We start from the raw sequence: 57671 nt of genomic DNA, 5'->3' as shown, positions 1-57671 counted from the left end.
GGCGTTCCGCGGGGGTCGCGAGGGCCAGGACGATCAGGTTCGCGGCCAGACCTATCAGGCCCACGTTGACGTTGCCCGCCAGGTCCTTGTTCCAGAACGTCAGCCAGATGACGGCCAGTTCGCCCACGAACAGGCCCGCCAGGATCGGGACCTTGCCCACCGGGCGGCGCGTCAGGAAGCCGAGGGCGATGGCGGGGGCGAGTTGGACCGTGCCGCTGTAGGTGAGCAGGAGGAGGTTGGCCAGCAGGTCGGGGCGGAAGATCGCCAGGAGGAGGGACAGGCCACACGCCGCCACCACCGTGCCGTGGTTGATCCAGAACTGGGTGCGTTCGCCCTGTACGCGGGCGATGTTGCGGGCCACGAGGGAGGAGATGCCGATCAGGATGCCCGCCGCCGGGACCATCGCCGTCGCGATCGCCGCGATCACCACCAGGCCCGTCGCCCACGCGGGCAGGACCTGCTTGCTCAGGGTCAGGAGGATGCCGTTGGCCGAACTACCCGGTTTGAGGACCAGGATGGCTGCGAAGCCGACGATGATCGGCATCAGGAGGCAGAGTTCGTAGAGGGGCATCCAGGTGTAGTTGCGGCGCAGGACCTTGGGGTCGCGGGCGGACATCACGGCGGGCCAGGCGTGCGGGAGGCACATCAGGCCTACGCCGATCGCGCTGACCAACATGCTTGTGGTGAACCAGACTTGGTCGGCTGGGCCCGCGTGGATCGTCAGCATCTCGGGGTGGAGCTTGTCGATGCGGTGGAACATCGCGCTGACCCCGCCCGCGAAGTGGGAGGGGATGGCGACGAGGAGTACCCCCAGGACGACGAGCATGATGACGTCCTTGAAGTACGACGTCATCGCGACGCCGTGCAGGCCCGCCCAGAGGACGAAGGCCACGACCAGCACGCTGCCGATGATCATGCTGAGGGTGCCGGAGGACGAGTTGCCGGTGACCAGCTGGACTATCAACCCCAGCCCGGTGATCTGGAGTTGGAGGTAGGGGAGGACGAAGACCACGCCCAGGACTGCCGCTACCGTGCCGAGCAGTTTGCTGTCGTAGCGGTCCTCCAGGTAGTCGCCCTGGGTGAGGTAGCCGCGCTCCTTGCCCAGCGACCAGAGGCGCTTGGCGAGGAAGAACAGGACCATGTAGCCGATGGGGACGTACGGGAGGGCGTAGAGGGCCGCCACTCCGCCGCTGAACGCGAGGCCCGCCATGCCGAGGAAGGTGAAGGTGGTGAACACCTCGCCGGCCTGGAGGAACCACATGCTCACCGCGCCGAAGTTCCGTCCGCCCACCGCCCATTCGGAGAGGTCGGCGGCGGGCTTGCGGCGGCCGGCGAAGCCGAGGACGCCGATCAGCACGATGCCGGTGAACGTCATGATGAGGATGGTCGTCACTGGTCGGTCCCCTCGGCGGCGATGGTGGTTGTCCCGGTCGACTCCGCTGCCTCGCGGGCCATTTGACGTTCCGTCAGCAGCAGTGCGGGGGTGCACAGCACGCACCATGCCGCGCCCCACACGAGCATCCGGGGCAGGCCGAACCACAGCCCGTCGGTGTTCACGAACGGCAGGAACGGCATGAGGACCAGGGCCAGCGCGGGCACGGCGGGGATCAGGTGGTAGGGGCGCACTACGCGGTCTCCTTCGCGGGGAGGTCGAGTCGGCGGACGGCGAGTTCGGCCAGCAGCGCGGCTCCGTCGGCGAGCACGCTGTCGTCGAAGGCGGCGAGCGGGGAGTGGTTTCCGGGCGCGGTCTCCGGGTCGCCGGTGGTGTCGGCACCCAGGAACACGAAGGCGCCCGGCACCCGGTCCAGGACCCGGGAGAAGTCCTCCGAGCCGGTGATCGGGTCGGCCAGCGGCGCGAAACGCTCTTCCCCGAAGGCCTCGCGGACGGTGTCGGCGAGGAAGTCGTGCTCGGCGAGGTGGTTGACCGTGACCGGGTACTCGGGGACGAACTCGACCTCGGCGGTGAGGCCATGGGCCGCCGCGATGTCCTCGCAGAGGCGTACGGCGACCTCGGCGACGCGTTCGGCGGCGGCCGGGGTGAAGGTGCGCACGGTCGCCTCGAACACGGCGTCGTCGGGGATGACGTTGCGCCGGGTGCCCGCGTGGAAGGTGCCGACGGTGACCACGACCGGGTCGAAGACATCGAAGCGCCGGGTCACCATCGTCTGCAGCGCGGTGACCATCTCGCAGGCCGCCGGCACCGGGTCCAGCGCGGCGTGCGGCCTCGATCCGTGCCCGCCCGCTCCTACGACCCGTACGTGCAGGCCCGCCGAGGCCGCCATCAGCGTGCCGGGGCGGGAGCTGAAGACGCCGGTGGGGTACGACGACGAGCTGACATGGAGTCCGTAGGCCGCGTCGGCCGGGCGGCCCGCAGCCGTCAGGACGCCCTCCTCGACCATGTGCCCGGCGCCGTCCCAGCCCTCCTCCCCCGGCTGGAACATGAACACCACGTCCCCGGCGAGGAGTTCACGCCGGTCGGCGAGCAGCCGGGCCGCGCCGACGAGTCCGGCGGTGTGCAGATCGTGGCCGCAGGCGTGCATGGCGCCGTCGATGCGGGAGGTGAACTCCGCGCCGGTGCGCTCGGTGACCGGGAGGCCGTCCATGTCTCCGCGCAGCAGGACGACGGGGCCGCGTCCGGGCTCGCCGCCACCGCCGCGGAGCACTGCCGTGACGGAGGACAGTGACGTGCCGGTGCTGATCTCCAGCGGCAGTCCGTCCAGGGCGGCCAGCACCTTCTCCTGCGTGCGCGGCAGGTGCAGGCCGATCTCCGGTTCCTGGTGCAACGCCCGGCGCAGGACGGCCAGTTCGTCCTGGAGTTCGCATGCGTCGTCTCTCAGCGTCATCCCGTTCCCCTCGTAGGTCACTCCCGCAACTCCAGGACGCTGCCCAGCCGGACGGGTGCTCGCGCATCCGGTGCCGTACGGACCGTGCTTCTGGTCGGCAATGATGAGAGGGCGGTGCATCACCGTCGCGATTTTTGGAGAGATCCGCCGTAGAACGGCCGTCTATCCGAGGGATCCGCCATGCTCTCCGAGTCCGATCTCGCCCTGGTCAACGCGTTGCAGCTCCGGCCGCGTGCGCCTTGGTCGTTGATCGGCAGAGCGCTCGGGGTCGGGCCGGTGACGGTGGCCCGGCACTGGGAGCGGCTGGTCGAGCGGCGGGAGGCTTGGCTGACCGCCTATCCGGGGACGGCGGTCGGGGAACGGCTGGCGTTCGCGTTCGTGCAGGTGGACTGTGCGCCCGGTGAGGCGATGCGGGTGGCGCGGACGGTGGCCGGTGACGCGGAGTTGACCGCCGTCGACTATGTGGCGGGGCCCTGTGATCTGGTGCTGCATCTGGTGGCGGCGAGTCTGGAGGGGGTGTCTCGGTATGTCGTCGAACGGGTCTCGGGGTTGCGAGGGGTTGTGGGTACTCGGACGTTGGTCGCGCCTCGGATGTACGCGGAGGGGAGCCGGTGGCAGGTTCGGGCGATTTCGCGGGAGCAGCGGGGGGTGTTGATGGGGGCGGAGTCGTCGCCTTCGGCGGGGATGGCGCCTCGGTTCGGGGAGTTGGACCGGGCGCTGTTGCTTGCGTTGGGGGAGAACGCGCGGGCCTCGCATGCGGAGTTGGCTTCGCGGCTGGGGGTGGGTGCGAGTACCGTTCGGCGGCATTTGGGGGCGGCTCTTGCGGGTGGGGTGATTCGGTTGCGGTGTGAGGTGGCTCGGTCGCTCTCGCCTGCGCCGGTGACGATGTTGTTGTGGTTGCGGGTGCCGCCGGATCAACTGGAGCGGGCTGCGCGGACGTTGGGGCGGTTTCCTGAGGTGCGGATGTGCGCGGCGGTTAGTGGGGCGGCGAATTTGTTGGTCGGGGTGTGGTTGCGGGCTGCGGGGGATGCGGTGGGGTTGGAGAGCGAGATGGTGGCGAAGTTGTCCCGGTTGGAGATTGTGGATCGGGCGGTGACGTTGCGGCCGGTGAAGTTGGGTGGGTGTTTGTTGGATGAGCGGGGGCGGATTGAGGGGCGGGTGGCTATGGATTTTTGGCGGTAGGGGACGGGGGTGCGGGTCGTCATCGGGCTGCGGGTGCGTTGGGGCTGGTCGCGCAGTTCCCCGCGCCCCTTAGGGAGTTGCCCCCATAGTTAGTTTCAAGGCCAGGACCGGACAGTCGGAGGCCGCTCGGCGGGCGCGTTTTATCGTGCGGGGCGGTATTGGGGCTCCGTCCACCAAGGGGTAGCCCCACTCGTCCAGGGTGATGTGGTCCGGGAGCAATTCCGCGCACAAGCCATGCCCCTGGCACGCAGTCCAGTCGATGTCGATCTTCTGGTGCGACTTCTGTTCCATGGTCAGTGGGCCTCATTCGGGATGGGCAGCAAGGGTGTTGAGTCGCTCGCGGAGCACAAGCCCCTTGCGTGGGTGTCCAGTTCGGCCGCGAAGGTGGTCAGCGCGCTGCGGACCAGGCGGACCGTGCCGTCGGGGTGGTGGCAGGCGCCTCGGCCCTCTACCAGGCCTGACCAACGGGCCACGTCCTGGCGGGTGTTGGACTGGGGGCCGGGGGTGGCCAGGGTCTGAAAGGCGGCGGCTATGCGCGGGAGGCCGTTGAGGCAGGGGCCGCACTGGCCCGCTGATTGGAGGGCCAAGTAGCGGAGGACTCGGGCGGTTTCCGCTATGCCGCAGCGGTTTGCCGGGAGTGCGGCCAGGACGCCTGCTCCCAAGTCACTTGCGTCCAGGGGGCGTTGGGCTGCGTCGGCGGCCGGGATCCAGGTGCCGTGGTAGCCGCCGACGAGGACCGCGGACATTCCGTCGAGGGGCAGGAGACGGTTCAGGGGGAGGCCGAACGGGGCTTCCACCACGCGGACTTCGCGGCCCTGGGCGTGCAGGGTGCACAAGGTGCTGCCCGGCTGCGTGGGGGTGCCGGCGCTGCGGAACCAGTCGGCGCCGTAGCGGGCTACCAGGGCCAGGTGGGCCAGGGTTTCCACGTTCTGGATGAGGGTGGGGGCGCGGTTCACCCCGCGTTCGCGGACCGGCGGGTGCTGGTGGCGGGGCAACGGGGTGTTCCCCGAGACGTATTGCGCCAGCGCCGATGCCTGGCCGGACAGGAAGCGTTTGGGCAGGCGGACCACCTGCACGGGGAGCGGGTCGTTGCGCTGGGCCAGGGCCGATTCCAGGTAGGACGCGCCGTCCTCCACCGCCAGGTGCGCCTCCCCCGCGCCCACCGCCCTCGCCGCCAACTGCAGCCCGTCCAGGACCAGATGGGGTGACAGGCGGAGGAGTGTCTTGTCCTTGCGGCTGGCCGGTTCGCCCTCCGCGCCGTTCGCCACGACCACGGGGGCGCGGCCCGTGCGTCGGCTCGCGTCGGTCACCGCGACGAGTTTGCGGTACGTCGGGAACGCGGCGCCTCCGCGGCCGGTGAGGCCAGACTCGGCGACCGTTCTCAGGAGCGTGTCGGGATCTCCGTACTGCAGTGGGCCGTAACGGAGTTCGTGGGTGGAGAGGTCGGCCGCGGTGCCGCCGGGGGCGAGGAGGCGGGGGGACATGTAGACGTCGGTGAAGGTCGTGGTCGTGGTCATGAGCGGGCTCCTTCCGCTGTGCGGAGCAGGGCGGCGGGGGTGCGGCGGGACTCGCGGGCGGAGTGGGCCAGGCGGATACCGAAGGCGGCTACCACGGCGGCCACGCAGGAGACCGTCAGCCAGGTCATCCAGTCCGTGCCGGTGTCCGTGCCGATGCCGATGCCGTGGATCAGGGCGACCGGCCAGGAGGCGTAGGCCAGCCAGTGGAGCGCTCGCCAGGTGCGGTGGCCGATGCGTTCGCGGAGGAGGCTGGTGACCAGGACCGCGAGCATCAGGTCGAAGGCGACCGTGCCGAGGCCGAGCCAGAGGGGTTCGTAGTCGGAGACGAAGGGGACGACCGCGTCGACGACGGTGATGTTCACGTACCCGTCGATCACCGCCATCGCGATGTGCAGGGCCAGGAAGGCCGTCGCGGAGAGGGACAGGGTGCGGTGCAGGTTCACCGTGCCGAAGCGGGGCAGGCCGGGGAGCCGGGTGCGCAGGCGGACCGCGATGCCGAGCAGGACCACGACCGTGAACAGGACCAGGCAGACGGCTCCGGTGGCGCGGTTGGCGTACCAGAGGATCTCGGAGCTCATGCAGCGGCCGCCGTGGATGTGGGCCAGCCCGGGGTCGTGACGACCGTGCCGTCCTGGGCGACCAGGCGCGCGGGGAGGCCCAGGCGGGTCAACCAGCGTTCCGCGCCTGCCCCCTTGACCAGGGACGCCGTGCTCGCCGCGTTGGCGTCGGCGCTCGTCGCGGCGGCGACCGAGACCGTGCGCCAGGGGCTGCGGACGGGGAGGCCGGTGCGCGGGTCGACGATGTGGTGCAGCTCGTAGCCGCCCCGGCGCCAGCGACGGGCCGCCGTGCCCGAGGTGGCCAGGCCGCCGGAGCGCAGGCCGATCGTGGCGTACGTACCGTGCGCGGGCGTCTCGTCGACGGAACCGGTGACGTCCTGGACGCGGATGTTCCAGCCGCCGGCCGGGGGCTCCCCCGCGACCGCCGTGTCGCCGCCGAGGCTCACCAGGACTCCGCAGCCTGCCACTTGGGCGAGCATGGCCGCCGCCTTGTCGGCGGCCCACGCCTTCGCCGTGGCACCGAGGTCCAGGCGGACGCCGGCCGGGACGGCGACCGTGCCCGTCGCGGGGTCCAGGTCGATCGTGCGCCAGCCCGGGGCGCGCTTCACGGTGAGCCGGATCGGCCGGTCGTCCTCCTGGACGAGGGTGAAGTCGCGGTCGTAGCCGATGGCGTTCATGGCCGAGCCGACCGTCGGGTCGACCGCGCCGTCCGTCGCCTCGGCGGCGCGCAGCGCGACCGCCAGCGCCTCGGCGAGCAGCGGGCTGACGGTGACCGGGCGGCCCGACGCCTCGTCCAGCGCGGCCAGTTCGGAGTCGGTACGGAACCTGCTGCACGCCGCGTCGACCTCGGCGAGGTGCCGGGCGAGGAGCAGGTTGCAGGAGTCCAGCAGGGCCGGGTCGGTGACGACCAGCCGGACGCTGGTCCCGAGGGCACGCCAGTCGGCGGCGGCCGTGGTGCGCGGGGGCGCGGTGCTCGTACGTGTACTCATCACGACGCTCCCGACGTGGAGTCGGTGGTGCCGCCGGAGGACGACGTCACGCCGGACGAGGACGAGGACGTAGATGAGGAAGATGAGGAGGATGAGGACGACGTAGAGGTCGAACTGTCCGACGTGGATGAGGTGTTGGAGGAGGCGGACGGCGAAGGTGTCGAGGACGACGACGAGCTGCTCGTGCCGGTGCTGCTCGCCGCCGTGTCCGCTTCCGCGTCCGACTGCATCGTGCCGACCAGGGCGAAGACCCCGGCCGCCGCGGCCAGCGTGATCGCCGCCGTGGCGGCCGCGATGCGCCGCTTTCCTCTGCGGACCGCCGTAGCGGCCCCACGCTCCTTGACTGTCATGACCGTTCCCCTCCGCAGTGACGCTCTGTCACGTCCTACGGTCGGGGACCAGCCTGAGAGAAGTCTGTGAGGCGCCCATACGCCTCCCGAGAACTCTCTGAGAGGAATCTTAAATTGCTTGAGGCTTCAATAACTCAGTTTGCGGTGAGGCGGGTGATCGCCTCGTCGACCGTCAGTTCCTCGCGCTCGCCGGTCCTGCGGTCCTTCAGTTCCAGGACGCCCTCGGCGGAGCGGCGGCCCGCGACCAGGATCTTCGGTACGCCGATCAGCTCCGAGTCGGTGAACTTCACGCCCGGGGAGACCCCGGCGCGGTCGTCGACCAGGACGCGCAGACCGGCCGCGCGCAGCTTCTCCGAGACGTCCAGGGCGAGTTCGGTCTGGAGGGCCTTGCCCGCGGCCACGACGTGCACGTCGGCCGGGGCGACCTCGGCGGGCCAGCACAGGCCCTTGTCGTCGGCGGTCTGCTCGGCGAGGGCGGCGACCGCGCGGGAGACGCCGATGCCGTAGGAGCCCATGGTCACGCGGACCGGCTTGCCGTGCTGGCCGAGGACGTCGAGCTTGAGGGCGTCGGCGTACTTGCGGCCGAGCTGGAAGATGTGGCCGATCTCGATCGCGCGGTCCAGCTTGAGGCCGGTGCCGCACTTGGGGCAGGGGTCGCCCTCCTGGACGACCACGACGTCGACGTACTCGTCGACCTCGAAGTCCCGCCCGGCGACTACGTACTTGGCGTGCGTGCCCTCCTTGTTGGCGCCCGTGATCCAGCTCGTGCCGGGGGCCACGCGGGGGTCGGCGATGTACGTGACCTTCTCGCCCAGGCCCTGCGGGCCGACGTAGCCGCGCACCAGGTCGGGACGGCCGGTGAAGTCCTCCGCCGTCACCAACTCCACTACGGCGGGGGTGAAATGGGCCTCGACCTTGCCGAGGTCGACCTCGCGGTCGCCGGGGACTCCTACGGCCACGATCTCGCCGTCGACCTTCACGAGGAGGTTCTTGAGGGTGTCGGAGGCCTCCACGCCGAGGTGGGCGGCGAGGGTCTCGATGGTGGGGGTGTCGGGGGTGGGGATCTCTTCGAGCGCGGGCACGCCGGTGGCGTCGACCGGCTTCAACTCGTATGCGATTGCTTCGGTGTTGGCGGCGAAATCACAGTTCGGGCAGTCCGCGAAAGTGTCCTCGCCGGCCTCCGCCGGGGCGAGGAACTCCTCCGACTTGGAGCCGCCCATCGCGCCCGCGGTCGCGGCGCAGATGCGGTAGTCGAGGCCCAGGCGCGCGAACACCTTCTGGTACGCGTCGCGGTGCAGGGCGTAGGACTTGGCGAGGCCCTCGTCCTCCGTGTCGAAGGAGTACGAGTCCTTCATCAGGAACTCGCGGCCGCGGAGGATGCCGGCGCGGGGGCGGGCCTCGTCGCGGTACTTGTTCTGGATCTGGTAGAGGATGACCGGCAGGTCCTTGTAGGAGGACGCCTGGTCCTTCACGATCAGCGTGAAGATCTCCTCGTGGGTGGGGCCGAGGAGGTAGTCGCCGCCCTTGCGGTCCTGGAGGCGGAACAGCTCGGGGCCGTACTCCTCCCAGCGGCCGGTCGCCTCGTACGGCTCGCGAGGCAGGATCGCGGGGAGCAACACCTCCTGGGCGCCGATCGCGTCCATCTCCTCACGCACGATCCGCTCGACGTTCGAGAGGACCTTCTTGCCCAGGGGCAGCCAGGACCAGATGCCGGCCGCGGTACGGCGGACGTAGCCGGCCCGCACGAGCAGCTTGTGACTGAGGACCTCGGCGTCCGCCGGGTCGTCGCGCAGCGTCTTCGCCATCAACTGGGACATGCGCTGGACCGGTGCGTTCGCCATGGTTCCTGTACTCCTGCCGGGAAAGGGTGATGGCTAGGAGGTTAGCCGGGCGTGCTGTGCCGGTGGAAATCGGTTAGCGGTGTCTACCTGTGTCGCAGTGGGAGGGGGGCGCCCATGACCGCGTACGGCTTCGGTGCGCTCGGGAACAGGACCTGGCGGGCGAGGTCCTCGTAGCCGAGCGATCTGTAGAGGCCGCGGGCCGGGCTGTCCGTGTCGATCGCGGAGAGGATTGAGCGGGGTTCGGTGGCCGCGTCCGTGATCGTGGTGATCAGGGAACGGCCCGCGCCGCGGTTCTGGTAGTGCGGGTGGACGTGCAGCTCGGTGATCACGAAGGAGTGGTCGAGCCAGTCGTCGTGGTCCTGGGCTCGGAGGTACGGCTCTACGACTGTGGACCACCAGTGGGTGCGGTTGTTGGGCATGCCGTAGACGAAGCCGACGAGGCGGCCCTCTGTTGTTGCGCCGAGGGCGCGGGCGCCGGGGTAGGTCATGTGGCGCAGGACGATCTGGCGTCTTACGGCTACCTCGTCCTGGCCCAGGCCGAATGCGAGGGCCTGTACGGCTAGGGCTTCGTCGACGTGGGCCGAGAGGTCCAGGGGGCCGATCACGACGTCTTGGGGGTGGCGGTGACCGTGACCGGGAAATCGCATGTGGGGAGAGTACAGGGGGGTTCGGTTGTTGTTTGGGTGCGGGCCGTTCGTGGCTGGTCGCGCAGTTCCCCGCGCCCCTGGGGGTCGCCCTTAACGGGTTTCAGAAGAGGACGCTCATGAAGGCGCCTACCTCTTGGAAGCCCACCCTCAGGTATGCCCGTCGTGCCGGGGTGTTGAAGTCGTTCACGTAGAGGCTGACCACGGGGGCCACGTCCGCCAGGGCGTAGCGCAGTACGGATGCCATCGCGGGGGCCGCCACGCCCCTCCCCCGGTACTCGGGGGCCACCCAGACGCCCTGGATCTGGCAGGCCTTCGGGGTTGCCGCGCCGATCTCCGCCTTGAAGACGACCTTGCCGTACTCGTCGAGGCGGGCGAACGAGCGTCCTGAGCCTACGAGTTCGGCCACGCGGGCCTGGTAGAGGAGGCCGCCGTCGCCGGCCAGGGGGGAGACGCCGACCTCCTCGGTGAACATCGCCACGCACGCCGGCATGATCGTGTCCATCTCGTCCTTGCGGATACGGCGGACGTACGGGTCGGGGGCGATGTCGGTGGGCATGCGGTCGGCGACCATGAGGGGCTGGCGGGCGCGGACCTCGCGGGCCGGGCCCCAGCTCGGTTCGAGGAGGCGCCAGAGCTGGGCGGTCGCCTCGGCCGGGCCGACGATCGAGGAGCAGCGGCGGCCGGCCCTGCGGGCGCGGTCGGCGAAGGCGCGGATTGCCCTGGGGGTCGCGCAGATCGGGACGAGGTTGGCGCCCGCGTAGCAGAGGGACGTCAGCATGCCGTCCTCGTACCAGCCCCACATCTCGCCGCCGAGCCGCCAGGGGTCGAGGCCCGCGACCTGCACCCGCGAGGTCACAAAGGCGTTCGTGACCGGCTCGCGGTCGAGCACGGCGAGCGCGGCGTCCAGGTCGCTCGGTTCGAGCACCCGAGAGGTGGTCTGGGTCAACACGGTCAGGAGCCTCACCCTGGGTTCTGCGGATCTCTGCACCTTACCCGGCAGAGGCAGGCAGCGCCCCCGCGTCACCCCCGGGCAGCGAACCCGAGGAAGGCGTCCCAGCTGGCGGAAGCAAGGGTGAGGGTGGCTCCGCCGTGCTCGGGGAGGTGCTTGGAATCCCGTACGTGGATCGTGGTGGGGCAGGTCGCGATCTCCACGCATTCGCCGCCGGAGCCTGTGCTGTGGCTGGACTTGTACCAGGTGAGGGCGACTTCGAGGCACTGGCCGCCCTCGCCGCTGCTGTAGCTGCTCTTGAACCACACCAGCTCGGACGCTACATCGACGTTCATGTCTCTCCCAGCAGTTTCTCTACGAGGGCCAACGACTCGCGTCACCCCCGGGCAGCGAACCCGAGGAAGGCGTCCCAGCTGGCGGAAGCAAGGGTGAGGGTGGCTCCGCCGCGTTCGGGGAGGTGCTTGGAATCCCGTACGTGGATCGTGGTGGGGCAGGCGGCGATCTCTACGCACTCGCCACCAGCCCCGCTGCTGTAGCTGGACTTGTGCCAGGCGAGAGCGACCTCGACACATTCGCCGCCCTCGCCGCTGCTGTAGCTGCTCTTGAACCACATCAGCCTGGACGGCTCTTCGACGTTCATGTCTCTCCCACCAGTTTCTCTACGAGGACCAGCGACTCACGTCACCCCCGGACAGCGAACCCGACGAACGCGTCCCAGCTGGCAGGTGCAAGCGCGAGGGCGACTCCGCCGTGCTCGGGGAGGTGCTTGGAATCCCGTACGTGGACGGTGGTGGGGCAGGCGGCGATCTCTACGCACTGCCCGCCATCGCCCTGGCTGTAGCTGGACTTGTGCCAGGTGAGGGCGACTTCGAGGCACTGGCCGCCCTCGCCGTCGCTGTAGGTGCTCTTGAACCACACCAGCTTCGACGACTCTTCGATGTTCATGTCTCTCCCAGCAGCTTTTCTACGAACGACAGCGATTCGCGTGGCGTCAGGGCCTGTGCGCGCAGGATGCCGTACCGATCGTCCATCTCCTTGACTGTCTGGCGGTCGGTGTAGAGGCGGCTCCCCTTGTACGCGTCCACATAGCTGATCCTGCGCCCTTTCTCCGTCTCGATCAAGGTGAAGGAACCGGACAAGGCAGCGTGCTCCTCACGGTCGTTCGGCATGACCTGGATCTCCACGTTGCGCCGCTGTCCAGTGAGTAAAATCTGCTCCAACTGCCCCCGCATGACCGCCTGTCCACCAAGGCGCTTACGCAAGAGAGCTTCCTCCATCACGAAGCTGATGGTGGGCGCGGGCTTCCGCTCGAAGATCGCCTGCCGGACCAGCCGCGCGGCCACACGCTGCTCGATCGTCTCCTCGTCCAGCAGGGGCCGCCTCATCGTGAACACGGCCCGCGCGTATTCCTCCGTCTGCAACAGGCCGTTGATCACCAGCGCGTCGTAGACGTGCCACCCAGCCGCCTTCTTCTCCAACTCCGCCGCGTCCTGGAAGAACGCCGGATATTGAGCCTTCTCCATCTCCTCCACGAACTCGGCCAACACCCCGTCCGCGCCCAGCACTTCATCGGCCTTGAGGATGAACCTCGCCGGTGGAATGCGTCTGCCCTGCTCGAAGGAGGCGATGGTCGACGCCGAATAGCCTGTGCGGGCGCCGAGTTGGGCGCGTTCCATCCCCGCCCGTACCCGGAAACGCTTCAACTGCCGCCCGAAGACGTGCAGTACCCCCGCCCCGGCCTCCGGCGCTTCCCCCTCAGCTGCTGCTTCCTCTTCTTCGCTCATGCACACCTCATTGCCCAGGGCCCACCACCCGTCACGGCGCAACCGCGTACAACTGGCAGCCGTACGCGTACAACGCGTGACGGTCGTCGCGTCGCCGCTGTTCAACGCTACGCATGTCACGGGACCGTGGTGGCATGAAGTCACCGACTCCTCTGAACCGGGATATGCCACAACTCCCGGTTCCCCTGCACGAGTTCACGATGCGGTTCACGTCCACCTCGCGCGGGGCGCGGCTGGCCAGACGGCTGGTCTCGCATCGGTTGCACGACTGGGGTTACCCGTACGGCGACGCCGTCAACGAGACGGTCACGCTGATCGCGGCCGAGTTGGCCGCCAACGCGGTGCGGCACGGGCATGTGCCGGGGCGGGATTTTCACCTGAGTCTTATCGAGGCGGGGGCGCCCGGAACGTCGTACACCCTCCGTCTGGTGGTCAGTGACACGCGAGGGGAGCGGCTGCCCGAGCCGATGGGGCGGGGCGAGGGGGACTGTGAGGCCGGGCGGGGGCTGCTGCTGGTCGAGGCGCTCTCCTCGCGCTGGGGTGTCGTCGCGCGCGCTCCCGGCAAGTCCGTCTGGGCCGACCTAGGTACCTAAAAAAAGTGTGACACTTTCGCCGAAAGTGTCACACTTTTCCAACTACCCTTGCCCCTCAGCCGGCGACGGCCACCGTGGGTTCGCCGGAGGCGACGCCGTCCGCCTCCATCTGCTCGGCGATCTTCATCGCCTCCTCGATCAGGGTCTCTACGATCTTCGACTCGGGCACCGTCTTGATGACCTCGCCCTTGACGAAGATCTGGCCCTTGCCGTTGCCGGAGGCGACGCCGAGGTCGGCCTCGCGGGCCTCGCCGGGGCCGTTCACGACGCAGCCCATGACGGCCACGCGCAGCGGGACCTCCATGCCCTCCAGGCCCGCCGTGACCTCCTCGGCCAGCTTGTAGACGTCCACCTGGGCGCGGCCGCAGGACGGGCACGACACGATCTCCAGGCGGCGGGGCTTGAGGTTCAGGGACTCCAGGATCTGGTTGCCGACCTTGACCTCCTCGACCGGCGGGGCCGAGAGGGAGACGCGGATGGTGTCGCCGATGCCCTGCGAGAGGAGGGCGCCGAACGCCACCGCCGACTTGATCGTGCCCTGGAAGGCCGGGCCCGCCTCGGTGACGCCGAGGTGGAGCGGGTAGTCGCACTGGGCCGCGAGCTGGCGGTACGCCTCGACCATCACGACCGGGTCGTTGTGCTTGACCGAGATCTTGATGTCCTGGAAGCCGTGCTCCTCGAAGAGGGATGCCTCCCAGAGGGCGGACTCGGCGAGCGCCTCGGGGGTCGCCTTGCCGTACTTCTTCAGCAGTCGCGCGTCCAGCGAGCCCGCGTTGACCCCGATGCGGATCGGCGTGCCGTGGTCCTTCGCGGCCCGCGCGATCTCCTTGACCTTGTCGTCGAACTGCTTGATGTTGCCGGGGTTCACACGGACCGCCGCGCAACCCGCCTCGATCGCCGCGAAGACGTACTTCGGCTGGAAGTGGATGTCCGCGATCACCGGGATCTGCGACTTGCGCGCGATGGTCGCCAGCGCGTCCGCGTCGTCCTGCGTGGGACAGGCCACGCGCACGATCTGGCAGCCGGACGCCGTCAGCTCGGCGATCTGCTGCAGCGTGGCGCCGATGTCCGACGTACGGGTGGTCGTCATGGACTGCACCGACACCGGCGCGTCGCCGCCGACCGCCACGGTGCCGACCTGGATCTGCCGGCTCTTACGGCGCTCGGCGAGCCGGGTCGGAACGGACGGAATGCCGAGAGAAATCGCAGTCATCTGCTGTGCAACCCCAAGTCGTGGATCAAGGCCCCGGTCCCGGAACAGCGGGCTCCAGGCTTCGAGATTACGTCAACCGCACGGGCCCGAGCACATCCCGGCCCTAAACCCACTCAATGGAGAGCGGCCCGGCACAAGAGATGCCGGGCCGCCGCGAACCAGGGGTGACTAGGAGATTTTCACCGGGTTAACCACGTCCGCCACCAACACCAACAAGGTGAAGCAGACGAAGATCCCCGCCACCACATAGGCCACCGGCATCAGCTTCGCCACGTCGAACGGGCCCGGGTCCGGGCGCTTGAGCACCTTCGCCAGGTTCCGCCGCAGCGCCTCCCACAGCGCGCCCGCGACATGCCCGCCGTCGAGCGGGAGCAGCGGGAGCATGTTGAAGAGGAACAGGGAGAGGTTGAAGCCGGCCACCAGCATCAGGGCCATGGCCAGTTGTTGGGTCGGCGGGATGTCCAGGGTGAAGATCTCGCCGCCCACGCGGGCCGCGCCGACCACGCCCATCGGGGAGTCGGCCTGGCGGGGGGCGCCGTCGAAGGCCGCGTTCCACAGGGCCGGGATCTTGCCGGGGAGGGCCGCGATGGAGTCGACGGCCTCGCCCATGCGGTCTCCCATCCAGGTGACCGAGTCGCCGAAGTCCTGGCGGACGATGCCGGTGGCCGCGCTGAAGCCGAGGAAGCCGGCGGTCACGTACTGGCCCTGGACGATCTGGCCGCTGGAGTCCTTCTTGGCGACCTGGTTCGACGCGATCTTCGCGTGGAGAGTCAGGGCCTGGCCCTTGCGCTCCACGACGATCGGGACCGTCTTGCCGGGGGTGGCGCGGATCAGGTCGGAGAGCTTGTTCCAGTCCGTCGTCTTCACGCCGTTGAAGCTGACGATCTTGTCGCCCGCCTTCAGGCCCGCTGCCGCCGCCGGGGAGGCCGGGTCGGACTTCTTGCAGGTGTCGCGGTTCTGGCTCTGCGCGATGACGCACTCGGAGACCGAGCTGACCGTGTTGGTCTGCTGCGAGATGCCGAAGCCCATCAGGACGGTGAGGAAGAGCGCCACCGCGAGGATGAGGTTCATGAAGGGGCCCGCGAACATCACGATGACCCGTTTCCAGGGCTTGCGTGTGTAGAACAGGCGGGACTCGTCGCCGGGCTCCAGCTCCTCGAAGGCCGCCGAGCGGGCGTCCTCGATCATGCTGCGCCAGGGTGACGTCGAGCGGGACTCGATCCTGCCGTCCGGGCCGGGCGGGAACATGCCGATCATGCGGATGTAGCCGCCGAACGGGATGGCCTTGAAGCCGTACTCGGTGTCGCCCTTCCGCTTGGACCAGATGGTCGGGCCGAAGCCGACCATGTACTGGGGCACCCGGATGCCGAAGAGCTTCGCCGTCGAGAGATGCCCCAGCTCGTGCCAGGCGATCGAGACCAGCAGGCCGACCGCGAAGACGACTATGCCGAGGATCATCATCAGGGCTGTCATGCACGCGCCTCCGCGTTCGCCGTGGTCGTCTGCGCTGTCAGTTCGCGGGCCCGGGCGCGTGCCCAGGTCTCCGCTTCGAGGACGTCCGGCACGGTCAGGGAAGTTCCCGTGGCCGGTGTCCCGTGTTCCTCGACCACCCGTGTCACCGTCTCCATGATTCCGTTGAACGGCAGCGCGCCCGCGCGGAACGCCTCCACGCACTCCTCGTTCGCCGCATTGAACACCGCCGGAGCCGTGCCCGCGAGCTGTCCCACATGCCGGGCCAGGCCGACCGACGGGAACGCGTCGGTGTCGAGCGGGAAGAACTCCCACGTCGACGCCTTGCTCCAGTCGAACGCGGGCGCCGCGTCCGGGACCCGCTCGGGCCAGCCGAGCCCGATGGCGATCGGCCCGCGCATGTCGGGGGGCGTCGCCTGGGCGAGTGTCGAGCCGTCCGTGAATTCCACCATCGAGTGGACATACGACTGCGGGTGCACGACCACCTCAATGCGATCGAAGGGAATGTCGTACAGCAGGTGCGCCTCGATCACTTCCAGCCCCTTGTTCACCAAGGTCGCCGAGTTGATCGTGATCACCGGGCCCATCGCCCAGGTGGGGTGCGCGAGCGCCTCTTCTACGGTCACTCGCGCCAGGTCGGCTTTGCTACGGCCGCGGAAGGGGCCGCCGGACGCCGTGACGACGAGCTTGCGGACATCGGCTCGCGTACCGGCCGCGAGGGCCTGGAACAGCGCCGCGTGCTCGGAGTCCACCGGGATGATCTGGCCCGGCTTGGCCAGCGCCTTCACCAGCGGGCCGCCGACGATGAGCGACTCCTTGTTGGCGAGCGCGAGGACGCGGCCCGCCTCCAGGGCGGCGAGGGTGGGCGCGAGTCCGATGGACCCGGTGATGCCGTTCAGCACGGTGTGGCAGTCGGAGGCGGCGAGTTGGGTCGCCGCGTCGGGACCGGCGAGGATCTCCGGGAGCGGCTCCCCCGCGCCGTACTGAGCGGCGAGCGCTTCGCGCAGTGCGGGTACGACGTCCTCGCGGGCGACCCCGACCGTCCGCACCCTGAGCTGGTACGCCTGCTCGGCGAGAAGCCCGACCCGGCCGCCGTTCGCGGAGAGTGCGGTGACCCGGAAGCGGTCCGGGTTGCGCAGCACCAGGTCGATGGCCTGCGTGCCGATGGACCCGGTCGACCCGAGGATCACCAGGGCCTTGGGACCGTCGCCCACGACGGGGTCGTAGACGAGATGTGGGTCGGCGAGGGGTGCTGGACTGTCGCTCATCCCTCCATTGTTGCCGCAACGGGTGCCCGGGTGGACAGCGGTTCCCTCGGGCGGGTGGCTTATCGGCTCTCGTCGGTGATTGAAGGGAAATCCCCCTTTGTGAATACGGCGTGAAGGTCATGTGATAACACTTCAGTCCTGCGCCGGTGGACGACCGGCGCGTGGACGAGATCCTGGGGGGATTCTCCATGCGGAAACGCGCTGCCCTGCCCGCGCTCGCGGGCGCCGTGATATTCACCGGCACCCTGCTGAGCACCCCGGCCGAGGCCGCCGGTGGGGTCACGATCTACCACGTCTGGTTCGACAGCCCGGGCTCGGACACCCGGTCCAACACCAGCCTGAACGGCGAGTGGGTGCAGATCAAGAACACCAGCCGGTCGGCGATCTCGCTCAAGGGCTATGTCCTCAAGGACGTCTCGAACCACCGCTACACCTTCAAGAACATCAAGATCGGCGCCGGCAAGTACATCAAGGTGCACACCGGCAAGGGCACGGACACCGCGTCGAACACGTACCAGGGCCGTGCCGCCTACGTCTGGAACAACACCAGCGACACGGCGACGCTGACGAAGTCCAACGGCAGCAAGGTCGACACCTGTTCGTGGACGACGCGGGATCCGAGCGACAAGTACTGCTGAACGAGGGCTAGTTGACCGGTCGGTGGAGGTTGTCCGCCTTGGACGGGCCCGGGGTCGTGTCGGCGATCCAGGGTCCGTCGCCCGACGGGTCGACGATGCCTTCTTCCAGCCAGGTGTACGCGCCGCCCATGACGCCCTTGACCACCTTGCGGTCGACGGCGTCGGTGTTGGTCCACAGGCGGCCGAAGAGTTCCTCGACGCGGATGCGGGACTGTTCGCAGAAGGCGTCGGCGAGTTGGTAGGCCTCGCGGCCGTGATCGCCCTGGGTGCGCAGGAGTTCGGCCCGTACGCAGGCCGCGCTCATCGCGAAGAGTTCCGCGCCGATGTCGACGATCCGGCCCAGGAAACCCTGCTTGGTCTCCATGCGGCCCTGCCAGCGGGACATGGCGTAGAAGGTGGAGCGGGCGAGTTTGCGGGCGCCACGCTCCACGTAGCGAAGGTGCCGGGAGAGGTCGATGCCGTGGCGGAACTCGCCGTAGGTGCCCGGGAGTTGGCCGCTGCCCGCGACCAGTTTCGGGAGCCACTTGGCGTAGAAGACACCCGCGTTCGCGCCCGCTTTCGCCTTGTCCTGAAGGGACTTGTCCGGGTCGATGAGGTCGCCGGCGACCTTGAGGTGGGCGTCGACGGCCTCGCGGGCGATGAGGAGATGCATGATCTCCGTCGAGCCCTCGAAGATGCGGTTGATCCGGAGGTCGCGCAGGACCTGCTCGGCGGGGACCGCCTTCTCGCCGCGGGCCGCGAGGGACTCGGCCGTCTCGAAGCCCCGGCCGCCGCGGATCTGGACCAGTTCGTCGGCCATCAGCCAGCCCATCTCGGACGCGAAGAGCTTGGCCAGCGCGCCCTCGATGCGGATGTCGTTGCGGTCCTCGTCGGCCATCTGCGAGGACAGGTCGAGTACGGCCTCCAGGGCGAAGGTCGTCGCCGCGATGAAGGAGATCTTCTTGCCCACGGCCTCGTGCTCGGCGATCGGCCTGCCCCACTGCTCACGCGCCGCCGACCACTCACGGGCGATCTTCAGGCACCACTTGCCGGCCGCGACGCAGGACGCGGGGAGGGAGAGACGGCCGGTGTTGAGGGTGGTGAGGGCGATCTTCAGGCCCGCGCCCTCGGGGCCGATGCGGTTCGCGGCGGGGACCCGGACCTGGTGGAAGCGCGTGACGCCGTTCTCGATGCCGCGCAGGCCCATGAAGGCGTTGCGGTTCTCGACGGTGATGCCGGGCGAGTCGGTCTCCACGACGAACGCGGTGATGCCGCCCTTGTGGCCCTCGCTCTTCGGCACCCGGGCCATCACGACCAGCAGGTCGGCGATCACGCCGTTCGTGGTCCAGAGCTTCACCCCGTCGAGGACGTACGCGTCCCCGTCCCGCACCGCGCTGGTCGCGAGCCGTGCCGGGTCGGAGCCGACGTCCGGTTCGGTGAGCAGGAAGGCGCTGATGTCGGTGCGGGCGCAACGCGGCAGGAACTCCGCCTTCTGCTCGTCCGTGCCGAACAGCTTCAGCGGCTGCGGTACGCCGATCGACTGGTGGGCGGAGAGCAGCACACCGACCGCGGGGCAGGCCGAGCCCGCGAGGGCCAGCGCCTTGTTGTAGTACACCTGGGTGAGGCCGAGGCCGCCGTACTTGGTGTCGATCTTCATGCCGAGGGCGCCGATCTCCTTGAGGCCGCTGATGACCTCGTCGGGGATGCGCGCCTCGCGCTCGATGCGGGCCGCGTCGATCCGCGTCTCGCAGAAGACGCGCAGCTTCGCGAGGAACTCCTCGCCGCGCCGGGAGTCCTCGGCGGGCGGGAGGGGGTGCGGGTGGATCAGGTCGAGCCGGAAGCGGCCGAGGAACAGTTCCTTGGCGAAGCTGGGCTTGCGCCAGTCCTGTTCCCGGGCCGCCTCCGCCACCTGCCGGGCTTCCCGCTCGGTGACGGTGGGTTTGCTGGATGGAGCGGACATGAGGCTCACCTCGCCGCGAATCGGGCCCTCGGACCATGGCGGTTACCGACGGGTGCTACCCGTTCGTATGTACCCGATCCACCGCGAAGCAGCCACCCTTCGCGCGTCCGTTCAGCCGATGTCGACGGAGTACGCCTTCGTGTCAAGGCGCCCCGAGCCCTTGAAGACCTCGGTGCCGGACTCGATGCCGGAGAGGTACTTGTCGTTGCTCAGCAGCTTCCGCCGGACGAGTGCCTGGGTGAAGTCGTCGATGTTCAGGGTCGCCTTGGTGGTGTTGGCGGTGCGGACGAAGGAGTACACGTTCCAGCCGATGTTCCCCTGGTAGATGTCCCACATCGCGCCGTCGAGACTGACGCTGCCGTACTTGGTGCCGAGCGGGCCCGCACCGCCCTGCCGGTTGAGCCAGATCATGATCTCGTCGGTGGGCTGGTCGGCCCAGTCGGCGGTGTTCTTGGAGTGCAGCCACAGGTCGTACGCGACATCGAGCGTGCCGGGGTTGGAGCTGAGCGCGAACTCCCAGCTGGTCTTCACACTCTTCCGGTCACCGACGCGGATCGGCAGCCCGGTGGTCGCCTTGTCGACCTTCCACCCCCAGTGCCAGCCGAGGACGGTACTCGCGAACGTCTTCACATCGGCGTCGGTGCCCTTGCTGTTGTTGGCCCAACTGAAGGACGTACCCCACGAAATGGTGGACCCCGACTGGGAGTTGTCCCACACGCACTGGCTGCCGGTGGCCTTGTCGCGTCCCCACTGGTTGTTGTTCACGTAGTACTTGCCGAGCGTGACGGTGTCGTCCGCCGTGCACTTCTTGCTCGACTCGCCCGCCTGGGCGACGGTGACACCGGCGAGGGCCGCGAGGGCCACCGCGGTGGCGACCAGTGTCTTCCGCTTCTTCGACAGGCGGGGTCTGCGGTGTTGCATCGGGGGTCCTTCCGGGGGACGGTTCGTCTACGGCCCGTCAGCGGCCGCTACGACCTCTCAGTGGCCGCCGACCCGCCCGGAGGTTGCCTTCCCGGCACGGAGAATCCCGCCGGGCCGGGGTTTCCCGCGCAGTCGAGCCCGGTGTTTCGAGAAAGTGTCGAAGCGCTTCGACAACCTATGGACACCCACACCGCCTGAAGCTAATGTCGAACCACCCTCACCCGCCCTTGTCAGCAACGCGCACTGTCGAAGCGCTTCACAAAGCTTGGAGAGCTGGATGGTCACCCTCGCCGAGGTCGCCCAGCACGCCGGAGTCTCGGCGAGCACGGTGAGCTATGTCCTCAGCGGCAAGCGGTCCATCTCCGGAGCCACCCGGCAGCGGGTCGAGCAGAGCATCCGCGAGCTGGGCTACCACCCGAACGCGGGCGCCCGCGCCCTCGCCAGCAGCCGGTCGAACATCATCGCGCTGATGGTGCCGCTGCGCACCGACATGTACGTGCCGGTGATGATGGAGATCGCCATCGCCGTGGCGACCACCGCCCGCCTGCACGGCTACGACGTCCTGCTGCTCACCGGCGAGGAGGGTCCCGACGCGGTGCGCCGGGTCACCGGCAGCGGGCTCGCCGACGCGATGATCCTGATGGACGTCGAACTCGACGACGAGCGGCTGCCGTTGCTGCGCGGCACCGACCAACCCTCGGTACTCATCGGCCTCCCCGCCGACACCACCGGGCTGACCTGCGTCGACCTCGACTTCGGCGCGACCGGCGCGCTGTGCGTCGAGCACCTCGCCAAGCTCGGCCACCACGACATCGCTGTCATCGGCGAGGCCCCCGCGGTCTACGAGCGGCACACCGGTTTCGCCGAGCGCACCCTCGACGGACTCCGGTCCCGCGCACGGGAGTTGGGCCTGCGGGTGCTGCACCGGCCGTGCGAGGGCGGGTACGACGCGATGACGACGACCCTGGCCCGGATCTTCGACGAGCGCCCCGGCACCACGGGCTTCGTCGTGCAGAACGAGTCGGCGGTCGAGCCGCTGCTCGCCTTGCTGCGCCAGCAGGGCCGGGCCGTGCCGGAGGACGTGTCGGTGGTCGCGGTCTGCCCCGACCAGGTCGCCACCCAGGCCTCGGTGCGGCTGACGTCCGTCGCCATCCCCGCGCAGGAGATGGGCCGTTACGCCGTGGAGCACCTGGTGGCCAAGCTGGACGGCCGCGGCAGCGACGAAGTCGTGCTGATCACACCGGAGTTGACGATGCGGGCGAGCACGGGTCCGGCGCCCGCCGCGTCGTCCTGACCCTTTTCCGACCTCAGAGCTCCACCCCTGTGCCGCCGCCAGGGCACCGCCATGTCTGCACTCCTCACAGGAGCCCTCTCGTGAATCAGCCTGCCGAAAACCAGATCAGTCAGGGCGCGGGTGCGGTCAGCCTCGCGCAGTCGTCGCCCACCGTCGGCACCTTCCGTGAGCGGGACGGCGCGCTGGAGTGGAGCGGCCGTCAGGAGACCCTGCGGATCGAACCGTGGGGGCCGGACGCGGTACGGGTCAGGGCCCGGCTCGGCGGCCCGCTGCTCGACGGGCTGCCGGGCGCGCTCCTCGACGAGGCGCCGCCGACCGAGGCGAGCGTCAAGATCGAGGACGGTCAAGGGACCCTGACCGTGGGCGAGTTGACGGTCGAGGTCGACGCCGAGGGCCTGATCCGCTTCCTGCGCACCAACGACTCCAGCGAACTCCTCGCCGAGGCCCGCGCCCACTTCTGGTGGCCCGGCTCGCGCCTCTACACAGCGGTCGGCAACGGCCACCACCGCCTGGAGCAGCGCTTCGCCGCGTACGAGGACGAGAAGCTGTACGGCCTCGGGCAGCACCAGCACGGCAAGCTGGACCAGAAGGGCCTGGTCCTCGACCTGGTCCAGCGCAACGCCGAGGTCGGCATCCCGGTGCTCGTCTCCAGCCGCGGCTACACCCTGCTGTGGAACAACCCGGCGATAGGCCGCGTGGAGCTGGCCGGCAACGGCACGCGCTGGGTGGCCGATTCGGCCCGGCAGATCGACTACTGGATCACCGCGGGCGACCCGGCCGACGGCCAGCGCCGCTACAGCGCGGTGACGGGCCGCACGCCGATGCTCCCCAAGTGGGCGGCGGGCTTCTGGCAGTGCAAGCTGCGCTACCGCACGCAGGCCGAACTCCTCGCCGTGGCAAGGGAGTACAAGCGCCGGGACCTCCCCCTCTCCGCCATCGTCTGCGACTTCTTCCACTGGACGCACCTGGGCGACTGGAAGTTCGACCCGGCCGAGTGGCCCGACCCGGCGGCCATGGTCCGCGAACTGGACGAGCTGGGCGTGAAGTTGGTGGTCAGCGTCTGGCCCTCCGTCTCCCCCCTCAGCGAGAACCACGGCGTACTGGAACAGCGCGGCTACCTCATCGGCACCCAGTACGGCCCGATGGCCCACGCCGACTGGCCGGACAAGGGGGTCGCGTCGACGGTCCAGGTGGCCTTCTACGACGCCACGAACCCCGAGGCCCGCGACTTCCTGTGGTCGAAGATCCGCGACAACTACCTTGTCCCGTACGGCATTACGGCCTTCTGGCTGGACGCCTGCGAGCCCGAGCTGAAGCCCGGCTTCCAGGAGAACCTGCGCTACTGGGCGGGCCCGGGCCTGGAGGTCGGCAACATGTACCCGGCCGAGAACTCCCGTGCGTTCGCTGAGGGGTTGCGCGCCGAGGGCGTCGGCGACGACGAGGTCATCACCCTCAACCGCTCGGCGTGGGCGGGCAGTCAGCGCCACGGCGCCGCGCTCTGGTCGGGCGACATCGGAACCGACTTCCCGACCCTGCGCCGCCAGATCGCCGCGGGCCTCAACACCGCGCTCTCCGGCATCCCTTGGTGGAACACGGACATCGGCGGCTTCCACGGCGGCGACCCGGACGACCCGGCGTACCAGGAAGTCATGGTCCGCTGGTTCCAATTCGGCGCGCTGTCCCCGCTGATGCGGCTGCACGGCTTCCGCGACCCGGGCATGCCGCTCGGCCCCGACATGACCGGCGGCCCCAACGAGGTCTGGTCGTACGGCGATCGGGCCCTGCCGATCCTGGAGAAGTACCTGCGGCTGCGCGAGCGCCTGAAGCCGTACGTCCTGGACGTGATGCGCGCCGCGCACGAGGAGGGGCTGCCGGTGATGCGGCCGCTGTTCCTCGAATTCCCGGCGGACCCGGCGAGTTGGTCGGTCGACGACGCGTACCTCTTCGGCCCGGACCTGCTGGTCGCGCCGGTGCTGACGGCGGGCGCCACGGTCCGTACGGCGTATCTCCCGGCGGGCGCGTGGTGGACGGACGCGTGGACGGGCGAGACGTACGAGGGCGGCACGGCGGTCACGGTCGACGCGCCGCTGGACCGGATTCCGCTGTTCCTGCGGGACGGGGCGGCGTTGCCGGTGACGGAGTAGGGGTCGGGGCGCCCGGTGGGGGCGGGCGCCCGTGACGCTTCCGTTGTGCGGAACTGTGGCCTCCGTCACAGCCGTACCGATCTTGTTCTGCTGGACTCCTCCGATGGTGTTACGCAAGCTCGCCATCGTTGCTGGCCTCGCCGCGTTCGCCCTGTATCTCTGGGGTCTGTTGCACGTCCTCGGCGCGCTGCTGGAGGCGGAGGACGGCGGCACCGACTCGTCGCCGCTGCGGCCCTGCCGTACGACCGGCTGGCAGTACGACAAGGAGGCCCAGAGCGTCACCGACTACTCGGTGGACTTCGTCCCGCTCCGGTTCGTCTGCGAGACGTCGGACGGCGGGAGTTACGTCGCCGACACCGTTCCCGGGTACGTGAATCCGGCGGTGTTCGGCCTGGTGCTGGCCGCGCTCGGCTGCTGGGTCTCCGCCCTAGTCGTGGCGCCGCCCGGCCCTCGCGGAGTACGAGGACCGGGCGGCTGACTGACCTGCATGTGGGTCAACTACTGCTGACGCTCTCGCTGTTGGTGGTGAAGTCCAGCCCGCCGGACGAGGACGTGATCTCGAACCCGAACTGCAGGTCCCCGATGGTCACGTTGCCGAACCAGCCCTTGGTGTCCTTGATCCACTTGAGGATCGACAGGACGTTGACCGTGCCGGAGCTGGAGTTCGAGGTGCGCACGAACGAGAACACGTCGTTGGCGCCGTTGTTGCCCTTGTAGACGGTCCAGGTGTGACCGCCCAGCGTGAGGGTGCCCTGCGAGGTGCCGAGCGGGCCGACGGCGCCGGTCTTGTTCATCCAGAGCATGATCTCGTAGTCGTAGTTGGTGTCCCAGATGTCGTACGACGTGTTGTACGCGCCGGACGACGGGACCGAGACGTTGTAGCTGCTGGACAGCGAACCGAGCGAGGTGATCGACTTGTTGATCACCTTCTTGGCGTTCGGATAGGCCTTGATACCACCGGTGTTGGGGTGGTTGGCGTTGACGCCCCAGTTGGTACCGGAGTTGGCCCAGATGCACTGGCTGCCGGCGCCGGAGCCCCAGATGTCGTTGTAGAGCGTGTAGCCGTTCAGGGTCGTGGTGCCCCACTGGTCGCAGGAGCTCCAGACGGCGGCGGAAGCGGGGGCCGACGCGAGCGCGACGGTGGCTCCGAGCGCGAGTGCGGGGGCGAGAACGGCCGTAAGTACGCGGCCCTGCTTGCGTGTTGCCATGGTGTCCCTTCCATGGGTGGGGGGAGGTGCGAGTGGCTACCGCGCCCCCAGGGTGAGGACGCGGTCTTCTCCGGCGACGAGGTCGAGCGGCTCCGTGCCGGAGGAAGTCCGGAGTTCGACGCGGTGGGTTCGGGACGGCCGGATCAGCGCCGTGGCGGAGTGGGGCGTCCAGCTCAGATCGACCTCCGCCCCGAACCTCGTGCGTACGCCGGTGAGTTGACCGTGCGGATACGCCGCCGGCAGCGCGGGCAGCAGGACCAGCCGGTCCGGGGTCGACTGCACGAGCGCCTCGACGACCACACCGGGCAGGGTGTGCGCGGCGTCCGCGTTGTAGACGTCCCGGTTCGGGTAGTGCGCGCTCATCAGCGAGGCATGGAAGAAGTCACCGTCGAGCACCTGCCCGAGCGCGTGCGCGACCCGCTCGCCGTCGCGGAGGCGGGCGGCGACGAGCGCGTGATGCAGATGCCCGTGCGCGGAGTCGTTCTCGGCGCCCCGGAGTTGGAGCGCGCGGTGCGCGGCGGCGGCGAGCTGCGGGGTGTCGTACGGGTTGATCTCGTCGAGCGGCCACACCCCGTAGAGGTGACTGAGATGACGGTGGTCGTAGGTGTCGTCGAGGCCCGGCCAGGCCCATTCGGCAAGCGCGCCCTGGGAGTTGACCCGGTGCGGCGGCAGCCGGTCGGCGAGCGCAAGCCAGCGGAGGGCCTCTGGCGTACCCGGGTGATAGGCGACGGCCGTGTGGAGTGCGTGCCGGGCCGCGGAGAGGTCCATCGCCGCGTTGATCGCGCCCCAACTGGCGCTGGCGTTCGCGGGACGGTTCTCGGGCGAGTACGAGGGGACGACGACCAGGTTTCCTTCGGGGTCACTGCGGCTGAGGAAGTCCTCGTAGAACAGGGCGACTTCGGCCAGCACGGCGGCGGTACGCGGATCACGTGCACCGCGCGTCTCGTCGTGGTCGACAAGCGGCTTGAGCAGCCAGTCGGCGCCAGCGGTCCAGAGGTGCAGCGGGTACTCCCGGCTGAAGTGGTACGACAGCCCGGACTCGCCGTCGGTGTGCGCGGGCGCGACGACACCCCGGGCACCGAAGACGGCACGGGCGTTCTCCCGCCAGTCGTCCAGCTGACGGTGGATCAAGGAGGCGAGGGCGTCCGCGACTTCGGGAAGGTCCGCGCTCGCGGCGGACGCGGTCTGGAGGTTGAGGTTCGCGTCGTTGGTGAACGCCCCCGACCAGGCCGTGTTCCAGTCCCCAGTCCACAGTCCGGTGAGCCGGGGCGGGAACAGTCCGCTGGATGAGAGCAGGTGATACCGGCCGGCCGCGAAGAGCCTTTCGAGGAGGCCAGGGCTGTGGTACCGCTTCAGCAACTCGCTTCCGGGGAGGGCGCGTTCGGCGTCATCGGCATGGAGATCGAGGGCGACGCGGGCGTAAGCCGTACGGTGAAGCGCGAGGTGGCGGTCGAGGAGCGCGTCGTAGGCCCGCTGCCCGTCGGATAGCAACTCCCGTAGGGCGCGCGTCTCTTCCACGACGTCCAGCTCGCCGGTGTGGCGCCGGACTCGGGTGAGGAGGAGGACCTCATCGGCCCCGGCGATCCGAACTCCCGCCGAGGTGAGCCGTGTCGTACCGCCGGTGACCACGGCGAGGGTGACTCCGGTGTACGCGCGGTCGCTGTCGGGATAGCGGACGCGGAGGGTGAGGACGGCGCCGTCGGAGGTGAGGAGCGTGCCGTGGCCGACGCCCAACCCTGTCGGCGCACCCGGGAGTTGGTGCTCCTGGGCGAGGTCGAGGGTGAGGTCCGGTGCGGTGATGTGCTGGACGATCACGTCGTCGGCGCGGGAGACGAAGACGCGGCTGCGCCAGTCGTCGCAGCGGGCGGTGACCTCGCCGGTGGCGAAGTCGACGGTACGGCGGTAGTCGCGCCCGGCCGCGCCGGACGGCCTGCGCAGCCGTAGCTGGAACGCCGGGTGGAAGGGCTGCACCCACTGGAGCGGGCGGTCGTCGGTGAAGCTCTCGGCGGCGGCGAGGTCGCCGGCGAGCAACCGGGCCTGGAGCACGGGGAGTTCGGCGGCGAGGTGTGGGGGCCGGGCGTGTTCGGCGCCGTTCGGGCGGACGAGGGTGTGGTGGGTGACGATGACGCGATCATCGTTCGGATCGCCGAACACGAGGACGCCGTGGTGGCCGTTGCCGCTGAGGAAGGCGTCCTCCCAGCGGGCGGCGGGGAGGGGCTCCCAGGTGGCGTGCGCGGGGCCGGGGGCCGGAGGGCTGGCCGGTGCGGGTTCGCTGGTCATGGGCGCAACACTGCCGCACCGTAACGGCCGAGAGTGATCTCGCCCTCGGCGGTCGTGTCGGTGAGCAGGTCCCGGTGGGTACCCGGGAGGTCGAGGGTGACTGGTTCGCGGCCGTGATTGAGGAGGAACAGGAGGTCTCCGCGCCGCACGGCCTCGACGCCAGGCGGAAGCCCGGCGAGCACCGGGCGCACCCCCGCGTCGGTGGCGATACGGGCGAGCAGGCCTCGCAGCGCGTGCGGTTCGGGGAGCGTCGAGACGTACCAGGACCGGCCCCTGCGAAGGACGGCGGGGAGGCCGTCCAACTCCCCGCCCTTGTAGGGAATCACCTCGTCGACGCCGTCGTCCTCCGCCTCGATCTCCTCGGACCACAGCGTCCCGCGGAACCCCTCGCACTCCGCCATCTCCCCCGCGTCCAGCGGACACCACTCGTGCAGGGTGCGGATGCCGAACAGCTCGCGGAGACGGGCGTCCATGCCGCCGGTTCGTACCCGGTCGTCCTCGTCGGCGATGCCGGTGAGGAAGCCGGAGATCAGGGTGCCGCCGTCGCGGACGTACGCCAGGAGGTTGTCGATCGCGGTGTCCGTGAGGAGGTAGAGCTGCGGGACGACGACCAACTTGTAGGCGGACAGGTCGTGTTCGGGGTGGGCGAAGTCGGTGGTGAGGTGGGACTCCCAGAGGGCGCGGTGCCAGGCGCGGAAGACGTCCGGGTAGTCGACCTCGGTGGAGAGACGGCCGTCCTGCGCGCCGGCCCACCAGGCGTTCCAGTCATGCAGGATCGCGATGTCGGCGGTGATGTGAGTGTCCGTCACCTCGCCGCCGATCCGGGCGAGTTCCGCGCCGAGCTGCTTCACCTCCTGGAAGGTGCGGCCCCGCTCCCCCGCATGGCTGAGCATCCCGGAGTGGAACTTCTCGGCGCCCTGCCGGGATTGACGCCACTGGAAGTAGCAGACGGCGTCGGCGCCACGGGCCACTGCCTGGAGGGACCAGAGGCGGTTGAGGCCGCGCGGCTTGGGGTGGTTCACGCCACGCCAGTTGACGGGTCCGGCGGCCTGCTCCATGAGCATCCAGGGACCGCCGTGCGCCTGGGAACGGGTCAAGTCCTGGACGAGAGCGGCACTTTGGGCACCGAGCGGATCGCGCGGATCCGGATACAGATCGACCGAGACGACGTCCTCCTCCTCGGACCAGCGCCAGCCGTCCTGCCCCACCCACATCGGCATGAAGTTGGTGGTGACCGGGAGGTGCGGGGTGTACCGGCGGACGATGTCGCGCTCGGCGGTGTAGCACTCCAGGAGCATGTCGGAGGTGAAGCGCCGGAAGTCGAGCACGTGGGTGGGGTTGTTGAGGTAATGGGCGTGACGCGGCGGCAGGACGCCGTCCCAGGAGTCGTAGCCCTGGCTCCAAAAGGCCGTGCCCCAGGCCGAGTTGAGGGCGTCCAGCGTGCCGTACTTCGCGCGCAGCCAGCGGCGGAAGGCGACGGCGGCCTCGTCGCCGTAGTCGAAGGTGCAGTACTCGTTGTTGATGTGCCACATCGTGAGCGCGGGGTGACCGGCGTAACGGGCGGCCAGGGCCTCGGTGATGGCGGCGGCGTGGTGGCGGTAGACGGCGCTGGAGTGCGAGAAGTGCTGCCGTCCGCCCCACCATTCGATACGGCCGTCCGCGTCGCGGGGGAGCGTCTCCGGGTGGAGTCGGCCGAGCCACGGCGGCGGGGAGGAGGTGGGCGTGGCGAGGACGACGCCGATGCCGCTGTCATGCATGAGGTCCATCAGGCGATCGAGCCAGCCGAACTCCATTGCCCCCGGCTCGGGTTCGAGCCTGGCCCAGGAGAAGACGCCGAGGGTGACGGAGTTGACGCCGGCGTCCTTCATCAGCCGGACGTCCTCGTGCCAGGTCTCCTCGGGCCACTGCTCGGGGTTGTAGTCACCGCCGAAGAGGATGCGACCGCGCGTGGCATCGCTGAGCCGAGGCATCAGAGCTGCTCCCCGTACTGGATGCCGCGCCCGTTGGTGGCGAGGTACACGCGCCCGTGGACGCGCGGATCACCGATGACGGCCTGCCCGACCCAACCCCACTGATGCTGGTCGTCGTTGATCCGCACCCAGGTCTTGGCCTCGTCGTCGGAGCGGTAGACGGCGGTGATGGTCTCGGTGGAGCCGACTTGATAGATCGCGGGGTAGTCGGCGCCGGGCGCGGCCCTGCCGAAGCCGAGCGTGTAGGAGGCCCAGCAACTGGCCACCTTCGAGAAGCTGACACCCCCGTCGACGGACCGGTAGAGCCCGTTCCACTTGACGCTCAACCACAGGTCACCGGACCGCCCGGGCGCCGCGACCAGCTGGAACTGGCTGTCGCCCGAGGGCAGTCCACCCGCACGCTGTGCGAACGAACGGCCACTGTCAGTGCTGGCGTATAGCGTTCCTGTGTCGGTGTCGTATGCGTAGAAGAGCGTCGGGTCGGCCGGGTCGGCGACCGGCGTGGCGCCCTTCGGGAAGGAGGAGACCTCGGTCCAGGTCGCGCCGTTGTCCGCCGAGCGGTGAGTCGGGTACTTCGTGCCGTCCCAGTGCACGAAGGACCACAGCAGCGTACCGCCGTCGGCGCTGGTGGCGATCGGCCCCGGTGAGTCCCCGGCGATGTCGGGCTGGGCAGCGAAGGGCGCCCAGCTCCGCCCGCCGTCGCGGGAGTACGCACCGTTGCCGTTGTCGCCGAAGCCCGTGCGGACGACGTACGACGGCCTGCCCGCGGCCTGCGCGATCCCGGTCGCCGACCCGAACACGGGGTTCGTCGCCATGCCGCGCGACGGAGACGCCGTGAGCCGCTCGTGGTACATCACGCCGATGTCCCGCGAGGCGCTGATCAGGTGCGCCTCCCCGACCGGGGGCGAGATCAGCTGGATCACGGACGTCTCCTCCAGGCCACGGATCCGCGGCGCCCAGTGGGTGAGGTCACGGGTGCCGTAGAGGGTGGCACCGGTGCCGTAGACGACGTGCTTCGAGTCGTGCGGGTCGACGGCCACGGCCTGGATCCACCAGCCGAACTTCGGCTGTTCAGCACCCCACTTGAGGAAAGGAGTCTCAGACACGTCGAAGACAGCAGCGTCCTTCAGGGACGTCCAGGTACGGCCGCCGTCGGTGGTCCGGTACAGGGTGTCGACGGCCGCCCAGCGGTTGTTGGTGGAGACGACGACGGTGCCGGCGCGCCGGGCGTCGACGGCGACCCCGCCGTACCCGAAGGTGTCGCCGCCGCCGGGCTGGACGGGGCTGACGTCCGTCCAACGACCGCTTCCGACAGCCAACTTGTGCACACTGCCGGTGGACTGCCCGTTGGGCCCGGGCGCGTCGGCGTACGTCACGTACAGCTCACGGGAGCGTGCGTCGTACGCGGCCCGGATCGGGACCTTGGCGGAGATGCCGGTGGGCTGCGCGGGGACGGCGGTCCAGGTGGTGCCGTCGGTGGTGCGATAGAGGGTGACGGCGGTCGCGCTCCCGTCTCCGTCACCCCACCCGGCGTAGACGGCACGGCCGACGGCGACGAGGAAGGTGACGCCTTGACCGGAGTCGCTGGCGGTCGCCGGGAAGCCGGTCGCCGCCGCCCAAGTGACGCCCCGGTCGGTCGACTTGAGCAGCCCGTCGTGCCGGGTGCCGAGCCACAGGGTGTCACTGTCCCGCGGGTCGACAAGCAACCGCTCCCCCGCCCCACGCCCGTCCTCGTTCCCGCCGAGCTTCACGGTGAGGTCGGTGCGGGTCCAGGTGGTGCCCCGGTCCTCGGAACGGAGGATCGCACCGTTGCTGGCCCAGGACTGCGCGTAGGTGCCGACGGCGAGGTACAGCCGGTCCGGGTGCACGGGGTCGACGGCGAGCGCCTCCACACCGAGCAAGTTCCAGTCGTCCCACCCGAGTTGATCGGTGAGCGGGGTCCAGCGGCCGACCCGGTCGTCCCAGCGGTAGGCACCGCCGATGTCGGTACGGGCGTAGGCGAGGCCGCGGACGGAGGGGTGGAAGAGGACGCCCGTGACGAATCCGGTGCCGCCGATGACGGCATTGCGCCAGCGATAAGCGGGCGCTTCCGCAGCCTGCGCCCTCGTCGTGAGGAGCGGCACGGTGGTAAGCGCGGCGGCGGCTGCGGCACCCGCAAGAACGGCACGCCGGCTCATTTCGGACGCACGCATGACACACCTCGTTCTACAGAGAAACGGTCAGGGGAGTTTTTTAGGGGCGCGGGGAACTGCGCGACCAGCCCCAACGCGCCCGCAGACAAAAGACAACCGATTCAGCCCTTAACGGCGCCGGTAAGCATCCCCTTCTTGAAATGCCGCTGCACAAACGGCGAAAGCACAGCCACCGGCAACAACGCCATCACCATGACCGCCATCTGCACAGCAAGCCCGGACAACTCCCCCGTCTTGATCGCCTGACCAAGCCCCACGGGAGCCTCCTGCTTCTGCACCAGCTGAATCATGACGTTCTGCAACGGCATCATGTCCTGGTCGTTCAAATACAGCGATGCATTGAACCAGGCACTCCAATACCCCACGGCATAAAAGAGCGTGATGACAGCCAACACAGCCCGGGACAACGGCATGACAATGATCCACAGAATCCGGAAGTCACCGGCACCATCGATCCGCGCACTGTCGATGAGTTCCTGCGAGATCCCCATGAAGAACCCACGCAACACAAGGATGTTGAAGACGCTGAGCGCACTGGGCAGGATCAACGCGAGGTAACTGTCGGTCAGGCCAAGCGACTGGACGAGCAAATACGTCGGAATAAGCCCCGCGCTGAAGAACATCGTCGCCAGCATCATCATCAGGATCCACCGATGCCCGAGCGACCCGATACGAGAGAGGCCGTACGCACAAAGAACAGACACCGCCATGGAGAACAGCGTGCCGACGACGGTGATGAGGACACTGATGATCGCCGCCCTGGTGACCTGACCCCCGCTGAGAAGTTCCTTGTACGCGACGAACGTGATCCCCTTCGGAACCATGACGAGCCCACCGGCCTGGTCGATGGTCTTGCGGGAGGAAAGGCTGGTGACGAGGACGATCCACAGCGGAAAGAGGATGGCGAGACAGGCGATCGTGAGGACGAGCCCCTTGCCGGCGAGCCCGACCTTGCCGGGTTCCTCCTCCCAGGTGGGCCGAGGCGGCGCAGCCCACCTGCTCGGCTGTCGCACAGGTTGGTCGATGACGGCGGTCACTTCTTGTACACCCCCTGCTCACCCATGAGGTGGGCCACTTTGTTCGCGGCGAGAACCAGCCCGAGACTGATCACGCCCTTGACGAGTCCCGCGGCGGCCGCGTAGCCGAAGTCCTGGTTGCGGACGCCGTTCCACCAGACGAAGGTGTCGAGGACCTCCGCCGCTCCCGGCCCCACGGCGTCGCGTTGGAGCAGGATCTGCTCGAAGCCGACGGTCAGCGCGTCACCGACCCGGAGCACCAACAGCAGTGCGATCACGGGTCGGAGCGCGGGCAGCGTGACGTGCCACATCCGGCGCCACCGCCCCGCGCCGTCCATCGCCGCGGCCTCGTACAGATCGGGGCTGACGGAGGACAGCGCGGCGAGGAAGACGATGATCCCCCAGCCCGCGTCCTTCCACACGCTCTGCGCGGTGATCAGGAACTTGAACGTGTTGGGGTCGGTCATCACGTCGAGGCCGTCGAAGCCGTGTTGACGGAGCAGTTGCGAGAACAGGCCCGCCCCGCCCAGGAGTTGCTGGAAGACGGCGATCACCAGCACCCAGGAGAAGAAGTGCGGGAGGTAGAGGATCGCCTGGGAGAGCGCCCGGACCCGGGGCCTGACCACGCTGTTGATGAGCAGCGCGAGGAGGATCGGGATCGGGAAGAACAGGATGAGCTGGAGGAAGAACAGGACGAGCGTGTTCTGTACGGCACTCCAGAACGCGGAGTCCGCGAAGATCTGCTGGAAGTTCTCCAGGCCGACCCAGGGGCTGTGCAGCATCGAGACGATGCCGTTGTCGCTGACGTAGGGGTCGTAGTCCTCGAAGGCGACGATGTTGCCGAGGATCGGCAGGTAGTTGAAGACCAGGATGAGCAGGACGGCCGGCAGGGTCATCAGGAGCAGGACGCGGTCGCGTCTGAACCTGAGCCGCCAACTCACCTTCGCCTTGGGGCTGTTGCGTCGGGGGCCGGTGCTGGTGCCGGACGCCTTCGGGGTCTTGCCCGTCGTGTCGGCCTCGGTCCTGCTCCGAGGCACCGTGCTGTGGGACACGGCCGTTCTCCTTGCCTCGGTACCCGGTCAGCTCGCCGCCGTGCCGTTGTCGTCGAGCAACTTCTGGTACCAGGCGCGGAGTTGGTCGCCGCCCTTGCTCTTCCAGTCGGAGACGGCCTGCTGCATGTCGCTGATCTTCTTGCGGCCGCGGGTGATGTCGTCCTCCAACTGCTCGAAGTCGTTGAGGAGGTTGGTGTAGCGGCTCGGCTCGGTGATCTGCTGGCCGTAGAAGCTCGACTTCTTTGTGAAGGCGCCCATCCGCTGCTGCCACTCGACCTGCGCCTTGGCGACCTCGGGGAAGTCGGGGTGCGCGATGGTGGCGGCGGGGCTGGCGACCATCACGTAGGCGTTGATGACCTCGTTGTTGCCCTGGTCGGTCTTGGTGGGAACACCGTTCTTGACGGAGTAATGGGTGCCCTCCACGCCGTAGTTGGTGAGCATGTACTCCTTGGTGCCGTACGGCGCGGCGGTGACGTTGGCGACGGCGAGCACGTCATGGATCACGGACTCGGAGGCCTTCTTGCTGATGAAGGCGAAGATGTTGGCCGGTTCGCCGGCCCAGAGGGTCGGGTCGCCGCCGTCGTGGCCGAAGAGGTCCATGCCCCAGATCTTGTAGGACGGGTTCTGGGTGGCCTGTTCGGCGGTGCGGCTCCACCACTGCGAGATGTCCTGGGGGTAGATGAGGAACTCGCCCGCCGCGAACTTGGGGCCCGGGTCGGTGGCCGCGCTCTTGCCCAGCTTGGCGTCGGGGTGCACGTATCCGGCGGCGAACAGCTTGCGGGTCCACTCCAGCGCTTCGAGGTACTCCGGGGTCTCGACGCGGTTGACCAGCTTGCCGTCGACGAGGTTCCAGCCGAGCGACTTCTCGCTGCCGGAGAGCACGCCCCACATGTTGAAGGCGGTCCACTTCATGTCCAGGCAGGCCCAGCGCTTGGCCTTGGCGTTGGTGATCTCCTTGGCCAGGGCCATGAACTCGTCGGCGGAGGTGGGGACTTCGTACCCCTCCTTGTCGAAGATGTCCTTGCGGTAGAGCGGCACGATGTTGGGGACGTACGAGGACGGCATCGGCAGTCCGCGCAGCTTGCCGCCGAAGATGCAGCGCTGCCAGGCGTCGGACGGGATCGCCGCGAGGTTCGGGTAGTCCTTGACCTTGTCGCCGGCGAGGTAGGGGCCGAGGTCGGCGAACTTGCCGATGATGGCGCTGGGTATCTTGCCGCCCATGTTCCAGCCGGGGACGACCACGACGTCCGGGATGTCGCTGGAGGCGAGCACCGCGCCGAGCTTCTGGTCGTAGGTGTTGCCGTCCTGGTTCTGCCAGGCCACGTCGACGCCGATGAGGCTGTTCATCGCCTTGTAGTAGGCGTTGTCGCTCTTCGGCGGGGAGCCCCAGAACGGCGCCATGATGGTGACCTTGCCGCCCTTGCCGAGCTTCTTCGGCACCGAGGTCTTCAGCGTGGCGAGGTCCAGCTTGCTGGAGAAGCCGATCGCCGAGCCGTTCTTGGAGGGGAGGTCCGGGGTCACCACGTTGCTGGCCACGAACGCCGGCAGCAGCTTCTTGACGCCCTTGCCCTCCGAACTGCCCCCGCCCGACCCGCTGTCCGAGGCCCCGCAGGCGGAGAGCAGCGGTACCCCTCCCGCCACCGCTGCGGCGACGACCGCCGTGGAGGCGAGGAAGCTTCTCCGGCTGGGAGCGGAGGCGGCGGAGGCGTTCGGCGTCATTGCGTCAACCCTTCATGGCGCACCAGGACACCCGGCGGTGGAGCCGTCGGCTGCGGTGTCTTGAGTGGAACAGAGCACTTAGTCGAAGCGCTTCGATGTTGCTGCGAGGTTAAGTGAACACCCAAGGGTGCACAAGGGTCGCTCCCAAGATTCCTCGGAGGCGCACGGCATGACCTGTCCGTATGTGCTGCTTGAAATAACGGTGAAGGTCTCTTGACACCTGACCCGCATCGAATCAGCATCGAAGCGCTTCGAAAGAGCCGCACCGCTCCATCGCAAGGGGAACCCCACGTGACCGCACAAACGCCGCCTACGCCGCCTTTCCGCGATCCGCACCTGCCGTTCGCGAAGCGCATCGACGACCTGCTGGCACGGCTCACCCCCGACGAGAAGGTCGGCTTCCTGCACCAGTACGCGCCCGCCGTGGAGCGGCTGGGCGTGGCCGCGTTCCGCACCGGCCAGGAGGCCCTGCACGGCGTCGCGTGGATGGGCCCGGCGACGGTCTTCCCGCAGGCGGTGGGCCTGGGCGCGACCTGGAACGAGGATCTCGTACGACGGGTCGGCGACGCGGTGTCCAAGGAGGTCCGCGCGATGCGCGCCCGCGACGACCGCGTCGGCCTCAACGTGTGGTCCCCGACCGTGAACCTGCTGCGCCACCCGCTGTGGGGCCGTAACGAGGAGGGCTACTCGGAGGACCCGAAGCTGACCTCCGCGATCGCCACCGCGTACACGCGCGGCCTGCGCGGCGACCACCCGACGTACTGGCGCACGGCCCCCGTCCTCAAGCACTGGCTCGCCCACAACAACGAGACGGGCCGCGACATCTCGTCCTCGTCCGTCCGCCCGCGCGTGCTGCACGAGTACGACCTGCGCGCCTTCCGCGAGACGGTCGAGGCGGGCGCGGTGGCGGGCGTGATGCCCGCGTACAACCTGGTCAACGGCCGCCCCAACCACGTCTCGCCGTATCTCCGCGAGCACCTGCGCACCTGGACCGACGAGGACCTGCTGGTCTGCTCGGACGCGGGCGCGCCCTCCAACCTGGTCGACTCCGAGCACTACTTCGACACCCACGAGGAGGCGACGGCGGCCTCGCTCCTCTCCGGCGTGGACAGCTTCACCGACCACGGCACGGACGGTTCGACGATCGTGGCCCGGGTCCAAGGCGCCCTGGACCAGGGCCTGTTGACGGAGGCCGACGTCGACGCGGCGGTCCGCCGTCAGCTCTCGGTGCGGTTCCGGCTCGGCGAGTTCGACCCGGCGCACGACCCGCACACCGGCACCGAGGACTTCGACACCCCGGCGCACCGGGCCCTCGCCCAGGAGGCCGCCGAACAGGCGGTGGTCCTCCTCAAGAACGACACCGGGCTGCTGCCCCTCGCCCACGACACCCGCCTCGCCGTCGTCGGACTGCTCGCGGACGAGTGCAAACTCGACTGGTACAGCGGCACGTTGATCCACCGCTCCACTCCGCTGGAGGGCGTGTACGAGCGATTCGGCGCCGAGCGCGTCGAGTTCGCGGAGGGCGTGGACCGCGTCCGGCTGCGCACCGCCCAAGGCGCCTACCTGCACGTCCCGTTGGTGGACGTGGCCGACGAAGTACGCGGCGCCGAGGGCGCGTTGGACCCGGCCCTCCTCGCGGGCCGCACCGACCTCCCGCCCCTCATCACGGACGACACCGGCACCGAACTCGCCCTCGTCGACTGGGGCGAGGGCGTCCTCACCCTCCGCGCGCCCGACGGCCGTTACCTCTCGGTCGCCGACGACGGCTACGTCCGCGCCTCCGCCGACCAGCCCGGAGGCTGGGTCGTCCAGGAGACATTCCGCCTGGAACCCCATGAGAACGGTCACCTCCTGCGGCACATCGGTACGGGTCGCCACGTCTCTGTCGCCGCCGACGGCGTGAAGGTTGCCGAAGAGGGCGGAGAAATCTTCGAGTTGGTGATCGCCGAGCGCGGCGAGGACGCGGTGGCCCGGGTCGCACAGGCGGCGGACGTGGTGCTCGTCGTCGCGGGCAACGACCCGCACATCAACGGCCGCGAGACCGAGGACCGTACGACACTCCAACTCCCCGCCCAGCAGCAGCGCTTGCTGCGCGCGGCCCGCGCCGCCAACCCGAACACGGTCCTGGCCCTGGTCTCCGCGTACCCGTACACGGTCGATCCGGCCGACCTCCCGGCGCTCCTGTGGACCGCCCACGGCGGCCAGGCGGCGGGCACGGCCCTGGCCCGCGTCCTCGCCGGCGACGTCTCCCCCGCCGGCCGCCTCCCCCAGACCTGGTACGCGGCCGACGCCGACCTGCCCGACCTCCTCGACTACGACGTGATCGGCGGCCGCCAGACGTACCTCTACTTCGAGGGCACGCCGTTGTTCCCGTTCGGGCACGGACTGTCGTACGCGTCCTTCGTGTACGGCCACCTGACGGCACGGGTCGAACTCGACGCGGTGCACGTGCAGTTCACGGTCACCAACACCGGCGATGTGACAGCTGACGAGGTGGCGCAGCTGTACACCAGCGCCGTGAGCCCGTCGGTCCCCCGCCCGTTCAGCGAACTGATCGCACACCGCCGCGTGACCCTCGAACCGGGCGAGGCAGCGGTGCTCTCCTTCGAAGTCCCGCTGTCCGCCTTCGAGTTCTGGGACGTGGCGCGGGGCGCCCACCGCGTCGAACCGGGCGGGTACGACCTCCTCGTCGGCGCCTCCAGCGAGGACATCCGCCTCCGTACGACGGTGACGCTCACCGGCGAGCCCGCCGCACCCCGCGCAGTCCTCCAACACGGCCTGGACGCGGCCGACTTCGACGAGCAGTCCGGCGGCGAGATCGTCGACCGCACGAAGGTGACGGGCGACGCGGTCACCCCGACACAGGGCGGCACGGCCGAACTGACCTACCGCCACTGCGACTTCGGCGCCGGCGTCACCGAGGTGACCGTCGAGGTCGCGGGCGAGGGCGTCGTAGAACTGTCCCTGGACGGCGGCCCGGCGCTCGCCCAACTCGCCCTGCCCGCACCGGCATCGGGCCCGTACGACTACACCACGCTCGGCGCCGGGATCGTCGCCGAGGGCGTGCACGATGTGCACCTGAAGCTGCGTGGGCCGTTGCGGCTCGCGCATGTCGGCTTCTCCGGCTGAGGGTCCGGAGGGGTCGACACAGAGAAGGGGCCCGGCACCGGAAGGCATCGGTGCCGGGCCCCTTCGAGGAGGCTATATGAAAATGGATCCCATTAGCTAGGGCCGCTCGGTGAGAGAACGGTCAGAGCGACCGCTCCCCTCCCGAGCCCGGTCAGAGCGCGAGGCCCGTGAGGACCAGCACCCGCTCGTAGGTGTAGTCGTCCATCGCGAACTTGACGCCCTCGCGGCCGACGCCGGACTGCTTGGCGCCCCCGTACGGCATCTGGTCGGCGCGGTAGGACGGGACGTCGCCGATCACGACACCGCCGACCTCGAGCGCGCGGTGGGCGCGGAAGGCGACCTGCACGTCGTGGGTGAACACCCCTGCCTGGAGGCCGTACTTGGAGTCGTTGGCGGCGGCGAAGGCGGCGGCCTCGCCGTCCACCTTCGTCACGGTCAGCACCGGTCCGAAGACCTCCTCGCAGGAGATCGTCGTGTCGGCCGGTACGTCGGTGAGGACTGTCGGCGCGTACGAGGCGCCGTCGCGCTTGCCGCCGGTGAGGAGGGTGGCGCCGGCTTCGACGGCCTCCTGGACCCACGACTCGACGCGCTGCGCGGCGGCCTCGCTGACCAGCGGCCCGACGTCGGTCTTGTCGTCGCTCGGGTCGCCGGTGACCTGGGCCTCGACGGCGGCGACTATGCGCGGGAGCAGCCGGTCGTAGACCGAGGCATCCGCGATGACGCGCTGCACGGAGATGCAGGACTGGCCGCCCTGGTAGTTCGAGAAGGTGGCGATGCGGGTCGCGGCCCAGTCGAGGTCGGCGTCGGAGGAGTAGTCCCCGAGGACCACGGCCGCGCCGTTGCCGCCCAGCTCCAGGGTGCAGTGCTTGCGCGGCACCGAGTCCATGATCGCGTAGCCGACCTTCTCCGAACCGGTGAAGGAGATCACCGGCAGCCGCTCGTCCTGGACGAGGGCGGGCATGTGGTCGTTGGCGACCGGCAGGACGCTCCACGAACCGGCGGGCAGCTCGGTCTCGGCGAGCAGATCGCCGATGATCAGGCCGGAGAGCGGGGTGGCCGGGGCCGGCTTGAGGATGATCGGCACGCCGGCCGCGATCGCGGGGGCGATCTTGTGGGCGCAGAGGTTCAGCGGGAAGTTGAAGGGCGCGATGCCGAGGACGACGCCCTTCGGGAAACGCCGGGTGAGGGCGAGCCGGCCCTGGCCGCCGGCGTCGGTGTCGAGGCGCTGGGCCTCGCCGCCGTTGAAGCGCCGGGCCTCCTCCGCCGCGAACCGGAACACGGACACCGCACGGCCGACCTCACCGCGGGCCCACTTGATCGGCTTGCCGTTCTCGGCGGAGATCAGCTGCGCGATCTCCTCGGTGCGCTCGACGAGACGTCGGCTGACGTGGTCGAGGGCGGCGGCGCGGACGTGGGCGGGGGTGGCGGCGAACTCGTCCCGTACGGCGTACGCGGCGGCCACCGCCTCCTCGACCTGGGCGTCGGTCGGCACGCTGACCTTGCCTACGAGGCGGCCGTCCCAGGGCGAGGTGACGTCGAAGGTGTCCTCGCCGGTGGCCTGGCGGCCGGCGAGCCAGAAGGCGTGGGTGACTGCCACAGATTCGTTGGGCATTGCGTGTGCCGGCCCTTCCGCGTTGGGGGTGCTTGTACTCGGTGTTCCTTGGTCCTACTCGCTCCACCGTAGGTGCGGGGAAGCGGGGGTGCGTTTGTCCGAGCCGTAGCAGTGCCGGGCCGGGACACTCCAGTTCGGCAGATGCCGCCTACTCCGCGGCGGCCGTCGCCTTCAACGCGAGCCACAACTCCATCCGTACGTCCGGATCGTCCAGCGAGCGCCCGAGGATCTCCTCGACCCGCCGCATCCGGTACCGCAGGGTGTGCCGGTGCACCCCGAGGTCCGCGGCCGCCGCGTCCCACTGCCCGTGCCGGGAGAGCCAGGCCCGCAGCGAGGCGACGAGATCCCCGCGCCCGGTGGCGTCGTGCTCGGCGAGCGGCCGTAGCAACCCGTCCGCGAAGGCGCGCACCGCGTCGTCGGCGAGCAACGGCAGCACAGACCCGGCGGCCAGTTGCTCGTGCTCGACGAGCACCCGCCCCCGCCTCCGCGCCACGGACAACGCCTGTTCGGCCTGCTTGTACGCGGCCGCCGCGGCGATGGGCCCGGCGGGCGCGGAGAGCCCCACGACGAGTCCATGCTCCTCGCCGCCCTGTTCCTGTCCGCCGACCGCCCGCTCGCCCTCCAGCGTCGCCGCGTACTCCGCGCACGCCTCGACCGCGGCTCCGCCGTCGACGGCGAGCGCCACCAGCCGTTCCGGCCCTTCCGGTACGACGAGGACGGCCTCGCCGGAGCGTGCGGCGGCCGACTCGACGATCTCGGCGAGCCCGTCCAGGGGCTCACCGTCCGTCGACTCCCCCACGACGATCCGGAACGGCGCGTCGAGCAGCCCGCCGTACAGATCCCCGGCGACCGCCCGCGCGTGGTCCGGGTGCCCGGCGAGCAGCAGCCGCAGCACGGCCGCGCCGATCCGCTCATGGGCGGCCTGGAGCGACCGCGAGCGTTCCGTGGTGAGGGTCAGCAGCGCGATCGCGGAGTGCACGGCGTACCGTTCCGCCGTCCCGAGCGCGGACGCGGTCCCTACGGCGAGTGCGGCGCGGGGGCGGCGGCCGGTGCCGAGGGTGTGCAGTTCGACGCGGTCCTCGTTGTCAGGACCGCCGACCACCGAGGAGGCCGGTGCGGGCCGGTCCCGCAACCGCTCCACGTCCGCCGTGAGCCGGGCGGCACGGCGGCCGGCCCACTCCGGGGCGGTGGCGACGACGGCGCCGGACGCGTCGTAGAGCGCGGCCCAGCCGTCGACCTGCGCGGCGAGGGCGGAGAGGAGTCCCTCGGGGCCGTCGGTGAGGGCCTGCTTGGTGAGCTCGCGCTGGGCGGCGAAGCCGGCGGTGACGGAGCGGTACTGGTCGGCGGCGATCGCTGCGGAGACGGCCTTGCTGATCGCGATGAAGGGGGTGCGGCGGGGGACTTCGAGGAGCGGCAGCCCCTCTTCCGCCGCCGTGTCGACGAGCGCCTTCGGGATCTCGTCGTAATTGACGCCGACGGCGAACCCCAGCCCTACGACCCCCGCGCCCACCAGCCGCTTCACATACCGGCGCATGGCCTTCGCGTCCTCCGCGTCCAGCTTCAGCGCGGTGATCAGCAGCAGCTCGCCGCCCTCCATGTACGGCACCGGATCCGCCAGCTCACTGGCATGCACCCACCGCACGGGCACGTCCAGCCGGTCCTCGCCTGCGCGCACGGTGAGCTTGAGCGCGGAGTGGTGGACGAGGGAGGCGAGGGTGGGGGGCATGGTGCCTTCAGGTGGAGGAAGAACGGGCGATCATGTCGATCTTTTGGCCGCCGCGTATGAACGGCCTGTGCCGATTCTGCCTCACCGTATGGTCACCACGTACCCGTATGTCCGGTTCAGCGGCCTTGGGCTCGCAGATCCACCAGCAGCGGCGGCGCGTGCTCCCCCTTCACGCTGGTCAGGGACAGCACCGCGTGCCCGGCGGGCACCCCGTGCGCCAGTTCGGACGCGGACCAGCGCTCACGTTCTACCTGGCGGACGGTCACGGCCTCCGTGGTGACGGCCTTGCCGGTGACCAGCTTGCGGAGGGCGTGGATGGCGCGGGTCATGGGCTGGTCGGCGAAGACGGTGTGCTTGGCGACGTCCTTGGTCTCCACCCACTCGGTGCCCCAGGCGTGGGCGAAGCGGCTGCCGTCCCAGGTGGTGACGCCGGCCAGCGCCATACGGCAGCCGACGGCGCCGTACAGCGGGCCGTGCAGGGCCTCGGGCACGTCGCCGACGGTGCGCAGGGCGAGGACGACACCCGCGTCCTCGGAGCGCAGCCGCTGGATCCGGCGCAGCGACTCGGTGTTCACCGTGCCGGTGGCGTCGTCGAGGACGAGGCAGGCGAAGTGCCCGCGCTCACGGCCCCGGACCACCGCGGCGAATTGCGCGAGGACCAGCCGGGTGAGCAGCCGGGCCGCCTCGTCGTGCCCGTGCTCGGGCAGGTCGATCCGGACGCGCAGAGGGTGATGGGCGACGGCCCGCAGCGAAAACGGCCGTACGGTCCCGCCCCCCGCGCCGAAGAACTCGGCGAACACCGGGCGGTCGAGCAGCGCGAGCCGGTCGGCGAGGGCCTGGCCTGGGTCGTTGCCACCGCCGGCATGGCGCATGCGGGAGTCGAGTTCGCGGCGCATCACGGCGTGCCGGTCGTCGGTGAGTGCGGCACTCAGTTCCGCCAGGGCCCTCGGCTCGCTCTCGAGGAGTTCGCGCAGCACGGGCAGTGCGGGGAACCTGCCGTACGCGGCCCGGTAGGGGCCGAGGAGCTGAGCCAGGACGGTGGCGGAACGCTGGGTGTCCACGGAGTCGAGGTCGCCGACGAGCGCCTCCGCGAGCAGGGCGGCGGCCTCGTCGGGGTCGTGGGACTCGGCGTACGGGTCGAGGTCGTGGACGGACGCCGGGTCGCCGACGCGGACGATCACGTCGAACGCTTCGTCCGGGCCGAGCGGCGCACCGGTGGCGCACACCACGACGACGGCGCACCGGCCGGTGAGGGCCTGGAGGGTGAGGTTCTCGACCACCGGCCGGACCACGTGCCGCGTCTTGCCCGAGCCCGAGGGCCCTACGACTAGCAGCGAGGTCCCCAGCGTGTCCGGGCCGAGCGCGCTGCCGACGCCGCGATAGGCGAGCGGGATGCGCTCACCCGGCGCCCAGGTGCCGATCCGCACCTGGCCGTCGAGCAGGTCGTGCCGCGCGGTGCGGCTCGGCAGGTCGCGGGAGCCGGAGGGGTGGATCCAGGCGCCGCCCCCGGAGCGCAGCACGGTCTGGGTGAAGGACGTGAGGTCGCCGGTCCGCCGGGCCCGCTTCCAGGCGTGCTCGACGCGCGCGCAGTCCACGTCGTTCATCCGCCCCGCCCGCACCTCGGCGGTGAGGACGTCCGCGGCCTCGAACTGTCCCGCCTCCCGCAGCTCGGCCCAGTGCGACCGTGACCCGGCGCCCGGTGCCTGCCCGGGGACGACCGCCGTAGCCGCGGTGTCGCCCGCGCCGGACCGCTCCCGGAGCAGTGACAGCCAGCCGCCGATGCGGGCGAACGGCCAGACGACCAGCAGACCGATGACCAGGTAGAGCAGGTTGCCCACCAGCGGCGTGGAGATGAAGTCGTAGCCGCCCGGGAAGAGGTTGACGAGGTGGTACACCGGACCGGCGACCGGAAGCGCGCTCCAGCCGACACCGGGGAAGATCTTCGGGACCACCACCAGGTTCACGGCGATCACGGCGCCCAGCAGGGCGAGCAGCGCCCTGGCCGGCTGCGGGCGGCGGGTGACGAGGTGCCGGATGATCTCCGGCCAGCTCCCCAGGCGCCCCATGCCGTAGACCAGGATGCCGAAGAAGACGCCGTCGGCGACCGTCACGGCGTCGAGGCCCTTGCCCTTGGGTGTCGTGGTGCCGGCCCACCACCAGTCGCCCGGGGTGAGCACCCTCAGCAGTGCCCATTGGTAGGGGATGCTGCCGTGCTTCCACAGCGACCACAGCACCATGCCCACGACGAGGGGGACGACGACGCCGACGATGGTGATCGGTGACAGCCGCTCCGTGCTCCGCTCCGGCTTGGGCACGCGGTATCCGAAGCGCCAGATGCCGGGTCCGGCGGCGGGCCGGGGTTCGTCGAGCCAGTCGGCCACGGTGGGGCCGGCCGCGCTCGGCGCGTGCGCCGGCCTCGGCGGTACGGCGTGCTGTCCCGGCGGGTCCGCCGGTCCCGCCGGACGCGGCACAGGATTCGCCTGTGTGTGTCGCGCGTCCCGCGTCCCGTCGCTGTCCATCGCCCTCGCCCCTTGACCAGCCGTTCCGTACACCGTCAGCGAGTCAATCTAACGCGCCCACAAGGGGAGTTCACCGCTTACGGGGCCGGGTCCACACCGATCCTCGTGATCCCGGCACTGTCCACCACGGACAACCCCCACCCCCGACACCGCCCACATGGAGCATGCCCACCCCCGGCCACCCGCCCTAGCCTGCGAGAAAGGAAGAAAGAAGAAAAGCGTCCGCACCACCCCAGGAGCCCCTCATGACCGCTGTTCCGCAGGAGCGCCGCGTTCTCACCGCCATCCCCGGCCCGAAGTCGCAGGAGCTGCAGGCCCGCCGTACCGCCGCGGTCGCGGCCGGTGTGGGCTCCGTGCTGCCCGTGTTCACCGCGCGCGCCGGCGGCGGGATCATCGAGGACGTCGACGGGAACCGGCTCATCGACTTCGGTTCCGGTATCGCCGTGACATCCGTCGGCGCCTCCGCCGAGGCCGTCGTACGCCGGGCGAGCGCGCAGCTCGCCGACTTCACCCACACCTGTTTCATGGTCACGCCCTACGAGGGCTACGTCGAGGTCGCCGAGGCCCTCGCCGAGCTGACCCCGGGTGACCACGCCAAGAAGTCCGCGCTGTTCAACTCCGGCGCCGAGGCCGTCGAGAACGCCGTGAAGATCGCGCGGGCCTACACCAAGCGGCAGGCCGTCGTCGTCTTCGACCACGGGTACCACGGCCGGACCAACCTCACGATGGCGTTGACCTCGAAGAACATGCCGTACAAGAACGGCTTCGGGCCGTTCGCGCCCGAGGTCTACCGCGTCCCGGTCGCCTACGGCTACCGCTGGCCGACGGGTCCGGACAACGCCGGTGCCGAGGCCTCCGCGCAGGCCATCGACATGATCAACAAGCAGATCGGCGCCGACAACGTCGCCGCGATCATCATCGAGCCGGTCCTCGGCGAGGGCGGTTTCATCGAGCCGGCCAAGGGTTTCCTGCCCGCGCTGAGTGAATTCGCCAAGGCCAACGGCATCGTCTTCGTCGCCGACGAGATCCAGTCCGGGTTCTGCCGTACGGGTCAGTGGTTCGCGTGTGAGGACGAGGGTGTCGTCCCGGATCTGATCACGACCGCGAAGGGCATCGCGGGCGGGCTGCCGCTCGCCGCCGTCACCGGGCGCGCCGAGATCATGGACGCCGCGCACGCCGGTGGGCTGGGCGGTACCTACGGCGGCAACCCCGTCGCCTGCGCCGGTGCGCTCGGCGCCATCGAGACCATGAAGGAGCTTGACCTCAACGCCAAGGCCAAGAACATCGAGTCGGTCATGAAGGTCCGGCTCGGGGCCATGGCGGAGAAGTTCGACATCATCGGCGACGTGCGCGGACGCGGTGCGATGATCGCCATCGAGCTCGTCAAGGACCGTACGACCAAGGAGCCGAACCCGGAGGCGACCGCCGCGCTCGCCAAGGCGTGCCACCAGGAGGGGCTGCTGGTCCTGACCTGTGGCACCTACGGCAACGTGCTGCGCTTCCTGCCCCCGCTGGTCATCGGGGAGGACCTGCTGACCGAGGGGCTCGACATCATCGAGCAGGCGTTCGCACGTATCTGAGCCACCCCCGGCCGCGTCCGATCCACCCCCGCCCGTACCTCCCGGCCACACGCAACTCCCAGCTCCCGCACAGGAGTTGAGCCTCACGCGCCCCAACCGCCCCACCCGTTTCATCCACAGCGATTCCACGGGCGGGGCGGCGGGCGTCAGGCCGTGTGAAGAAGGTGTGCGGGGTGCATGACGGGACGCGATTCCGCCTGTCGTACCCGCAGCCACTGCCGTAGGTTCTACCCAGATGAGAGATACACCCCGCCCACAGGGGACTGTGGGCGACTTCAGGCCGGGGCCTCCCCAGCTTCGACCTGGTCGTGCCCTCGCGCACACAACAGGAGCCTCTGGCTCCGAATCTCCTCACCGATCGGACAGTCGCCCGCCCCAAACCCCCCGGGGCGGCCGACCCGCCGATCCGGACGGCCGGCCTGGAACTACCCCCCCTGTTCCAGGTCGGCCGACCTCCTTTCTCTGGCTGCTTCTCGCCCTTCCCGCGCTCCTCTTCGCGGTGATCACCTGGCAGGTCGCGGCCGACGGCCCCCTCCTCCGCCTGGACACCCGCCTCAGCCGCGCCCTCGTCCACCCGGACCGCGCCTCCGAACTCCTCGCCGACCTCGGCAACATCCAGGTCGCGGTCCCCGTCCTCGTCGTCGCCCTCGTCTACGTCGGCTGGCGCGGCCGTGCCAGTGGTACGGACCGCTGGTGGCTGCCGCCCCTCGCGGCGGCCGTGCTGATGGCCCTGGTCCCGGCGATCGTCGTCCCCCTCAAGGAACTGATCGCCCGCGGCGGCACCCCGGCGGTCCCGCCCGGCACCGGCTACTACCCCTCGGGCCACACGGCCACCGCGATGATCGCGTACGGCGCCTCGACGCTGCTCCTCCTCCCCTGGCTCCGGACGACGTACGCGCGCCGTGAACTGGTCATCGCCTGCGCCCTGTTGGTCGCGGCCGTCAGCTTCGGGCTGGTCCGCCGGGGTTACCACTGGCCATTGGACGTGGTGGCCAGTTGGTGCCTCGGTACGGTGCTGCTCACTTCGCTACGGCTGTTCCTCAGCCGAAGTAGCCGTCGAACGTCTTCTGGAACTCCCAGTTCGAGTAGCGGTCCCAGTTGATCGACCAGGTCATCAGGCCGCGCAGGGTCGGCCAGGTGCCGTGGGTCGCGTACGAGCCGCAACTCACCTTCTTCGTCAGGCAGTCCAGGGTCTTGGTGACCTCGGCCGGGGCGACATAGCCGTTGCCCGCGTTGACCGACGCTGGCATGCCGATGGCGATCTGGTCGGGGCGCAGGGCCGGGAACATGTTGGTCGTGTCGCCCGCGACCGGGAAGCCCGTGAGCAGCATGTCCGTCATCGCGATGTGGAAATCGGCGCCGCCCATGGTGTGGTACTGGTTGTCGAGGCCCATGATCGGGCCCGAGTTGTAGTCCTGGACGTGCAACAGGGTGAGGTCGTCGCGCAGGGCGTAGATGACGGGGAGATACGCCCCGCACCTCGGGTCCTGACCGCCGAACTTGCCGGTGCCGTAGAACTGGTAGCCCATCTGCACGAAGAACGTCTCCGGCGCCATGCTCAGCACGAACTTCGCGCCGTACTTGGCCTTCAGGGTCTTCAGGGCCGCGATGAGGTTGACCACCACGGGAGTTGTGGGGCTCTTGAAGTTCGTGTCGCTCGCGTCCAGCGACAGTGAGTGGCCCTCGAAGTCGATGTCCAGGCCGTCGAGTCCGTAGGTGTCGATGATGTTCGAGACGGACGAGACGAAGGTGTCCCTGGCCGCCGTCGTGGTCAGCTGGACCTGGCCGTTGGCGCCGCCTATGGAGATCAACACCTTTTTCCCCGCCGCCTGTTTGGCCTTGATCGCGGCCTTGAAGTCGGCGTCGCTCTCGACGTTCGCGCACTCGCTGACCGGGCAGCGGTTGAAGCGGATGTCGCCCGAGGTCGCGGAGGTGGGTTCGCCGAAGGCCAGGTCGATGACGTCCCAGCTGTCGGGTACGTCGGCCAGGCGCGTGTAGCCGGAGCCGTTGGCGAAGCTGGCGTGGAGGTAGCCGACCAGGGCGTGGGTGGGCAGGCCGGAGGTCGGGCCCGAGCCGGTGGACGTCGTCGCGGTGACCGCCGTCGACTTCGCGGACTCGCCCGCGTCGTTCACCGCGGTGACCTGGAAGCTGTAAGCCGTCGCGGCCGACAGCCCGCTCACGGTGGCCGAAGTGCCGCTCGCCGTCTGGACCTTGACCCCGTCCCGGTAGATCGCGTAACTCGTCGCGCCGGTGACGGCGGACCAGGAGAGGGCGACGGAGGAGGACGTCACGGTGCCTGCGGTCAGGCCCGTCGGGGTGGCGGGCGGCTGTCCTACGGTGCCTGCCGGGCCGATGAGGGAGATGTCGTCGGCGTAGTAGGCGCCGGTGGCGTACCAGCCGTGGGTGTAGATCGTGACCTTGGTGGTGGACGGGCCGGTGCGGAAGCTGGTCGTCAACTGCTGCCAGTCGGGGGCCGATTGGGTCCAGGTGGAGACGTCGGTGGTGCCGGTGCCGCTCGCGCCGAGGTAGACGTAGCTGCCGCGGACGTAACCGGCGAGCGAGTACTGGGAGTTGGGCTGCACGGTCACCGTCTGCGCGCACTGGGCGTAGTCGTTGCCGGCCGGGGTCGCCTGCAACGCCGAACTGCCGCCGTGCACGGGCGACTTGACCGCCGTACCGCTGTTCGCGGTACAGGACCAACTGTCGAGGCCTGCTTCAAAGCCTCCGTTCTTCGCCAGGTCCGCGTCGGCCGCACGGGCGGCCGACGAGAGCGCGGTGAATCCGGACACGGCCAAGGCCGCGACCGTGAGCATGGTCAGGACGGGTCTGGTGCGGTCCACAAGTGCCTCCGGGCATGGGGGAATTGGAGGGGTGGAGCGCGCCCAATTTGGTCCAGACCAATTAGCTTGTCAAGACCTCGATCAGTTACCCGTCCTCCCGTCCTCCCCTTCCGTGGCCAGGCCCGCCGCCGCCTCGTGCATGGCGAGTTCGAGGAGTGCGGGGTCGGTGAGGGTGCCGGAGCCGTCCGGCGGTACCAGCCAGCGGACTCCGCCGGTCGACCGGCCGGGGTACGGCACGACGATCCAGGTGCCGAGTCCCGCCGTACGGATCCCCGTGCCCAGCCAGCGGCTCGCGGTGCCGGGCGGTACGAGGAAGCCCATCCGTGCGTCGCCGAAGTCGACGAGTACCGGGCCCAGTTGATCGATGACCCTGGTGAGCACATCGAGCGTGGGATAGCCGAGCTCACCCGGCAGGATGAGTACGTCCCAGGCCTTGCCGGCGGGCAGCAGCGCGACCCCGAGGGGGTTGCGCTCCCATTCCCAGCGGCAGGCCTCCGGATCCGGAGCTACGGATGCCAGCCACTCGACGGCCGTCTTCGCCCCAGTCATGAGGAGACCTCCCTTTCTCATGTCGACGCTGGTCGCGTCACAGGAGAGAGGGAGGTCTCCGCCAGGCATTACGCGGGTTCCGGCACCACGAAGGAGTGAACCGGATCACATCTCAGAAGGGGCGGCGATCAGCTGTCGAAGCCGAGGCCCAGCTTGTCCATCGTCTTCAGCCAGAGGTTGCGCCGGCCGCCGTGTGAATCGGCGTGCGCCAGCGACCACTTGGTGAGCGCGATACCGGTCCACGCGAAGGGCTCGGGCGGGAAGGGCAGCGGCTTCTTGCGGACCATCTCCAGTTCGGTGCGCTCGGTCCGCTCCCCCGCGAGCAGGTCCAGCATCACGTCCGCGCCGAAGCGGGTCGCGCCCACGCCGAGCCCGGTGAAGCCCGCCGCGTACGCGACCTTGCCCTGGTGGGCGGTGCCGAAGAAGGCCGAGAAGCGCGAGCAGGTGTCGATCGCGCCGCCCCACGCGTGCGAGAAGTTGAGCCCCTCCAGCTGCGGGAAGCAGGTGAAGAAGTGCTCGGCCAGCTTGGCGTACGTCTCCGGCCGGTCGTCGTACTCGGCGCGCACCCGGCCGCCGTAGGGATAGATCGCGTCGTAACCGCCCCACAGGATGCGGTTGTCGGCCGACAGCCGGAAGTAGTGGAACTGGTTCGCCGAGTCGCCGAGGCCCTGGCGGTTCTTCCAGCCGATCGACGCCAGCTGGTCGGCGGAGAGCGGCTCGGTCATCAGGGCGTAGTCGTAGACCGGGACGGTGTACGAGCGGACGCGCTTGACCAGGTTCGGGAAGATGTTGGTGCCGAGCGCTACCCGGCGGGCGCGGACCGAGCCGTACGGGGTGCGTACGGCCATGCCGGCGCCGAACGGCTTGAGGGCGAGGGCGGGGGTGTGTTCGTAGACGCGGACGCCGAGTTGGAGGCAGGCGCGCTTCAACCCCCAGGCCAGCTTTGCCGGGTTGAGCATCGCGACGCCTCTACGGTCGTAGAGGCCGGCCAGGAAGGTCGGGGAGGCGACCTGTTCGCGGAGCGCCTCGGCGTCGAGGAACTCGGTGCCGTCGGCGAGGCCCTGGCTCTCCAACTCGCCGTACCAGTCGTGGAGTTCCTCGGCCTGGTGCGGTTCGGTGGCGACGTCGATCTCGCCGGTGCGCTCGAACTCGCAGTCCAGGGAGTAGCGGGCGACCGCGCTCTCGATCGCGTCGAGGTTGCGGGCGCCCAGCTCCTCCAGCTGGTGGATCTCGTCGGGCCAGCGGGTGAGGCCGTTGGAGAGTCCGTGGGTGAGCGAGGCGGCGCAGAAACCGCCGTTGCGGCCCGAGGCGGCCCAGCCCACCTCGCGGCCTTCCAGCAGGACGACATCCCGCTGCGGGTCGCGCTCTTTCGCGATGAGCGCGGTCCACAGTCCGCTGTAACCGCCGCCGACGACCAGCAGATCGCAGGTCTCGCCGCCGGTGAGCGCGGGTTCGGGGTGGGGCTTGCCGGGGTCGTCCAGCCAGAACGGCACCGGCCGTGCTTCGGAAAGGGACTTGGTCCAATTGTTGCTGCGGCTCATGGCGCTCGGGGCCATGATTTCAACTCCCTACAGGGTTCACAGGGTTGGCGCTATTGCTGCGGTTATGCCTTCACCTTGTTGCGACGGTTGGTGATCGCCATGGAGACGAGCACCAACAATACGGCGACGAGGAACATGGTCGTACCGATGACATTGATCTGAACGGGTGTGCCGCGCTGTGCCGAACCCCAGACGAACATGGGGAAGGTGACGGTCGAACCCGCGTTGAAATTGGTGATGATGAAATCGTCGAAGGAGAGCGCGAAGGAGAGCAGCGCGCCCGCCGCGATTCCGGGGGCCGCGATCGGCAGGGTGACGCGCAGGAACGTCTGCACCGGGCCGGCGTAGAGGTCCTGGGCGGCCTGCTCCAGGCGCGGGTCCATCGACATCACGCGGGCCTTGACGGCGGTGACGACGAAGCTGAGGCAGAACATGATGTGGGCGATCAGGATGGTGTAGAAGCCCAGTTGGGCGCCCATGTTGAGGAACAGGGTGAGCAGCGAGGCCGCCATGACGACCTCGGGCATCGCCATCGGCAGGAAGATCAGCGAGTTGATCGCGCCGCGGGCGCGGAAGCGGTAGCGGACCAGCGCGAAGGCGATCATCGTGCCGAGGAGCGTGGCGCCGATGGTCGCCCAGACGGCGATCTGGAGGCTGATGGAGAGCGAGCCGCACATGTCGGCGACACCGCACGGCTTCTCCCAGGCGTCCAGCGAGAACTGCTGCCACTCGTAATTGAAGCGCCCCTTCGGCTTGTTGAAGGAGAACACCGTGACGATGACGTTCGGAAGGAGGAGATATCCGAGGGTCAACAGGCCCGCGATGACGACGAAATGACGCTTGAACCAGCGTACGACGGCCATTTAAACCAGATCCTCCGTCCCGGACTTGCGAATGTAGATGGTCACCATGGCGAGAATGGCGGCCATGAGGATGAAGGAGAGAGCGGCCGCTGTCGGGTAATCCAGAATGCGCAGGAACTGCGTCTGGATGACGTTTCCGATCATGCGGGTGTCCGTGGAGCCGAGGAGTTCGGCGTTGACGTAGTCACCGGCCGCCGGGATGAAGGTCAGCAGGGTGCCGGAGACGACGCCGGGCATCGACAGCGGGAAGGTGACCTTGCGGAAGGTGGTGAAGGGCTTGGCGTACAGATCGCCGGCCGCCTCGTGCAGCCGTCCGTCGATGCGCTCCAGCGAGGTGTAGAGCGGAAGCACCATGAACGGCAGGAAGTTGTACGTCAGTCCGCAGACGACCGCGAGTGGGGTGGCCAGGACGCGGTCCCCCGACGTCCAGCCGAGCCAGTTGGTGACGTCCAGGACGTGCAGCGTGTTGAGGACGCTCACGACCGGGCCGCTGTCCGCGAGGATCGTCTTCCAGGCGAGCGTGCGGATCAGGAAGCTGGTGAAGAACGGCGCGATCACCAGGATCATGATCAGGTTCCGCCAGCGTCCCGCGCGGAACGCGATGAGGTACGCCAGCGGGTACCCGAGCAGCAGACAGAGGATGGTCGCGGCGGCGGCGTAGAAGACCGAGCGCAGGAACTGCGGCCAGTACTCGGACAGCGCGTCCCAGTAGGTGGCGAAGTGCCAGGTGACCTTGTAGCCGTCCTCCAGGGAGCCCGTCTGGATCGACGTGGAGCCCTGGTAGATCATCGGCAGCGCGAAGAAGACGATCAGCCAGAGAATGCCGGGCAGCAGCAGCCAGTACGGCGTCCAGCGGCCCCTCTTCTTGCGCGGCGGCTTCTCCTCCGGCGCGGGCGCCAGGGGCGGCGCCTCGGTGACAGCGGCCATCAGGCGGCCTCCTCCTCGATGTCGACGCCCGCGTCGATGTCCTGGGCGGCGTCGAGGCCGAAGGTGTGGGCCGGGTTCCAGTGCAGGACGACGTCGGCGCCGGGCCGCAGCCGGAGGTCGCGGTCGATGTTCTGGGCGTAGACCTCGAACTCGGGGCAGACCGGGCTGTCGATGACGTACTGGGTGGAGACGCCGATGAAGCTGGAGTCGGCGATCTTGCCGGTGATGCGGTTGCGGCCGGCCGGGATCTCGCCCGCGTCGTCGGCGTGCGTGAGGGTGATCTTCTCCGGGCGTACGCCGACCAGGACCTTGCCGCCGGTCGTCGTGGGCGCCGAACATCGCGCCTCGGGCAGGACGAGCTTGCCGCCGCCCGCCTTGAGGATGATCTCGTCGCCGCTCTTGGAGTCGACCTCGGCCTCGATGAGGTTGGAGGTGCCGAGGAAGTTGGCGACGAAGGTGGTGTTCGGGTTCTCGTAGAGGTCGCTGGGCGAGCCGAGTTGCTCGACGCGGCCCGCGTTCATCACGGCGACCGTGTCGGCCATGGTCATGGCCTCCTCCTGGTCGTGCGTGACGTGGATGAACGTGATGCCGACCTCGGTCTGGATGCGCTTGAGCTCCAGCTGCATCTGGCGGCGCAGCTTGAGGTCGAGGGCGCCGAGGGGCTCGTCGAGGAGGAGCACCTTGGGGTGGTTGATCAGGGCGCGCGCGACGGCGACGCGCTGCTGCTGGCCACCCGACAGCTGGTGCGGCTTCTTCCTTGCCTGCTCGCCGAGTTGGACCAGGTCGAGCATGTCGACGACCTGCTGCTTCACCGACTTGATGCCGCGCCGGCGCAGACCGAAGGCGACGTTCTCGAAGATGTCGAGGTGCGGGAAGAGGGCGTACGACTGGAAGACGGTGTTCACCGGCCGCTTGTACGGCGGGAGGTCGGTGACCTCCTGGTCGCCGAGGTGGACGGTGCCGGAGGAAGGTTCCTCCAGGCCCGCGATCATGCGCAGGGTGGTGGTCTTGCCGCAGCCCGAGGCGCCGAGCAGGGCGAAGAAGGAGCCCTGGGGGACGGTCAGGTCGAGCGGCTGCACGGCGGTGAAGCCGTTGTCGTAGGTCTTGCTGATACCGGAGAGGCGGACATCGCCGCTGTTGTCCTTGGTGTTCATCGTCGTCACGCCCCTGTGAGCTTTGCGAACTTCTGCTGGTATGACGTCTCTTCCTTCGAGCTCAGGGAGCGGAAGGCGTGCGACTTGGCGGCCATGGCCTTGTCGGGGAGGATCAGCGGGTTGCTCGCCGCCGACTTGTCGATCTTGGCGAGGTAGGGCTTCACGTCCGCGACCGGGCTGACGTAGTTGACGTAGGCGGCCAGTTCGGCGGCCGGCTCGGGCTCGTAGTAGTAGTCGATGAGCCGCTCGGCGTTCGTCTTGTGGCGCGCCTTGTTGGGGATCAGCATGTTGTCGGTCGACGTCATGTAGCCGGCAGCGGGGATGACGTAGCCGACGTCCGGGTTGTCCGCCTGGAGCTGCACGATGTCGCCGCCCCAGGCGACGCACGCGGCGAAGTCGCCCTTGGTGAGGTCGGACGTGTAGTCGTTGCCGGTGAAGCGGCGGATCTGGCCCTTGTCGACGGCCTTCTGGAGGCGGGCGATGACCGCGTCGTAGTCGTCGGTGGTGAACTTCGCCGGGTCCTTGCCCATGTCGAGCATGGTCATGCCGACGCTGTCGCGCATCTCGGTGAGGAAGCCGACGCGGCCCTTGAGCTTGGGGTTGTCGAGGAGGTCGGAGATCGACTTCACCTCGACCCCGTCGAGCGCCTTCTTGTTGTAGGCGATGACCGTCGAGATGCCCTGCCACACGTACGAGTACGCCCGGCCCGGGTCCCAGTCGGGGCTGCGGAACTGGTCCGAGAGGTTGGCGTAGGCGTGCGGCAGGTTCGACGCGTCCAGTTTCTGGACGTAGCCCAGGCGGATCATGCGGGCGGCCAGCCAGTCGGTGAGGACGATCAGGTCGCGGCCGGTGGACTGGCCGGCGGCGAGCTGCGGCTGGATCTTGCCGAAGAACTCGTCGTTGTCGTTGATGTCCTCGGTGTACTTGACCTTGATGCCGGTCCGCTTGGTGAACGCGTCCAGCGTCGGACGGTGGTTGCCGCTCTCGTCCGTGTCGATGTACTCGGGCCAGTTGGAGAAGTCGATCTCCTTCTCCGTGGCCGAGTGGTCGTCGGCGGAGACGCCGCCCTGCGTCTTGCCGGCCGCGGGGATCCCGCAGCCGCTCAGGGCGCCGAGTCCGCCGACCGCGAGCGCGCCGCCCGCGGAGGCGCGCAGCACCGAACGGCGGGTCAGCGCGGACCGGCTCTTGCGGAAGCTGCGCCGCACGGCGGCCACTTCGGCCGGGGTCAGGCGGTCGGGCTCGTACTGCTTCATGCGCGTGCTGCCCTTTCGGGAGGAGACGGCCGCGGCTCGGGCGGCCGTCAGTTCTGCTATCGGTCCCCGAAGATCGTGCGGTGCCAGTCCTTGCGGGCCACCGCCGTGTTGTCGAACATGACGTGCTTGATCTGGGTGTACTCCTCGAACGAGTAGGCGGACATGTCCTTGCCGAAGCCGGACGCCTTGTAGCCGCCGTGGGGCATCTCGCTGATGATCGGGATGTGGTCGTTGATCCACACACAGCCGGCCTTGATCTCGCGGGTCGCGCGATTGGCCCGGTAGACGTCCTTGCTCCACGCGGAGGCGGCGAGGCCGTACGGGGTGTCGTTGGCGAGCGCGATGCCTTCGTCGTCGGTGTCGAAGGGGAGCACCACGAGCACCGGGCCGAAGAGCTCCGACTGCACGATCTCGCTGTCCTGGGCGGCGTCCGCGACCAGGGTGGGGCGATAGTACGCGCCGTTCTTGAGATCTCCCTGAGGAGCCTCGCCGCCGGTCACCACGCGCGCGTAGGCGCGCGCCCGGTCGACGAAACCGGCGACGCGGTCGCGCTGGACGTGCGAGATCAGTGGCCCGAGGTCGGTGCCCGGGGCGAAGGGATCGCCGACCCGGACGCTCGCCATGAGGGCGGCCGTCTTCTGGACGAACGCGTCGTAGAGGGGCCGCTGCACGTACGCGCGCGTGGCGGCCGTGCAGTCCTGCCCGGTGTTGATGAGCGAACCGGCGACGGCTCCGTTGACGGCGGCGTCGAGATCGGCGTCGTCGAAGACCACGAAGGGTGCCTTGCCGCCGAGCTCCAGGTGGAGGCGCTTGACGGTGGCGGTCGCGATTTCGGCGACGCGCTTGCCGACGGCGGTGGACCCGGTGAAGGACGTCATGGCCACGTCGGGGTGACCGACGAGGTGCTCACCGGCTTCCTTCCCGCTGCCGGTGATGATGTTGATGACACCGTCCGGGATGCCGGCCTCGGTGGCGGCCTGGGCGAACATCAGCGAGGTGAGCGGGGTCAGCTCGGCGGGCTTCAGGACGATCGTGTTGCCCGCGGCGATCGCCGGGAGGATCTTCCAGGCGGCCATCTGGAGGGGGTAGTTCCAGGGCGCGATGGAGCCGACGACACCGATGGGTTCACGGCGTACGTACGAGGTGTGGTCGCCGGAGTACTCACCGGCCGACTGCCCCTGCAGATGCCGTGCGGCACCGGCGAAGAAGGATGTGTTGTCGATCGTCCCGGGGACGTCGAACTCGCGGGTCAGCTTGAGGGGCTTGCCGCACTGGAGGGACTCGGCGCGGGCGAAGTCGTCCGCGCGCTCGGCGAGTACGGCGGCGAAGCGGTGCAGCGCGTCGGAGCGCTCGCCGGGGGTGGCGCCGGACCAGGCCGGGAACGCGGCGCGGGCGGCTGCCACGGCGGCGTCCACGTCGGCCGTCCCGGCCAGCTCGTACGTGTAGACGTCCTCGCCGGTGGCCGGGTCGACGACGGCGTGGGTGTGGCCCGAGGTGCCCTTGGTCAGGCGGCCCGCGATGAACTGCGCGCCGTCCGCGAAGTACTCCTGTGCGGGGAATCGGTCCGGGGTGACGCTGCCCGGGTTGTGCATGTCGCTCTCCTCCGCCTTCGCCCCGCTTCGTCCGCTGGCGGGTGGCGTAGCTCCAGCTCGATTTGAATGCCGATCCTGACAGAGCAAAGGGACTCCAACAAGTGATTCCGTTGTTGCCTTTTGGTTACGCGACGGAATCTGTCGACCAGGTGTCGAGTCCTCGTGGAAAAGGGGGGACGGAGTGTCAGTGGTGCCTGCAAGACTCGCGTGTATGGACGAGATCACGGGGAAGCTCGCGGCGGGGGCCGTGGAAAAGATCGATTCGCGGGAAGCGCTGATCAGGGAAGTGCGGGCAGGGGTGAGGGTCAAGTACCTGCACTTCTGGGGGCACCGGCCGCGCCCGGACGGGGGTGTGAGCGCGAGCTGTCTGAGTCAGTGGTGGCCGTCGCCGTTCACCGTGGACGGGGTGTCGTATGCGACTGCCGAGCACTGGATGATGGCGGGGAAAGCGCGGCTGTTCGGTGACGGGGATGCGCTTGCGCGGGTGTTGGGTGCGGGGCATCCGGCCGAGGCGAAGAAGGCGGGGCGGTTGGTGCGGGGGTTCGACGAGGGGGTCTGGGCTCGGGAGCGGTTCGGGATTGTCGTCGAGGGGAGTGTGCGGAAGTTCTCGGCGGATGAGGGGCTGCGGGGGTTTTTGCTGGGGACGGGTGACCGGGTGCTGGTGGAGGCTAGTCCTGTTGACCGGGTGTGGGGGATTGGGCTGGCTGCGGATGATGTGGCGGCGGGGGATCCTGAGCGGTGGCGGGGGGCTAATTTGTTGGGGTTTGCGTTGATGGTGGCGCGGGGGCGGTTGCGGGAGGGGTGACGGGG

General features: G+C 69.4%; 48 protein-coding genes (1 of these 48 running past the window's edge). 11 read left to right on the top strand and 37 right to left on the bottom strand.

The genetic code is table 11. The features are described 5' to 3' along the window. The 3 genes in view from OO69_RS35120 to OO69_RS35110 are tightly spaced (each overlapping or abutting the next) and all read right to left on the bottom strand, a layout consistent with a single transcriptional unit that may run on beyond the window. Nucleotides 1–1393, bottom strand: the 5' portion of a protein-coding gene (locus tag OO69_RS35120) for a sodium:solute symporter family protein (protein WP_033284949.1). 56 nt of this gene lie to the left of the window's left edge; only the first 1393 of its 1449 coding nucleotides appear in the window; its start codon is at nucleotides 1391–1393; its stop codon lies beyond the left edge, outside the window. Further along, nucleotides 1390–1626, bottom strand: a complete 237-nt coding sequence (locus tag OO69_RS35115; protein ID WP_033284948.1) for a hypothetical protein — start codon at nucleotides 1624–1626, stop codon at nucleotides 1390–1392. The genes OO69_RS35120 and OO69_RS35115 overlap by 4 nt, the downstream gene beginning before the upstream one ends. Continuing rightward, complete coding sequence (locus OO69_RS35110) at nucleotides 1626–2843, bottom strand: M20 metallopeptidase family protein (protein WP_033284985.1); 1218 nt, start codon at nucleotides 2841–2843, stop codon at nucleotides 1626–1628. Before OO69_RS35110 ends, OO69_RS35115 begins: the two co-directional genes overlap by 1 nt. Nucleotides 2844–3023: 180 nt before the next feature. On the opposite strand from OO69_RS35110, the gene OO69_RS35105 reads away from it, so the two are divergent. Next, nucleotides 3024–4025 (top strand): Lrp/AsnC family transcriptional regulator, encoded by a 1002-nt coding sequence (locus OO69_RS35105; protein ID WP_033284947.1) that lies wholly within the window; start codon nucleotides 3024–3026, stop codon nucleotides 4023–4025. Between the two features lie 69 nt (nucleotides 4026–4094). On the opposite strand, the gene OO69_RS35100 is transcribed toward OO69_RS35105, so the two are convergent. The 4 genes from OO69_RS35100 to OO69_RS35085 are packed head-to-tail and all read right to left on the bottom strand — an operon-like array spanning nucleotide 4095 to nucleotide 7088. Beyond that, complete coding sequence (locus tag OO69_RS35100; RefSeq protein ID WP_033284946.1) at nucleotides 4095–4316, bottom strand: ferredoxin; 222 nt, start codon at nucleotides 4314–4316, stop codon at nucleotides 4095–4097. Nucleotides 4317–4318: 2 nt separating this feature from the next. After that, nucleotides 4319–5542, bottom strand: a complete 1224-nt coding sequence (locus OO69_RS35095) for an NADH-ubiquinone oxidoreductase-F iron-sulfur binding region domain-containing protein (protein WP_033284945.1) — start codon at nucleotides 5540–5542, stop codon at nucleotides 4319–4321. Next, entirely contained in the window at nucleotides 5539–6120 is a 582-nt protein-coding gene (locus OO69_RS35090) for a ferric reductase-like transmembrane domain-containing protein (protein WP_033284944.1), read from the bottom strand. The genes OO69_RS35095 and OO69_RS35090 overlap by 4 nt, the downstream gene beginning before the upstream one ends. After that, nucleotides 6117–7088, bottom strand: coding sequence for an FAD:protein FMN transferase (locus OO69_RS35085; RefSeq protein WP_033284943.1), 972 nt, complete (start codon nucleotides 7086–7088; stop codon nucleotides 6117–6119). Before OO69_RS35085 ends, OO69_RS35090 begins: the two co-directional genes overlap by 4 nt. A gap of 15 nt (nucleotides 7089–7103) precedes the next feature. Here OO69_RS35085 and OO69_RS35080 point away from each other — a divergent pair, with 15 nt between their 5' ends. Continuing rightward, nucleotides 7104–7508, top strand: a complete 405-nt coding sequence (locus OO69_RS35080) for a hypothetical protein (RefSeq protein WP_234444609.1) — start codon at nucleotides 7104–7106, stop codon at nucleotides 7506–7508. Between the two features lie 64 nt (nucleotides 7509–7572). On the opposite strand, the gene OO69_RS35075 is transcribed toward OO69_RS35080, so the two are convergent. From OO69_RS35075 to OO69_RS35045, 7 genes are all read right to left on the bottom strand, one after another. After that, nucleotides 7573–9279, bottom strand: a complete 1707-nt coding sequence (locus OO69_RS35075; protein WP_033284942.1) for a proline--tRNA ligase — start codon at nucleotides 9277–9279, stop codon at nucleotides 7573–7575. 83 nt (nucleotides 9280–9362) lie between these two features. Next, entirely contained in the window at nucleotides 9363–9926 is a 564-nt protein-coding gene (locus OO69_RS35070) for a GNAT family N-acetyltransferase (RefSeq protein WP_051801411.1), read from the bottom strand. 100 nt (nucleotides 9927–10026) lie between these two features. Beyond that, nucleotides 10027–10875, bottom strand: a complete 849-nt coding sequence (locus OO69_RS35065) for a GNAT family N-acetyltransferase (protein WP_033284983.1) — start codon at nucleotides 10873–10875, stop codon at nucleotides 10027–10029. Between the two features lie 71 nt (nucleotides 10876–10946). Further along, the gene (locus OO69_RS35060; RefSeq protein ID WP_033284940.1) at nucleotides 10947–11210 is read right to left on the bottom strand and encodes a DUF397 domain-containing protein; all 264 of its coding nucleotides are present in this window, start codon (nucleotides 11208–11210) and stop codon (nucleotides 10947–10949) included. 41 nt (nucleotides 11211–11251) lie between these two features. Then, entirely contained in the window at nucleotides 11252–11515 is a 264-nt protein-coding gene (locus OO69_RS35055; protein WP_033284939.1) for a DUF397 domain-containing protein, read from the bottom strand. A gap of 41 nt (nucleotides 11516–11556) precedes the next feature. Then, the gene (locus OO69_RS35050; protein WP_033284938.1) at nucleotides 11557–11820 is read right to left on the bottom strand and encodes a DUF397 domain-containing protein; all 264 of its coding nucleotides are present in this window, start codon (nucleotides 11818–11820) and stop codon (nucleotides 11557–11559) included. Continuing rightward, a complete protein-coding gene (locus OO69_RS35045) occupies nucleotides 11817–12659 on the bottom strand; it encodes a helix-turn-helix domain-containing protein (protein WP_033284937.1) in 843 nt (280 codons plus the stop codon). The genes OO69_RS35050 and OO69_RS35045 overlap by 4 nt, the downstream gene beginning before the upstream one ends. A 134-nt stretch (nucleotides 12660–12793) precedes the next feature. On the opposite strand from OO69_RS35045, the gene OO69_RS35040 reads away from it, so the two are divergent. After that, nucleotides 12794–13252, top strand: coding sequence for an ATP-binding protein (locus OO69_RS35040; RefSeq protein WP_078652705.1), 459 nt, complete (start codon nucleotides 12794–12796; stop codon nucleotides 13250–13252). Nucleotides 13253–13307: 55 nt separating this feature from the next. Here OO69_RS35040 and ispG read toward each other — a convergent pair whose 3' ends face one another. The 3 genes from ispG to dxr all read right to left on the bottom strand — a co-directional run bounded on the left by ispG (nucleotide 13308) and on the right by dxr (nucleotide 17203). Continuing rightward, nucleotides 13308–14465, bottom strand: a complete 1158-nt coding sequence (ispG, locus tag OO69_RS35035) for a flavodoxin-dependent (E)-4-hydroxy-3-methylbut-2-enyl-diphosphate synthase (protein WP_033284935.1) — start codon at nucleotides 14463–14465, stop codon at nucleotides 13308–13310. A 168-nt stretch (nucleotides 14466–14633) separates the two neighbouring features. Beyond that, nucleotides 14634–15926: a M50 family metallopeptidase gene (locus tag OO69_RS35030; protein WP_199811088.1), complete on the bottom strand. Its 1293-nt coding sequence runs from the start codon at nucleotides 15924–15926 to the stop codon at nucleotides 14634–14636. Between the two features lie 8 nt (nucleotides 15927–15934). Next, entirely contained in the window at nucleotides 15935–17203 is a 1269-nt protein-coding gene (gene dxr / locus OO69_RS35025; protein WP_033284933.1) for a 1-deoxy-D-xylulose-5-phosphate reductoisomerase, read from the bottom strand. 188 nt (nucleotides 17204–17391) lie between these two features. Between dxr and OO69_RS35020 the strand changes: the two genes are divergently transcribed. Beyond that, nucleotides 17392–17841: a lamin tail domain-containing protein gene (locus OO69_RS35020; protein WP_033284982.1), complete on the top strand. Its 450-nt coding sequence runs from the start codon at nucleotides 17392–17394 to the stop codon at nucleotides 17839–17841. A gap of 7 nt (nucleotides 17842–17848) precedes the next feature. Here OO69_RS35020 and OO69_RS35015 read toward each other — a convergent pair whose 3' ends face one another. Then, nucleotides 17849–19780 (bottom strand): acyl-CoA dehydrogenase family protein, encoded by a 1932-nt coding sequence (locus OO69_RS35015; protein ID WP_033284932.1) that lies wholly within the window; start codon nucleotides 19778–19780, stop codon nucleotides 17849–17851. Nucleotides 19781–19891: 111 nt separating this feature from the next. Then, on the bottom strand, nucleotides 19892–20701 hold the full coding sequence (locus tag OO69_RS35010; protein ID WP_033284931.1) for a GH12 family glycosyl hydrolase domain-containing protein: 810 nt from the start codon (nucleotides 20699–20701) through the stop codon (nucleotides 19892–19894). 277 nt (nucleotides 20702–20978) lie between these two features. Between OO69_RS35010 and OO69_RS35005 the strand changes: the two genes are divergently transcribed. The 3 genes from OO69_RS35005 (at nucleotide 20979) to OO69_RS34995 (ending at nucleotide 24617) form a co-directional block, all read left to right on the top strand. After that, nucleotides 20979–21995, top strand: coding sequence for a LacI family DNA-binding transcriptional regulator (locus OO69_RS35005; RefSeq protein ID WP_033284930.1), 1017 nt, complete (start codon nucleotides 20979–20981; stop codon nucleotides 21993–21995). Nucleotides 21996–22075: 80 nt separating this feature from the next. Then, nucleotides 22076–24139 carry a TIM-barrel domain-containing protein gene (locus OO69_RS35000; RefSeq protein WP_033284929.1) on the top strand — a complete coding sequence of 688 codons (2064 nt, stop codon included), beginning with the start codon at nucleotides 22076–22078 and terminating at the stop codon, nucleotides 24137–24139. A 103-nt stretch (nucleotides 24140–24242) separates the two neighbouring features. Continuing rightward, nucleotides 24243–24617 (top strand): hypothetical protein, encoded by a 375-nt coding sequence (locus OO69_RS34995; protein ID WP_033284928.1) that lies wholly within the window; start codon nucleotides 24243–24245, stop codon nucleotides 24615–24617. 16 nt (nucleotides 24618–24633) lie between these two features. On the opposite strand, the gene OO69_RS34990 is transcribed toward OO69_RS34995, so the two are convergent. The 7 genes from OO69_RS34990 to OO69_RS34960 form a co-directional block, all read right to left on the bottom strand. Beyond that, entirely contained in the window at nucleotides 24634–25347 is a 714-nt protein-coding gene (locus OO69_RS34990; RefSeq protein WP_033284927.1) for a glycoside hydrolase family 12 protein, read from the bottom strand. Between the two features lie 36 nt (nucleotides 25348–25383). Beyond that, nucleotides 25384–27627: a glycosyl hydrolase family 95 catalytic domain-containing protein gene (locus tag OO69_RS34985; protein ID WP_033284926.1), complete on the bottom strand. Its 2244-nt coding sequence runs from the start codon at nucleotides 27625–27627 to the stop codon at nucleotides 25384–25386. Beyond that, on the bottom strand, nucleotides 27624–29597 hold the full coding sequence (locus OO69_RS34980) for a beta-galactosidase (RefSeq protein ID WP_033284925.1): 1974 nt from the start codon (nucleotides 29595–29597) through the stop codon (nucleotides 27624–27626). Before OO69_RS34980 ends, OO69_RS34985 begins: the two co-directional genes overlap by 4 nt. Beyond that, entirely contained in the window at nucleotides 29597–31789 is a 2193-nt protein-coding gene (locus OO69_RS34975; protein WP_033284924.1) for a 1,4-beta-glucanase, read from the bottom strand. Before OO69_RS34975 ends, OO69_RS34980 begins: the two co-directional genes overlap by 1 nt. Before the next feature lie 101 nt (nucleotides 31790–31890). Next, nucleotides 31891–32826 (bottom strand): carbohydrate ABC transporter permease, encoded by a 936-nt coding sequence (locus tag OO69_RS34970; RefSeq protein ID WP_033284923.1) that lies wholly within the window; start codon nucleotides 32824–32826, stop codon nucleotides 31891–31893. Then, complete coding sequence (locus OO69_RS34965; protein ID WP_033284922.1) at nucleotides 32823–33857, bottom strand: ABC transporter permease; 1035 nt, start codon at nucleotides 33855–33857, stop codon at nucleotides 32823–32825. Before OO69_RS34965 ends, OO69_RS34970 begins: the two co-directional genes overlap by 4 nt. Before the next feature lie 27 nt (nucleotides 33858–33884). After that, nucleotides 33885–35576, bottom strand: a complete 1692-nt coding sequence (locus OO69_RS34960; protein ID WP_033284921.1) for an extracellular solute-binding protein — start codon at nucleotides 35574–35576, stop codon at nucleotides 33885–33887. A 291-nt stretch (nucleotides 35577–35867) separates the two neighbouring features. Between OO69_RS34960 and OO69_RS34955 the strand changes: the two genes are divergently transcribed. After that, a complete protein-coding gene (locus OO69_RS34955) occupies nucleotides 35868–38705 on the top strand; it encodes a glycoside hydrolase family 3 protein (RefSeq protein ID WP_033284920.1) in 2838 nt (945 codons plus the stop codon). A 151-nt stretch (nucleotides 38706–38856) separates the two neighbouring features. On the opposite strand, the gene OO69_RS34950 is transcribed toward OO69_RS34955, so the two are convergent. From OO69_RS34950 to OO69_RS34940, 3 genes are all read right to left on the bottom strand, one after another. Beyond that, nucleotides 38857–40302 carry an aldehyde dehydrogenase family protein gene (locus tag OO69_RS34950; RefSeq protein WP_106971162.1) on the bottom strand — a complete coding sequence of 482 codons (1446 nt, stop codon included), beginning with the start codon at nucleotides 40300–40302 and terminating at the stop codon, nucleotides 38857–38859. A gap of 163 nt (nucleotides 40303–40465) precedes the next feature. Continuing rightward, nucleotides 40466–42043: a PucR family transcriptional regulator gene (locus OO69_RS34945; RefSeq protein ID WP_033284918.1), complete on the bottom strand. Its 1578-nt coding sequence runs from the start codon at nucleotides 42041–42043 to the stop codon at nucleotides 40466–40468. A 116-nt stretch (nucleotides 42044–42159) separates the two neighbouring features. Continuing rightward, complete coding sequence (locus OO69_RS34940; protein WP_033284917.1) at nucleotides 42160–44562, bottom strand: ATP/GTP-binding protein; 2403 nt, start codon at nucleotides 44560–44562, stop codon at nucleotides 42160–42162. A 245-nt stretch (nucleotides 44563–44807) separates the two neighbouring features. On the opposite strand from OO69_RS34940, the gene gabT reads away from it, so the two are divergent. Next, on the top strand, nucleotides 44808–46142 hold the full coding sequence (gabT, locus tag OO69_RS34935) for a 4-aminobutyrate--2-oxoglutarate transaminase (protein WP_033284916.1): 1335 nt from the start codon (nucleotides 44808–44810) through the stop codon (nucleotides 46140–46142). Nucleotides 46143–46641: 499 nt separating this feature from the next. After that, nucleotides 46642–47244, top strand: coding sequence for a phosphatase PAP2 family protein (locus OO69_RS34930; protein WP_078652704.1), 603 nt, complete (start codon nucleotides 46642–46644; stop codon nucleotides 47242–47244). On the opposite strand, the gene OO69_RS34925 is transcribed toward OO69_RS34930, so the two are convergent. The 8 genes from OO69_RS34925 to OO69_RS34890 form a co-directional block, all read right to left on the bottom strand. After that, entirely contained in the window at nucleotides 47183–48955 is a 1773-nt protein-coding gene (locus tag OO69_RS34925) for a chitinase (protein ID WP_106971161.1), read from the bottom strand. The two genes, OO69_RS34930 and OO69_RS34925, sit on opposite strands and share 62 nt — an antisense overlap. A 108-nt stretch (nucleotides 48956–49063) precedes the next feature. Continuing rightward, nucleotides 49064–49531 carry a hypothetical protein gene (locus OO69_RS34920; RefSeq protein WP_033284914.1) on the bottom strand — a complete coding sequence of 156 codons (468 nt, stop codon included), beginning with the start codon at nucleotides 49529–49531 and terminating at the stop codon, nucleotides 49064–49066. A 128-nt stretch (nucleotides 49532–49659) separates the two neighbouring features. Beyond that, the gene (locus tag OO69_RS34915; RefSeq protein ID WP_033284913.1) at nucleotides 49660–51087 is read right to left on the bottom strand and encodes an NAD(P)/FAD-dependent oxidoreductase; all 1428 of its coding nucleotides are present in this window, start codon (nucleotides 51085–51087) and stop codon (nucleotides 49660–49662) included. Nucleotides 51088–51134: 47 nt separating this feature from the next. After that, complete coding sequence (locus OO69_RS34910) at nucleotides 51135–51935, bottom strand: ABC transporter permease (protein WP_033284912.1); 801 nt, start codon at nucleotides 51933–51935, stop codon at nucleotides 51135–51137. Then, a complete protein-coding gene (locus OO69_RS34905; RefSeq protein WP_033284911.1) occupies nucleotides 51936–52862 on the bottom strand; it encodes an ABC transporter permease in 927 nt (308 codons plus the stop codon). After that, nucleotides 52862–54016, bottom strand: a complete 1155-nt coding sequence (locus tag OO69_RS34900) for an ABC transporter ATP-binding protein (RefSeq protein ID WP_106971160.1) — start codon at nucleotides 54014–54016, stop codon at nucleotides 52862–52864. Before OO69_RS34900 ends, OO69_RS34905 begins: the two co-directional genes overlap by 1 nt. A 5-nt stretch (nucleotides 54017–54021) precedes the next feature. Next, entirely contained in the window at nucleotides 54022–55269 is a 1248-nt protein-coding gene (locus OO69_RS34895; RefSeq protein ID WP_033284909.1) for an ABC transporter substrate-binding protein, read from the bottom strand. Between the two features lie 56 nt (nucleotides 55270–55325). Beyond that, entirely contained in the window at nucleotides 55326–56861 is a 1536-nt protein-coding gene (locus OO69_RS34890; protein WP_033284908.1) for a gamma-aminobutyraldehyde dehydrogenase, read from the bottom strand. A 211-nt stretch (nucleotides 56862–57072) separates the two neighbouring features. On the opposite strand from OO69_RS34890, the gene OO69_RS34885 reads away from it, so the two are divergent. Further along, on the top strand, nucleotides 57073–57666 hold the full coding sequence (locus OO69_RS34885) for an NADAR family protein (RefSeq protein WP_033284907.1): 594 nt from the start codon (nucleotides 57073–57075) through the stop codon (nucleotides 57664–57666). The last annotated feature ends 5 nt before the right edge of the window (nucleotides 57667–57671 follow it).

The organism is Streptomyces sp. NRRL F-525, assembly GCF_000716605.1.
GTDB lineage: Bacteria > Actinomycetota > Actinomycetes > Streptomycetales > Streptomycetaceae > Streptomyces.
The sequence above is the reverse complement of the archived record's forward strand: the minus strand, read 5'-3'. Positions and strand labels throughout refer to the sequence as shown.

Coding starts and splice junctions, on each gene's coding strand:
- OO69_RS35110 (WP_033284985.1), bottom strand. CDS start 2,843: ATGACGCTGAGAGACGACGCATGCGAACTCCAGGACGAACTGGCCGTC.
- OO69_RS35105 (WP_033284947.1), top strand. CDS start 3,024: ATGCTCTCCGAGTCCGATCTCGCCCTGGTCAACGCGTTGCAGCTCCGG.
- OO69_RS35100 (WP_033284946.1), bottom strand. CDS start 4,316: ATGGAACAGAAGTCGCACCAGAAGATCGACATCGACTGGACTGCGTGC.
- OO69_RS35095 (WP_033284945.1), bottom strand. CDS start 5,542: ATGACCACGACCACGACCTTCACCGACGTCTACATGTCCCCCCGCCTC.
- OO69_RS35090 (WP_033284944.1), bottom strand. CDS start 6,120: ATGAGCTCCGAGATCCTCTGGTACGCCAACCGCGCCACCGGAGCCGTC.
- OO69_RS35085 (WP_033284943.1), bottom strand. CDS start 7,088: ATGAGTACACGTACGAGCACCGCGCCCCCGCGCACCACGGCCGCCGCC.
- OO69_RS35075 (WP_033284942.1), bottom strand. CDS start 9,279: ATGGCGAACGCACCGGTCCAGCGCATGTCCCAGTTGATGGCGAAGACG.
- OO69_RS35070 (WP_051801411.1), bottom strand. CDS start 9,926: ATGCGATTTCCCGGTCACGGTCACCGCCACCCCCAAGACGTCGTGATC.
- OO69_RS35060 (WP_033284940.1), bottom strand. CDS start 11,210: ATGAACGTCGATGTAGCGTCCGAGCTGGTGTGGTTCAAGAGCAGCTAC.
- OO69_RS35055 (WP_033284939.1), bottom strand. CDS start 11,515: ATGAACGTCGAAGAGCCGTCCAGGCTGATGTGGTTCAAGAGCAGCTAC.
- OO69_RS35050 (WP_033284938.1), bottom strand. CDS start 11,820: ATGAACATCGAAGAGTCGTCGAAGCTGGTGTGGTTCAAGAGCACCTAC.
- OO69_RS35045 (WP_033284937.1), bottom strand. CDS start 12,659: ATGAGCGAAGAAGAGGAAGCAGCAGCTGAGGGGGAAGCGCCGGAGGCC.
- OO69_RS35040 (WP_078652705.1), top strand. CDS start 12,794: ATGAAGTCACCGACTCCTCTGAACCGGGATATGCCACAACTCCCGGTT.
- ispG (WP_033284935.1), bottom strand. CDS start 14,465: ATGACTGCGATTTCTCTCGGCATTCCGTCCGTTCCGACCCGGCTCGCC.
- OO69_RS35030 (WP_199811088.1), bottom strand. CDS start 15,926: ATGATGATCCTCGGCATAGTCGTCTTCGCGGTCGGCCTGCTGGTCTCG.
- dxr (WP_033284933.1), bottom strand. CDS start 17,203: ATGAGCGACAGTCCAGCACCCCTCGCCGACCCACATCTCGTCTACGAC.
- OO69_RS35020 (WP_033284982.1), top strand. CDS start 17,392: ATGCGGAAACGCGCTGCCCTGCCCGCGCTCGCGGGCGCCGTGATATTC.
- OO69_RS35015 (WP_033284932.1), bottom strand. CDS start 19,780: ATGTCCGCTCCATCCAGCAAACCCACCGTCACCGAGCGGGAAGCCCGG.
- OO69_RS35010 (WP_033284931.1), bottom strand. CDS start 20,701: ATGCAACACCGCAGACCCCGCCTGTCGAAGAAGCGGAAGACACTGGTC.
- OO69_RS35005 (WP_033284930.1), top strand. CDS start 20,979: ATGGTCACCCTCGCCGAGGTCGCCCAGCACGCCGGAGTCTCGGCGAGC.
- OO69_RS34995 (WP_033284928.1), top strand. CDS start 24,243: ATGGTGTTACGCAAGCTCGCCATCGTTGCTGGCCTCGCCGCGTTCGCC.
- OO69_RS34990 (WP_033284927.1), bottom strand. CDS start 25,347: ATGGCAACACGCAAGCAGGGCCGCGTACTTACGGCCGTTCTCGCCCCC.
- OO69_RS34985 (WP_033284926.1), bottom strand. CDS start 27,627: ATGACCAGCGAACCCGCACCGGCCAGCCCTCCGGCCCCCGGCCCCGCG.
- OO69_RS34980 (WP_033284925.1), bottom strand. CDS start 29,597: ATGCCTCGGCTCAGCGATGCCACGCGCGGTCGCATCCTCTTCGGCGGT.
- OO69_RS34975 (WP_033284924.1), bottom strand. CDS start 31,789: ATGCGTGCGTCCGAAATGAGCCGGCGTGCCGTTCTTGCGGGTGCCGCA.
- OO69_RS34960 (WP_033284921.1), bottom strand. CDS start 35,576: ATGACGCCGAACGCCTCCGCCGCCTCCGCTCCCAGCCGGAGAAGCTTC.
- OO69_RS34945 (WP_033284918.1), bottom strand. CDS start 42,043: ATGCCCCCCACCCTCGCCTCCCTCGTCCACCACTCCGCGCTCAAGCTC.
- OO69_RS34940 (WP_033284917.1), bottom strand. CDS start 44,562: ATGGACAGCGACGGGACGCGGGACGCGCGACACACACAGGCGAATCCT.
- gabT (WP_033284916.1), top strand. CDS start 44,808: ATGACCGCTGTTCCGCAGGAGCGCCGCGTTCTCACCGCCATCCCCGGC.
- OO69_RS34925 (WP_106971161.1), bottom strand. CDS start 48,955: ATGCTCACGGTCGCGGCCTTGGCCGTGTCCGGATTCACCGCGCTCTCG.
- OO69_RS34920 (WP_033284914.1), bottom strand. CDS start 49,531: ATGACTGGGGCGAAGACGGCCGTCGAGTGGCTGGCATCCGTAGCTCCG.
- OO69_RS34915 (WP_033284913.1), bottom strand. CDS start 51,087: ATGGCCCCGAGCGCCATGAGCCGCAGCAACAATTGGACCAAGTCCCTT.
- OO69_RS34910 (WP_033284912.1), bottom strand. CDS start 51,935: ATGGCCGTCGTACGCTGGTTCAAGCGTCATTTCGTCGTCATCGCGGGC.
- OO69_RS34905 (WP_033284911.1), bottom strand. CDS start 52,862: ATGGCCGCTGTCACCGAGGCGCCGCCCCTGGCGCCCGCGCCGGAGGAG.
- OO69_RS34900 (WP_106971160.1), bottom strand. CDS start 54,016: ATGAACACCAAGGACAACAGCGGCGATGTCCGCCTCTCCGGTATCAGC.
- OO69_RS34895 (WP_033284909.1), bottom strand. CDS start 55,269: ATGAAGCAGTACGAGCCCGACCGCCTGACCCCGGCCGAAGTGGCCGCC.
- OO69_RS34890 (WP_033284908.1), bottom strand. CDS start 56,861: ATGCACAACCCGGGCAGCGTCACCCCGGACCGATTCCCCGCACAGGAG.
- OO69_RS34885 (WP_033284907.1), top strand. CDS start 57,073: ATGGACGAGATCACGGGGAAGCTCGCGGCGGGGGCCGTGGAAAAGATC.